We start from the raw sequence: 57,671 nt of genomic DNA, 5'->3' as shown, positions 1-57,671 counted from the left end.
TACGACCGTAACCGCCTTTATTCATATTATGGTCGGTCATACGGGCACCTTTATACATATAAATACCTTTGCCCACATCCACCGTATCGCTTGGCTGGCAGATTCCGTCTTCCAAAGCGACCATCATAGAGGCGACTTTGAAGGTCGAACCCGGCTCTATCTCATCCGCTACTGCATGGTTCTTGGTTTCAGCATAAGCGCCTTCACGGATACGGCCCATATTGGTTATCGCTTTCACCTCGCCTGTCCCCACTTCCATGACAACGGCTGTTCCGGATTCGGCGTCGATCTTCTTCAACATATCGACCAATGACTTCTCGGTTATATCCTGGATATTGATATCAATCGTAGTCCGGATATCCATGCCATCGACCGGCTCTATCTCAACAACATTCGTCCATCCGCCACCAACACGACGAACCGAACTCACTCCGGGTTCACCCCGAAGCAAAGAGTCGTACTGCAACTCCAACCCGTTCTTTCCTTTGGTCACACCTCCGGCTTCAATCTCACCGTAAATATCTCCGATAGTACGGGATGCCAATGTCCCAAAGGGTTTCTGGCGTTGCACCATTTCCTTCGTATAGAATCCACTCTTATAACGACTCAAACGGAGAAACGGGAATTTCTTCATCTCTTTCAGGTCGGTATAAGAAGCACGCCCCTCATAAACGGGATACTGACGGCTTTTGCTATTCAGTCCGCGAAGCAGATGCGCCTTATAGCCGGCCGGCGTACGATTCTTAAATTTACGTGACAGATAAACGGCCAGCGAATCCACCCCGTTCACCTTCGAATTCCGGAACGTATCGACAGAAAATCCGTCGGCACGAAAGTCGATATAGGTATAATAACGAGGCACACTGGTTGCCATCAGCTTTCCATCGGAAGAATAGATGTTTCCACGTCCGGGTAATATCAGACGGTTCGGGCGTTTCTGGCTTTCGGCCACCTTCTCCCATTTCTCCTTCTCCACAAAAGCTGTATCAAACGTGCGAAACAATATGCCCACTGCTATAAGCCCCAATAATAGCACGACAAGAAAGTAACAGAATAATATACGGTTACTTTTCGGGGCGATTTCTATTGGTTCATTCTCTTCTGCCATATTTATTTGTATAATTCATACGGCGGAGTTTTGGCTCCTTCCAGTTCAATACCTTGTTCTTCAATCAATAATTCTACTTGCGACTGACGGCTATTGCCCGTCAGTTCCGATGAAATAGACAATGCCTCGAAACGAATGTCGCGCAAACGTTGTTGCAGGCGGTCGATCTCCCTTAGTTTCTGCATGCAGGTGTAGCGGTTGCCGATGAAGAAAAATATCATTATCACAACAAGCACAATCATTCTTGTGTGTTTAACGATAAAATCCTCGTTCAGGATACCACCGCCCAGCACATACAAAAGAGAAAGACGTTTCTCTTTTTTCTTTGACTTTTTACGTTGTTGTTTTTCCTCCATAACTCCCTTTTTAATTGAAAATTATACGAACGCGAACCTAATTTTCAATTTGTAATTTTCAATTCTCTTTTTTTCCTTTCTTCTCCGCTATTCTTAATTTGGCGCTTCTCGAACGGGGATTTCTTTCAATCTCCTCGTCGGAAGGCACAATTACTTTATTATTTACCATACGAAATGGCGTTTGTACATTTCCGAAAAAGTCTTGTTCGCTTTTTCCTTCAAAATTTCCTGTTTTCAGGAAGTTCTTTACCAGCCTGTCTTCCAGAGAATGGTAAGTGATTACAACCAAACGTCCGCCGGGCTTTAAGACCTGGAGGGTTTGTTGCAGCATTTCTTTCAGGGCACACATTTCGTCGTTCACTTCGATACGAAGGGCCTGGAATGCCTGTGCCAGGAACTTTTTCTCTTTGTCTTTTCCGGTAAAGGGTTTAACCAGTTCCAGAAAGTCTCCGATTGTTTCTATCTTTTTGTTTTCACGTGTCCGGACAATCAATGAGGCCAGCCTGCGGGCAACTTTCAGTTCGCCGTAAAGGTAAAAGACGTCGGCCAATGCTTCTTCCGTATAGTTGTTTACAATATCGGCAGCCGTCTGGCCGGCACGGGCGTTCATCCGCATATCCAGCGCTCCGTCGAAACGGAAAGAGAAACCACGGTCTTTATCATCGAAATGATGGGAGGAAACGCCCAGGTCGGCCAATAGCCCGTCCACTTCGCCGTCTACGCCATGATAACGCATAAAATTATACAAATAACGGAAATTACTGCGAACAAACACAAAACGGGAGTCATCAGGAATATTATGTTCGGCGTCGGCATCCTGGTCAAATCCGTAAAGTTCGCCATCGCTATCCATCCGTTTCAGGATTTCGCGTGAATGTCCGCCACCTCCGAAGGTCACATCCACGTAGATACCCCCTTCTTGAATATTCAGGCCTTTCACGCTTTCATCGAGCATCACCGGTACATGATAGCAAGTCTCTTTCTCTTCCATTTTCTGTTTTACACGTTAAACTTTCCCTTAAACAAAAGCACCCTACTTCGTTGGCAACGGGCACTTTACTATATTTGTGGGTAAAATTAAACATTTATCAAATTACCTTCCAAGAAATATATGAGAAAAGTACAAAAAAGTTATCAACAGGTAAGGGAGACCTACTTTTCTCTTGATAGAAAAGTAGACAAAAGATTAAGGCTGCACCCAAACAATAGTGTGGTTCTACAATGGAACAAACAGGGAGATAAATACAATTTTCTCCCAAGAAACCGGAGTTTCCTCGGGAGGAAATCAGAGTTCCCTGCCCAGGGAATTGTAGTTTCCCAGGCAGGGAACGCCAGTTTCCAAAGCAGGGAACTACGAGGAAACTGTAATAGATTAGTAATCAGTCTAGTTTAACAGAAACGATTTCTCCTTCTTTTATGGCTTTATGTAATAGTGTCTTCCCCTCGGATTTGACAGTAACTAACTGTTTTCCATTCTCACGGAGCACTTCGATATCGAATGTTGTATTAAATGCTTTTATTTTACGCAAGTTCATACTGTTCCATTCCGACGGCAAACGGGGAGTAAAAGTGAAGGATTTCAGTCCTGTCGGACGAATACCGAACATTCCTTCTGTGATGATACGCCCATATAATCCGCTTTCTGCAGAAAGATGGCGCTGACTTCCTTCCGGCCAGGCTTCGATAGCATAAGGCACGTGCTCACCTAACAGGCGTTGATTGGAATAGAATTTCAGATATTCTGTTGCCTTCGCGGTTGCCCCGCAGGCATATACGCCTCTTAAAGCATAAAGGGTGGAACGGTCCCAGAATGTTTCACTTCCTGCCTGGGTCAACAAACCGTTCTCCGTCCACAGGCGGGGAGAGAACAGGGCATTGATCGTACCTTCTTTGCGGTCAAAGATTCCAACAGTCAGAGGAATACAAATCCAGGAACGAAGGACATCGTTTCCTTCATAATATTGATACGTGTCAAAGCCTTCGACTTTGGCTCCGAAATAGTTTTCCATATTTTCCCGAAGGTCTCTTGCCTGTTTTTCATAAGCACTCAATACAGAAAAAGGCTTCTTCAAATCTTTTCCCAGATAGACAGCCGAGCGCAACGCATCGTAATACAATGAAGAGGTACAAAGATTGGCTTTTCCGGCAGGAAAACGTCCTTCCAGTTCATCTGAATCAGAGGCGACCACTCCTTTATCATTCAGGTTACGATGGCAATACTCCAGACACCATTCAATCAGAGGCCACAACTCTTCGGCTTCCGCCTTGTCACCTCTTGCCAGGGCATAACGGGAAGCTCCGTAAGCGACCATTGCCGCATCGCCACGGTCACCGGCCCCACCCCAAACATCAATACCTTCTGCGATGATTGAACTCGGTATCTTTTCATACTCCGGATTCATGAAACGGGCAAAATGTTTAAACGAATTAAGGGCCGAGCCATTTCCGGCTTCATATCCGAGATAAGGGAAGAAGGGATTGATATATTCCGCCTGGTCGTTTGCCCAGATAGCGGCATAATATGACTCACCGCCAGGACCGTGCATCAATCCGCCTTTGGTATCGTAAATACTTTCAGCACCACGTATTTTGGCAAAGGCAAACATGGTATTGACAACAGGGTCCGGTGTCTCGAGAATCAGATTATCCCAAAAGCCTGCAATCAGTTCCTTCCGCTCCTGAAGTTCCTTTTCCACATCAGGTTTCAATTCTGCTTCACCGTTTTTATAGCCGGTGATAGCAGCATAAAAAACAAGTTCTTCTTTCGGCTGAAGCTGTTTGGTTGCTGCCCCGATAATTTCCGAGACTAATTTATAACTGCCGTCCACTCCTTTTTCCGGGTCTGTGTTAATCACGGCACGCGATTCGGGCACTTCCACCGTAAGAGGCGAACTACCTGTATTCCGAAGGATATACTTTTCATAAACGGCCGGTTTCGCCACCGCCGGGAAAATGATGCGTGTCAGTTCAGCCTTTGCATTACGCGATAATCCGATGGCACTTTCTACAGTCATTTTCCCATCCAGCGTAATCTTATTCACCTTTTCTCCGGATAACGATTGTCCGTTCACCGCCACCATGTCCGTTGCATTCCAGGCAAAACGACGCATCAGGCTGGCATGCGTATTGTTCGGGATAGTGCGCAACATGGGCCAAACCATACTTTTATTCAGTTCAAAAGATCCGTCGGCATTCACCCCGTAACGAAGCACAGTCGAAACTTTCAGCCCGCTCATCTCAATATGGTCATAATGAGGGATACGGTCTTTGACATTCCAGGAGATACTGCCGTCGGGGTTGATCGACCAACGGTTTTGAGCAGAAAGAGTTCCACCACAAACAAGGGTCCAGAATAAAAACACAAATAAAAACTTCTTCATGATACTTTATTATATAAATAGTTATTCACACATTACTTTTATTATAATTCCATTACTAATCAGAGTAACGAACATCCTTCACCGTTACAGATTCAGTATTTTTCATGTAAACAGGATGCGGACATCCCGAAATATCATTGTTGATGATCCGAACACTCTTCGCGTCTTCAACCGATATAGCATGTTCATTTACCGCTTCAATAATATTATTCCGAATAAGAATATTATTGTTTAAAAAACCCGTCTTCTCTCTTATACCGGATACAGATATACTGATTCCGGATGAAGCTCCCTGAGTTCCTTGTGCATAACCACAACCGGAAATCCAGTTATTTTCAATCAACACATTCTCCACCGGACCACTTTCACGCCAACCAGCCTCAGCTCCTAATTGAATAGCCGTTCCAGTACTATTCTGTACTACATTTTTATTGATAAGAACATTCCTGCTTTTTATCAAAAATGCCCTTGCCAAGTGACTCTTCACTGTATTATTCGTAATCCGAACAGAGGGACGACGTGTAATATTTGTCATATAATAAAGATCCGGAGAACCGATAAGCCAGTCTTTATTCAATGTCACACTCACCCTCCAGTCTACAGTAGACGTATCTACCTGCTCCACTATAAAATGTTCTTTCTCCATCAAATTACTCCTATTCACAACCAACAAAGTATCACCAACGTCCGGATAATCCAATGATAAAGCATGAAGGTCTGCATTTTGTATTTTTATTTCTACAGATCTTTTTGTTTGGGGAACAATTGTATAATAATAATTATGAATATTTGTGCAATCGTCTCCCTGCCCTCCAAATTTACAATTTTCTATCACAATTTCTCCTTTACAACTAGTAAAATGTGTTGCATCCGTATTAGTTGAAATAATCATACCAGCTTCCGGAATCACTTGCAGATTCTCTAAAGTTATATTTTCCGACAGATGTCCGACAACTCCCATACCCGGCTGACTATGAATCTTAACTCCTTCAATATAAATATCAGACGATTCCTTTATCATAATTGCAGGACGATAATGCCCGGAATGACGCAATACACAGAAATCACCTGTAGAAGGTCTGAAATCAGTATAAATCCGGATCATGTCTTTCGAAAGCAACTCTTTTCCGGAAACTCTGCCACCAGTATATAATCTCTCTCTCATAGCATCCACATAATGAACTCTGCCTGTTACATCTTTATCCAAATAAAAATACCGTTCAGGATCGATCTGCATATCAAAGCTACCTTCATTCAATTTAGTTATCTTCCCCACCGTATTAGGCGGCCTCCGATAAACAATACTCAAACCTTTTATTGTTACCTCCCGGGCCTTATCTATCGAAACAACTTCATACCATCCCTCCAATAATAATATAGCACCTTCCGCTTCCACAACCAGATTCTCCGCTCCAAACAAATCCAATGCTTTCACATAAGGGGCATCCGGTTTAAATAAGCGACCTTGTACATTCTCTCCATATACTCCGCTTATAGCCTCTCGCTCAATCTGTAATGCCAGTGAATCCCTGAAATTATACAGACCTGGCGGAAAAAACAAGACGGTAGATTTATTATCCCTACAATATTCACAAGCTTTACGAATATTCTCCGAATCATCAAGCCCATCATCCGGTATTGCTCCAAAATCCAATACACTGATCCGTTGTCCTGACTCTGCATAACAATACAACCAAGAATGGAATAAGATGATAAATAAATATATTAATCTCTTCATTTTAACTCAATTTCTATTCTGTCAAATCATATTATAGATACAAAAAAGCACTCTTAAAGAATAATCGCTTAGCTTTATTCCAAAAGAGTGCTTCTTACATATGGTTACAGCTACTTAGTAAAACTTGTAATCACCAATCTCCATTGCTTTTTATTCTTATTATCGGCCGCAGTCACCTCATAGACCATATCTGATTGAGAAAAATCTCCAACTTTCCCCAATACCGGAGCAGAACCTACAGGCGCAATTGATGCTGCAGTTGAAATAGTTGCATATCCTATTAATTTGGATAAGGAAACCTGATTTCTTACTTCTTCCGTAAATGTTCCGGAAACTTTAGGCACCGTAATAGCACATTCAATAAGTCCTTCTGCCTGATTGATTTTCGTCTGTGCAGTCAATGTTTTTACTTGTAACTTCTCACTAATACCCTCCTGTATAGTCCAGCGATATTCAAAATTGAATGCCGTTACTTCCGCCTCTGTATAAACAGGCAGATCATCATCTAATCCTGCCGTCAGACACGATGACAAACAGATACACAAGAAAGAGAGCAATACGTACTTAATTAATATCAGTTGTTTCATATTCAATAAATTCTAATATATTCATAATTATTCCCAACCCGGATTCTGATCATCCGACAACTTTTCATTCAGAATTGTTTCATTTTTGGGTATCGGTAAAAAGTATCTTCTGGTTGTAAATTTTCTATCATTAGACGGACCTACAACCGGAACCGGTATGATCTCAAAACTTTTGCCATCAGCCGCAATCTCTATTGCTGTCGGAGGTGTATTAAGTTCTTCAATTTCATCCAATCCGTCTTCTTTTCCCCAACGGAGTAAAGACCAATATCTATCTTCTTCCTGCACCAGTTCAACACGGCGTTCCTGTTTATAATATTTCCAGGCTTGATCAAAGGAAAGAGCTGTCGACAAAGCTGGTAACTTTCCATGAGTCATTCTAACCTTATTTATATATTCAATTGCTGTAGTTGTTTCCCCCAGTCTCAACAAAGCTTCCGCATAGTCTAGATACGAACGTCCCAGACGCAAATGAATCAAATGCCAGTCTGTCGGCACGCCAGCAATGACCGATTTATCCTGATAGAGGTTCTTAATATATAAATAACCTGTTTTTGTCATATGACGGTCTTTCTCCTTATTATTCAAATAATACAAGTTTCCACCAACACGTGTTGTAATGATTGAATTAAAATATTTGACTGAGTCGTAAGCTATCGTTGAATAAAAGCGGGCATCGCGGTTCCTATAGATTGCATTACTTACATAATCGACATTCGGTTTGAAATTCTTATAGTAAGATGTTTCATCCCATGTTTTAGCATTCCCGTCGGCATCAACCACCTCATAAGCGTCAACCAAATCCTGAGACGGAGATTTATCATGCCACCCCTCAAAGTTTTCCACAGGCCATACAGCAGCCACCTCTTCCGGTATTTTTCCAGCTCCCTGGTTAGGGACAATAGATTGCATCCATGTTCCTGACATCTTTGTCGTCTCTGATAAATAATAAGTGGCCAGAATCACCTCTTTCGAACTTAACCCGGTAGAATAATCATTGAACAATTTTCCATAATCGCTTTCCAAAGAATAAATACCCAATGTAAACAAGTCTTCACATGCTTTTTTTGCTTGCTGATAATAATCCCTTTTCTCATTAGAATCTGTTAAAAAAGCTGCTCCCTGCAAACAAACAGCTGCTTTTAAAGCATACGCTGCACCTTTTGTCAAAGCACCCGCAGAAGCAGTTGTCGGCAATCCTTCCGCAGCTTCAGTCAGATCATTAATAATAAAATCATAAGTTTCTTTTATCGTTTTCGAACGAGGAAACATAAGGTCGTCATCCGGAGTCAGTACGCGATCAACGATCATCAAGCGTCCAAACAATCTGGCACGAGTATAATAAACAATACTACGGAGCATTTTAGCCTGTGCGATCAGAGGTTCCTTATCCGCTTCTTTTATATCTTCGGAAGCAGTAACCTTCTCTATAATCAGATTGCACCGGCGGATTTCACCGAATTTGTTCCAACCATAATCATTGGCATTCGTCATCAACTCGCGAACTGTTCTGACAGCAGCGCTCATCTCTGTGTTGACAACTGAATTATCACTCCAGTCATCTGCATTCTCCGTCAGCAACTTGGATACATATAAAGTCCCGTTAATAAAAGTCTGTGCTCCTTCTGCAGATCTCCACACCTTATCTTCTGAAAATTTATCCAATGGAGATTTATCCAGATCATCTGCACATGAGGCAAACAAAAGAATAAAAGTCGATAAAATTGCTATATATTTCATATTTGTTTCTTTTTAAAATCCAACATTTAATGCAACTGAGAATGTCTGTTGAACAGGATATCCCTGTCCGCTACCATCCACAACTTCAGGATCGAAATAATCTTTCACACCAGAGATAGTAAAGAGATTGGTCCCCATTACCGATAATTTCAATTTACTAATCGCATTCACATTCCTCAACAATATATTCTTGAAATCGTATCCGAACTGCAGACTCTTCAAACGGAAATAACTTGCATTTTTAATCCAGAAATCAGAAGACTGCGTATTGTTCGAACTATTAATATTCTGATAAGAAGAAGCACGGGGATAAGCCGCATCCACATTTTCCGGAGTCCAGAAATCCAGCTGATACTTATAATTCATCTCCATAGTATTACCACCTTTCATCAAACCGCTTAATTCAACATAACGCGGTCCTGTACCCTGAAATAGTCCATACAAGAAAAAGCCTTTGTAATCCAAATTGAAATCAAAGCCATAGTTAAATGACGGGAAGAACGGTTTACCGATTCTCACTTGGTCTTCCGAATCAATTTTACCATCACCATTTACATCAATATAAGCCAGATCACCCGGTTTCAATTCCGTAGCACTCAGGAAACGAGGATTATCAAGGACATCTGCTGTACTTTGATAGATACCACTTGACTGATACGCATTTCCATAATAATTCTTTTGATGGGTTGAACGCTTTTTAGGGTTTTTCAAAGTGGCTTCCGATTCACTTTCATTTACTTCCCACAACTCATCATAAGTCGTAAAATTGAAACCCAGATCATAATTCAAATGACCGACTTTATTCTTATATCTTACCATTGCTTCATAACCAGCCCGCCGATGGATACTATTCGATTTTACTTGTGGAAGATCTTTTCCCAATGTAGTTGTATAACGATTCTGAGGAGAGATCAAGTATCCTTTCGTCTTATAATAATAATAATCGAAAGTAAAATTCAAATGATTGTTCAGGAACGCCATATCAAAACCAATATCAAATACATCTTTTGTATACCAACTCAAAGCATTCGACACCAGATTCCCTTCTGTAAAACCTGGAACAAACTCACCTCCTACAACGGCAGATTGAGAGTTATATGAATAAGTAGGAATATAACCAAAACGAGCAACTCCGGTTTCCAACCCCACTTGTCCATAAGAAGCTCTGATTTTAAAGAAATCAATAATCTGCTTATCCTTCAATGTCTTCATAAAGCCTTCTTCCGAAACAACCCATGCAACAGCACCTGATGGGAAAAATCCCCAACGCTGATCTCTTGCGAAATTATCAGAACCATCATAACGGAAGTTTCCCTCCAACAGGTACTTATCAGCATAATTATATCTCAAACGTCCCACATACCCAATACGTGCTCCCTCCTGAGCCGTTCCGGTGTTCTGCTGTGTAGATGCGTCTCCGGCAAACAACTGGTCGAAATCATTTGAAATAAAGCCATTTCTCGATGCACTGAATTCTTCATTTGTCGTATTATAATAGCTATACACTCCCTGGACTTCGAGGAAGTGTCGATCAAAAGCACGACTATATTCCACACTAGCCTCCAATGTATTATTACGCCACCAGCTATTTGTCAGTGACATTTCAGATGGGGCAGCCTCCTTCAATACCCCGGAAGGAGAATATTGGGGAGCACTGGATTTAAAATACTTTTCATTATAATTAGAATAGCGGGAGTTAGCCAAAATTTTAAACTTTAACCCTTTATCCCAAGGTAACGTCCAGGTTGCATAAAGTTGTGTGTTTAATATATTATCCGAAACCCGGTCATATCCCGATTCTTTATCCAGCCAGGCCAATGGATGAACAGAGAAAGCACTGTAAGTCCCGTCAGGATTGTAAGCCACGTCTATTGGTTTGTTATACGCCAATAAGTTTCTCCAAATCTGTGACTGACCATATGGATTCGGATTTCTCTTTTCCAAAATTGCATCCAGATTCAGCCCCACTTCCAAACCGATATTATCAAAAGAGGAAGAAACATTACTTCTGATATTATAGCGTTTAAAAGTATTGTTATGGGACTGCTTAAATAAAGATTCCTGATTTAAATAACCCAGAGAAGTATAATATTTCACACCATTTTTAGATTTACCCGACATAGACAGGTTATGCCGCATCTGAGGTGCAAAATTATTGATTGCCATTTTCAGCCAGTCATTATCCGGATAATTAGCCGGATCAGAATGGTTCAACACTTTATTGACCACATCTTCCGAGTACATGGCATAAGCTCCACGACCATCATATTCAGCCGCTTTATTGGCTGCCGTTACATATTCAACAGCATTGACCCGGTCCGGAATAATGGTCGGTCTGCTCCAATCAAAACCTGCAGTATAATCAATATTGATCTTTTCACTATTTCCTCTCTTAGTAGTGACAAGAACGATACCGTTACCAGCCTGAGCACCATATACAGCTGTTGCACTCGCATCTTTCAATACTGATATTGATTCAATATCAGAAGAAGTCAAAGCATTAAAGTCCAATGGTTCACGAATAATACCATCAATGATATAAAGAGGAGTACCACCACCGCGGATAGAAATTGTAGGAACTGTTCCACCAGGTTCTCCTCCTGTTTGCTGAACAATTACACCGGCAGCACGTCCCTGCAACGCAGCAGATGTACTTGTATATGGCAGTTCGTCTATCTTATCTGTTTTTACACTAGTTACTGAACTTACCGTTTTTCTGGTTGATGTCGAGCCATAACCAACAACGATCACTTCATCCAATTGACTGTGGCTTTCTTTTAAAACGACCTGTATTGCAGATTGATTAGTCACAGCTATTTCTTTGGATTCATATCCTATATAAGAAATAACCAATGTTGCCTTTTCAGGAACTGTTATACTAAATTTACCATTGACATCAGTAATCCCTCCTAGTGTCGGATCATTCTTTACTATAATATTAGCACCAATGATTGGTTCTCCATTCTCATCAGTCACTATCCCGGTCACAATCCGTTCATTACTAACCAAAGCGAATAATCCACTTTTACTTAATACAATCTGACGATCGCTAATAGTATAATGTATATCTGTATTTTTCAGTATATTATTCAGAATATCCGAAATGCTACTTTCATTAACAGAAACATTCACTCTTTGTCCCACGTTTACAACGTCTTTATTATACAAAAAGCGGAATTCTGTTTTTTCCTCTATCTTATTCAATACATCTTCAATAGAAACATTTTTCATTTTGAGCGTCAATGAAGTTGATTGAGAATAAGATACCGAGGCAAAAACTTGCGTTAGACTTAAAGCTATAAATAACAAGCATAATCTCATAACTCGAAAAATTTTAATGGCAAAACTTAGCCTTTCGATTTTTTTATCCGAAATGGAATTCATACATTTGTTTGTTTAGTTAGAAAAATAAGGTTGACTAAAAACTTTTAAACAGCTAAACAATCAAAGGAAAGGTCTCGCACACCTTTCCTTTTTATTTAAAGCTGCTTACTCATTGATCTTAATAATTGACTACTTCATAGGCATCAGATTTTTATAGTGAACAAATAATAATTATCTTTTCATACATAACTAAGACGTCTCAGCTGTTTTTTACCACAACTGAAAAGTCATTTTTTTTATTTAAAATCAGATTTTCTTTATTCGGAAGATAAAAAGGTGATATTTTTCATCACCTTTTTCTTTTATACACTTCTATTGTTTGCTTCTCATATGCATTATTCCGGTCCTTCACCCTCTTATTCTGCTTGAAATGCAGAGGAGCACTCATTTCAAGTAAACGCAATATTTCATCCAACGATTCATATTCAAAAGTAGCACGATAAGGTGCATTAGCTAAAGAAGGATCTTTTAATTCTATATTCACATTAAAAGTTAATCCCAGGCGCTTAAAGACATACGATAATGGGTCATCCCTGAATATCATCAGTCCGTCTTTCCAGGCATACCACTTATAAGGATCAGTCTTTGCAATAAGACATTGTTTCGTGAGATTATTAAAGGAAGCTCGTTCTCCCGGAACCATAGCAACAGGTGAAGAGTTTCCGAAAGCGACATCTATCTTTCCGTTAACCATAGTAACAGCAGTAATAGAATCACTTCCATAGGCCTCCACATTAAAAGCCGTACCGGTAGCCCGGAGAGTTATCTGATCGGTTTTTACGATAAAAGGATTTTCTTTATCCGAATGCACTTCAAAATATCCTTCGCCACTCAAGAAAACATCCCGCTCGCCTTTCCGGAAAGTTAAGGGATATTTCAGGGTACTTCCACCATTCAGCCAGACATTCGTTCCATCCGGCAGACGGACTTCAGAGAAAGTACCGTGAGGTGATTTCACTTCCTGATACTCTATCTCATCATACACCCCATTATCCTTCTCTAAAAATAAATAAGTACAGATGATCAACAAAGGGATGACAAGGACAGCAGCCATACGTTGCCAATAGATAATTAATGTACGGGCGATATTCCTCCTTGTGGTTGCGATATTTGCTAAAACTTTTTTCTCGGCTTCAAATACATGAATCTCAGAGGGGGTAAAAGCGGGGTGCATCACCTGCCATATATTACGCATTTCCTGATAATATCGGTCATTATCAGGAGATTGCTTCACCCAATCATCCAGTTTACGGCGTTCTTCTGCCGTTGCTTTACCGGATAGATAAGCTGTGATAATAGGTTGTATTTGATCTTTGTCTGTCATTTTTTCTCTTTTATAGTATTTAAGACGTCCGGGGAATCATTTCCCACATGGTTTATAACTTTTTTTAGGGAATACCTATTGAAAGCAATAGCATGAAGAAATCTTTCAAATATTTCCGTAATAATTCCAAAGTCTTACTGACACGGACTTCAACAGTCCGCTCCGATACATTCAGCTTTTCTGCTATTTCCCTGTATTTCAATCCTTCAAAGCGATTCAGCTCAAAAGCTTCCCTATACAACTCCGGCACCTGTTCCAAGGCATGACGCAAATGGTCATGCAAATCTGAATACAAGACATAATTTTCCGTATCGTAAGAATCAAGTACTGTATTTTCATACTCCGTCTCATACTGACGGACAATTTCAAGATGACGAAATTCATCAAAACAACTGTTACGGACAGCCTTCAACAAATAAGATTTCAAAGAAGTTTCAATCTGTATGTTTTTCCTCTCGTTCCAAAGTTTTAAAAAGATTGATTGAACAATGTCTTCACAAGAATCTTTGTCTTTTATAAAATTCCCGCAGAACAATACAAGATCGGTATAATAGGTCTGAAACAATAATGAGAAAGCCTCTTTGCTGTCTTGCTTCAAAGCAGACAAAACAAAGTACTCTTGTTGTTTATCCAGTTTTCCCATATCGATTTCAAGTATTAACACTATTTCCTGGCAGCTAAATTAATTACATTTTTTCATTTTCAACCTATTTTATCATGCAAAACAACTGCAACCAACAAAGCCTCTACGACACAAGATCGCAGAGGCTGTTTTTTTCTGTATTCCTTCCTCACGGGAGAAATTACAGTAAGAACTTTATTTTATTACTTAATATTAATAACCACTTGTTCGCCTATCACAGGATAATTGATGGATAGTCTAGGCGTTGCATGCAACACCTAGACTCCAACTCGTGGAAATTTTAGAATTTATTTTTGATTATAAATTATCTTATTTTACGATTGCCTTAACAGCAGCTTCACCTTCAACAGCTACTACAACTACACCTGCAGGAACAGAGATTGTAGCTTCGCTAGAAGTGATTACAGTGTTAGCAATTGTCTGACCAAGAACATTGCTGATAGCAACAGTCTTACCTTCAGCACCCTTAATGATAACGGCACCGTTAGTTGCAACTACTGATACTTCAGAAGCGCTGATGCTTTCATTGTCTGTTGCCATATCGTCAGCAGCACCCTTTTCGATGTTGAAGATCAAAGCAGCATCACCACCAGTCTTAGCATCATCGAAAGAAGCATCCATAGCAGACAATACCAAGCAGTTATTCTGGTTCTTGATCCATGCTGCATTCTTCGGAGCTATAGGAGCTACAGCATTTGATTCGATCAAGAATGCGCGATCTTCTTCTACTTCGTTAGCAGCCTTAGTCGGGTCGATATAACGGAATGACCAAGTGTAGTTGTGATGTTTGTCTTCCTTAACAGTAGCTTTCATGTTAATAGAAGAGATCTTCTTAGCTTCAAGAGCTTTCTTAACATCATCCATGCTCAGATCTTTAGTTGCAACAGTTGCAAATGTATTGCCCAAGATATAGATTACGCTATCCTGTTCTACAGCATCTACAAAACCTACACGAACATATTTACCGAACTTGTAAAGTTGTTTTTCTGTAACAACTTGTGTATCTGTAGAGTCAGCGAAGCTAACCAACAGTTTGTAACGGTTGAAGCCTTCTACAGCCGGAGTTGCGTGGATACAATCTTCCGGTCCACATTCTTCGCCATCAGCATTCATGTGTTTGTGGTTAGTTGCATCACAAGGAATGTTTTCAGAACCTTCGTTTACAGTTTCGCTTACATAGATTAAGTATTGCGGTTTGATATTATACTGTGCAGATTTACCAATGTTGTACGGACGAACATTGAATGACAGACCAGCTTCAGCAATATTAGCAGCACCGATACCTAAGTAGCTCATACCTTCACGCTTGAAGTTTACGTTAGTTTCGTCCATCAAGTAGTCGTTTACGTATGCTTCTTTGAACTTCAAGAGCTTAGTTGCATCTTCATTACCTTCTACAGCGCCATCCAATTTAACATTGTTGAAACGACGATACAGAGGTTGGTCAGTTAAACCGATAGAGAAAGCAGATGTTCTAACTTCATTGATAACCTGCTGTTGCAACAGGGCAGTCAAACTCTGGTCAGCAACACCGGCTTTGAAGTTGAATGAACCATCTGCGTTCACATCTTCAGCATCTACAAATGCATAATAGCAAGTAGCATCCAATTGGTTGTTTTCTTTGAAGAAGAATTCGCTTGCAGCAACTTTATCTGTGATCACGAAGTTATTTTCTTCACCTAATGCGATAACAGCTTTTTTAGTGTGGATTGTATAAGACTCTCTCTTCAACTGAGCCAAACCTTTAATTCTCTTCTTAACGTCTGCTGTTACTTTATAACCATAATCAGCTGCTACGTTACCATTAACCGGTTTGATTTCGAAATAAGTAGGAGTATCCTGCAATACATTCAATTTGTTGCTACCAGCCACCTGAGCAATGTATTTTTCCATTGTGTAAGGGTTGAAGTAGTTGAATGCATAGTTAGTAATCATCAACTCATCCTCAGTCAGATATTTGTAACCAAGATGTTCATCTCCTAAGATATTTGCATCTGTAATCTTAGTAATAACTAAAGAGTCAGCAGCAAGATCTGCACAGAAATATTTAGAAGAACCGATAGCCTGAGTAAACTGATAAGTTCCATTCAAGCTTGCATATTCACGGTTTGCAACTTCCACCGGAGAAGTAGCAGCGAAATATTCAGATGTTTTAGTTTTCAGAACAACCCACTGGTAAGCCGGCATGTGGTCAACATTCTGTTCGTCAGCGTCAACGCTCACCCATTCTTCTTTTGCGCCATCGATATGAATCGGAGATGCGTAATATTTATTAGTCTTAGCATTGCGGATGAAATATACACCGTCTTCCAAAGATACTCTGTCTGTATCGCTTTCTTTACAAGAAGTGAAACCTAATACGATATCAGTTTCTTTCTTTTCACCAATTGTTACGACACGAATTTGATCTGCTTTTACCAAATCCTGAACTGTTACATAGTTGAAATCATCATCATTATCAGTGATAGATGTAGCAGCCGTAGCAGCCCAGCTACCAGCAGTCGGTTCTTTAATGATACTCTTTACCTGAATAACCAAAGAGTCATTTGTCGGGAAATAAGTGAACAAGAACTGACCATGTCCTTCCAAATCGCTATCTTTCAACTCATCCAGATCCTCCATATAATTAAATGCAAGGAACATAGAACCTGTTGTGTTGATGAAAGCAGTATCTACGAATAAAGCTTTATCATCAGCTTTTCTTGTAATATAAACAAAACCGTCTTCTGCATCAGCAGCTAAGAAAGATTCCTGGCTAAACGGATTTTTCAAACTTGTTTTGTTTGCATCCGGAGTAAATTTCAGCGTAACGCCAGCATCTGCCTTCTGGATACCCAGCTTAGTATTGATCTGAGTTGCATTCAAAGTTACAGAATCAGCTTCAACCAAAGAGAAAGAAGTAAAAGTTCCATCAACTACTTTACTTGCTAACTCTTTCTTTAAAGTTACTGTATTATCAGCACCAACGACAAAACCAACAACAGAGTCTGTTGTAAAATAAGAATACAAAGACTTGTTAGATTGCAATGTTTCATAAGTAGAAGAAAATGCCCAGCCACTGATTTCACCACCAACTTCAGGAGCAACAGTTGTTACTGTGGCACCAACTGCAAATTCTTCCATTGTAATGGCCAGCAACGCTTCAGCACCTTTGTTTACAAAGTCAAAATAAGGTGCTTTTCCCTTATTTTCTTCTGTAACAGTAACACACCACAAAGTACTCGCTACATTGTCTGCTTCAATAGAAGGAACAGCGACCAACTTTCCGTCAGCATTAACCGACAAAAACTGATCACGAGCAGTACCATCACCTACAACCAATTGATACAAACCACTATTGGTTCCTTCAACTAAAGAAGTAACGTTGTCTGCTGCAAAAACAGATGTTGCACCTAACAATGCTACACCTGCCAAAAGAGTAGAAAACTTTTTGTTCATAATTTAAAATTTAATATTAATACTAAAGTGTAATAAGTTCAATTCACAATTGAAACGCCTCGCTTTCTTAATAAATGGCGAGTTTAAACGTTCCTTTAATCTCGCCATTTTTTTTGGGGGCTTTCCTTTCGTTTGTGAAAGGCCCTGTTTTGTACATTGTTTGCTATTCGATTGATAAGAAAGCATATAGACAGATAAAAAATATCTTAAAAAGAATGGTTGGTATGAAACTAATTCTTACTTTTGTTGACGAGAAAAAAGGAACGTTTTATTTCGCCACGGCTTTTTCTCAATCGCCACTTTATTAATCAACCAATTACACTCTATTTTTTCACACATTTTTTACTCAATAATATTAATGTACGGGCGTACATTAATATATAACTATATAGCTTTTCTTTCAGCACTTTACAACACATACCCAATAATCCTACTAGAACTAAGAAAAAGTACCGAATAATTAATTCTTTATATCAGGAGATTTATTACCTTTGGTACGGACTTTTAAATACGGAAGGAACACATTACAGAAAAGTAAAGCATTCTTTACATATTTGTATTCCTAACCTTACATTTATGGAAAGAAATTGTTTCATAAATAAGATTAGGGAGAAAAATCCTTAATAGTCATGACGTTAAACCTTAAATATCAGGAGGAATATGAGTATTGAATACGACTTATTTGCCAATCCCCCCAGAAATGGGGAAGAGAAGCCGACGTTACATGCCAGAGCTATCAATATCCAGACCGTCAATACCAACGAACTGGCGCGGATGATCGAGAGCATGAGCACTTTCACGACGGCCGATATCAAAGGGGCAATCAAGGCAATCAGCGATCGGTTGTACTTCTGTCTCAGTAATAGCCAGAGCGTACATCTGGAAGGGATCGGTACGTTTTCAGTGACGCTGAGATGCAAGCAGCAGGTGGAAAACAAAAAAGATATACGCTCGGCATCCATTGAGTTTAAGAACGTGGAGTTCCGTGCTGATCCGGAGTTGAAGAAACGTTTCCGGGGCGTTCGTATCGAACGGCGGGAAGGGACCAGCGAGAAAAAAAACTACAATGCCGATATCCGGCAGAAACGTATCCTGTGGTATATAAAAAACTATGGGACAATCAATCTGACAGTTGCTGCCAGCCTGAACCAATGCACGCGGCAAAAGACTAAAAAAGATCTGGAACAGCTGCTTGAAGACAATCAGATACAAAAGAGCTGGTGCGGAAAACGAGCTTTCTACACCAGGCGTTCGCCCCAGCAACCAACAGCCGGCCCGTTACCTAACGACCCAACGGAATAATATGGAACTATACACCGCTATCAAAATACCCAAGCCTCCTTTCCGGTTTTCCTGGCAGGAACGCATCTTACTGCTCGGTTCCTGTTTTGCGGAAAATATCGGGGCGAAGCTGGCTGAGAACAAGTTCAATGTCGATATTAATCCGTTCGGAACACTCTATAATCCGGCATCCATCGCTGCCGCATTGCGAATGCTGCTGCATCCGGAGCGGTTTACCGAGGATGATTTATTCCGGCACGAAGGCGTATATCATAGTTTTACGCACCACAGTCGTTTCTCTTCCACCTCGGAAAAAGAGTGTTTGGAAAATATTAACGACAGGCTGTTTGCCTCGGCACAAGAAATCAGGAAAACCGGATATATGGTGATCACACTGGGGACTGCCTATGTCTACCGGCTGAAAAGCTCCGGCCAGGTGGTAGCAAACTGCCATAAGCTACCGGAGAAAATGTTTGACCGCTCGATGCTATCCGTGGCGGAGATTGTGTCGGAATGGAAGGAGTTGTTGCTCTCCTTATGGGAACAATGCCCGGACCTGAAGATACTTTTCACCGTCAGTCCGATACGCCACTGGAAGGACGGGGCACATGGCAATCAACTCAGTAAGGCAACTTTGCTACTGGCAGCCGATGCGCTCCAGGCGGCCTATCCGGAACGGATCGCTTACTTCCCCGCCTACGAAATCATGATGGATGAGCTGCGCGATTACCGCTTCTATGCAACCGATATGTTGCATCCTTCGGAACTCGCTGTTGATTATATTTGGCAACGTTTTACAGAAAATTTCTTATCCGATGAAACGAAAGGCTTTCTTAAAGAATGGGCAGAGATCCAAAAGGCTATTAATCATCGCCCGTTTCAACCCGAAAGTGAAGCCTATAAACGCTTCATCTCGCAAACTTTGTTAAAGATGGAACGAATTAACGAGAAATTTCCTTCCTTTGATAGTACAAAAGAGATGGAAATAATAAAGTCTAAACTAATGTAAAGAATGGAATACTCAATAAAAGAAATCGTCAGAATTATCGGTGCGCAGGCAAATAACTTGCAGGATAGCACCATCAGCATTTTGCTGACTGACAGTCGCCGGCTTTCTTTTCCGGAACAAAGTCTCTTCTTTGCCCTTAAGACAAAGACCAACGACGGACACAGATATATAAAGGAACTCTACAAACTGCGCGTCCGCAATTTTGTAGTGAGCGAAATGCTTCCGGAGTTCGAATCGCTCGGAGAAGCAAATTTCCTGGTGGTAAAAGATACGTTGAAAGCTCTTCAGAAACTGGCTACCCATCACCGGAAACAGTTCAATATCCCGGTGATCGGCATTACAGGCAGTAACGGGAAAACGATTGTAAAGGAGTTCCTTTATCAACTATTGCACAAGGAATTCAACATTGTCCGCTCGCCGCGCAGTTACAATTCACAGTTGGGCGTGCCGCTGTCCGTCTGGCAAATAAGCGACAAGAATACGCTGGGAATCTTTGAAGCCGGCATTTCCCAACCGGATGAGATGGAAAACCTGCGCCCGATCATTTCACCGACTATCGGTGTTATTACCAATATCGGAGAAGCACATCAGGAAAATTTCATTTCCACCACGCAGAAATGCCTGGAGAAACTGACTTTGTTCAATGAATGCGAAGCCATTATATATGACGGGGATGATGCGTTTATATCCAACTGTATCGAATCGGCCTGCCTTTCACATAAGGCGATTGCCTGGAGCCGGACAGACTCGGATGCACCGCTTTATATCGAAAAGATCGAAAAGAAAGAGAAAGAAACAGTTATCCTTTGCACACTGCTCGGGCTGACTCAGAAATACGTCATTCCTTTCACCGACGATGCTTCCATCGAAAATGTGATCCATTGCCTGGCAGTAATGCTTTATCTGAAGCCGACCAGCGTAAATGATGCCAATAAATTTGCCCGGTTGGAGCCTGTCGCCATGCGCCTGGACGTGAAGCAAGGCATCAACAATTGCATGCTGATCAACGACACATACAACTCGGATATCAACTCGCTGGATATCGCCCTCGACTTCCAGCAGAGTCGTCATGTGGACAAGAACCTGAAATGTACGTTGATCCTCTCCGATATCCTGCAATCAGGCACCTTGCCCAAGTCGCTTTACAAAAAGGTTGCCGACCTGGTTCGCCGTAAAAACATCGACCGGATTATCGGTATCGGACGGGATCTGAAAGAATATGGCAGTGCATTCGATATCGAAAAGGAATTCTACCTCAGCACGGATGAGTTTCTCAAATCACCGACATTCAAGAAGTTCAAAGACGAACTGATCCTGATAAAAGGCTCACGCCACTTCCACTTCGAACGTATCTCCGAGTTACTGGAAAAGAAAGTGCATGAAACGATCCTCGAAGTAAACCTGGACGCGGTTGTGCATAACTTCAACTATTACCGTTCGAAGCTGAAACCGGAAACCAAGATGGTTTGCATGGTAAAAGCGTTCGGATACGGGGCCGGTTCATACGAACTGGCTAAAACGTTACAGGAACATCGTTGCGATTACCTGGCCGTTGCCGTTGCCGATGAAGGAGCAGAACTTCGTAAAGAGGGCATCTCAATCCCTATTATCGTAATGAATCCGGAGTTCAGCAGTTTCAATGTCTTGTTTGAAAACAATCTGGAGCCGGAGATATATAGCTTCCGCCTGCTGGATGCCATGATTAAGGAAACGGAACGACGGGGGATCACCTCCTACCCGATCCATATCAAGATAGACACGGGAATGCACCGTCTGGGATTCCAACCGGATGACGTCCCGGCCATCTGTGAACGGTTGAAAGAACAAAGTGGCGTAACGGCACGTTCTGTATTCTCCCATCTGGTGGGAAGCGACTCATCCATCTTCGATGATTTCACAAAGAAACAACTGGATACATTTACTCAGGCGGCTGCCGAACTGGAAAACGGCCTGGAATATAAAGTCATCAAACATATCCTGAACTCTGCCGGAATCGAACGTTTCACGGACTATCAGATGGATATGGTCCGCCTGGGAATCGGACTATACGGTGTAAGTGCTTCCGGCATAAAAGGCCTGCGCAATGTCAGTACCCTGCGTACCACCATCCTTCAGATACAACATGTCCCGGCTGGCGACTCCATCGGTTACAGCCGCCGTACTTATGTGGACCGTGATTCGCGCATCGCCATTATCCCGATCGGTTATGCCGACGGCCTGGACCGTCATTTCAGTAACCGGGGAGGCGAAGTCTCCATCAACGGAAAACGCTGTCCGATCGTCGGAAATATCTGTATGGATGCCTGCATGATCGACGTGACCGACACTGACGCCCAGGAAGGCGATCCAGTCATCGTCTTCGGCGAAGAACTTCCGGTAAGCGAACTGTCCGACAAACTGAAAACTATACCTTACGAAATACTGACCTCAGTTTCTCCACGGGTAAAAAGAGTTTATTACAGGGAATAATTTTCCGACAAATAACAGGAGGCCCGGATGCAGAAATATGCGTCCGGGCTTTTTCTTTTAAGGGAAGTTCTCCACAAGTTATGCAGCAAAGCCGGACATAAATTGTTTATCTTGCACATTTTATGTACTTTTGTGCCGTAAATAAATTAAATAAAGGTATGAGTCATAATTTATTGAAAGGTAAAAGAGGCATTATCTTCGGTGCGCTGAACGAGATGTCGATTGCCTGGAAAGTGGCAGAAAAGGCTGTGGAAGAAGGGGCAACTATTACATTAAGTAATACGCCGGTTGCCGTACGTATGGGTGAAGTCGACGCCCTGGCTAAAAAGCTGAACGCAGAAGTGCTGCCGGCAGATGCCACTAGCGTGGAAGATCTGGAAATGGTATTCTCAAAATCAGTAGAAATACTGGGAGGAAAAATAGATTTCGTATTGCACTCTATCGGTATGAGTCCGAATGTGCGCAAAAAACGTACATACGATGACCTGGATTACGATATGCTGGGAAAGACATTGGATATATCCGCCGTCTCTTTCCACAAGATGCTCCAGGTAGCCAAAAAGCAGGATGCTATCGCCGATTGCGGTTCGGTACTTGCTTTATCGTATGTGGCAGCACAGCGTACTTTCTTCGGTTACAACGACATGGCGGATGCCAAGAGCCTGCTGGAATCGATTGCACGCAGCTTCGGTTATATTTACGGACGCGAAAAAGGAGTACGTATCAATACGATCTCTCAGTCGCCGACCCTGACAACAGCCGGTAGCGGAGTGAAAGGTATGGATCATCTGATGGATTTCTCCAATAAGATGAGTCCGCTGGGTAATGCATCGGCCGAAGAATGTGCAGATTACTGCATCGTAATGTTCTCTGACCTGACCCGCAAGGTTACTATGCAGAACCTTTTCCACGATGGTGGCTTCTCAAGCATGGGCATGAGCCTTCGCGCCATGAACCAGTACAGCAAAGGATTAGAAGAATTTACCGACGAGAACGGAAATATTATTTACGGCTAACCAGCCGTAAATAGCTGACAGTTATGCTAATAAAAATATACCCCGAAAATCCCAATCCGAGGGAAATAGACAAGGTTATCGACGTCCTTCGCGACGGAGGCCTGGTCATTTACCCGACCGACACAGTATATGCGATCGGCTGTGATGCATTGAATGTCCGCGCAGTTGAAAAGATCTGTCAGATGAAAGGTATCAATCCTCAAAAGAGCAACCTTTCCATCATCTGTTACGATCTTTCCAATTTGAGCGAATATGCCAAAGTAAGCAATTCCGCTTTCAAGTTGATGAAGAAAAACCTGCCCGGTCCTTTCACCTTCATCCTGCCGACAAGCAGCGAATTGCCGAAAATATACAAAAACAGGAAAGAAGTCGGTATCCGTGTGCCGGACAACAATATTATCCGGACCCTGGTAAAGGAGCTGGGAAACCCTATTCTGACCATGTCTGTTCATGACGACGATGACGTGATCGAATATTCGACTGATCCGGAGCTGATCCATGAAAAGTATGAAAATACGGTGGACATCGTTATCGACGGTGGTTACGGTGGTTTCGAAGCCTCAACGGTTGTAGATTGCACCACAGATGAGTTTGAGATTGTACGCCAAGGGAAAGGTATATTAGAATAAAGCAAAAAGACTTCCTGCATTGAAACAGGAAGCCTTTTTCTATTTTAACTATCTAACAGAATCTGCAATTTAGAAGTTCCCCACATTTGCTTTATCCCACCAGACACGAGTACCGCCAATATCGCCGGTAAATTTTCCACTTGAGTTTTCCTGATTCAACAGATCAATACCTTTCTGTAATTCTGCATTATTTGTATTGATTTCAATTTCAGAATAAATCAGACGGCGAATTTGTTCATCCGTATCAATTGTTCCGTTACTGCTGTTAACACGAACCGGGAACAGTTTAGGATAACCTGTACGGCGATATTCAGCCCAAGCTTCTGTAGACAACGGGAAGTTTGCCAGCCATTTTTGCGTAATGATACGCTGCAGCTTTTCTTCATTGCTTGCACCATCATTCCATTTAACCGGCACTGTATTCATTGCTTTATAACTATTTTTAGAGTCAATCGGATCTACGAAGTCAATCTGCGTTGTAGTACCATTGATGTAATTCTCGATATCTTGTTCAGATATATCAACCGTTCCATTCACATAAGCCTTTTTGTATTTCAACTCATTATTAATAGAGATACGGATACCTTCTTCATACAGATCCTTGGCATTACCACCCATACTCCAACCACGCAAAGCACCTTCTGCACGCAGGAAATAAGCTTCTGCCACCTTCATTACCGGGAACGGAGTAGCATAAGAACAAACGACACTTGAGAAACCACCCCATTTATTCGGCTTCGAAGGTAATTCACAACCCGCACGTATGCCCAGATACTTAGTATCTACAGCTATTTTAGATCCGTCTTCGGCTACAATTTCCTGAGTATTCTTCGTTATATACAACGGTGTACGAGGGTCCTTATAACCTTCCATAATAGTTACCAAAGATGCATTGACACCACAATCTCCCCATTCGAACATACGGGTCAATTCATTACTTAAACCCTGATCAATCAGAATATCTTTATCGGCAGAGGTCAGAACGCCACCCTGATACGCTTCTTCCGCTTTCTGTTTTGCCAACGTCGGATTCGCTTTTACAATACGCATCGCAATACGCAGTTTGAACTGGTTAGCAACCTTTATCCATAAAGAGCGGTCACCTTTGCACCAATAATCAAACTGTTGCATGTCTGCTGCGGCTGAAGTTCCATTTTTGAAACCTTCTATTGCTTCATCCAGCAAAGTGAACATACTATTATAAACACTTTCCTGTGTATCATAAGCAAAAGCCACATCATTGCCATCCAATACAGACTGATAGGCAATAGGTCCGTAAGCATCTGTCGTCATCAGCATACCGTAAACCTGGACAACACGCATAACGGCAGCATAATCTTTGATACCCTTTTCATCACAGGCATTGATCAGACGGCGGGTATTATTGAAGATATGCAGATAAAAATTCTCATACATACCGCCACAGAAACCGCGGTTCAATTTATAATCGGCATTCCCGTTACCTCCAAAGTTGTGAGGGGTCATGAAATAACCGCCAAACAGATCAACACTCAGGTTTGTCCAAAACTGGAACATATTCTGCTGCGGAGCATATACATAAGTAATCGGTTCTATGAACTGAGCCTCAAACGGCATGTTATCCGGATCGACTTCATATTTATTGGTATTCAGTTCCTCAAAATTATCAGTACAACCGACAATCATCGTGCCGCAGGCAATAGTCAGGCCCAAAGCGGCTGCATATTTGAATAATATATTTAATTTCATAGATAATCAAGATTAGAAGTTTAATTTCAGATTAAGACCAACACTACGGGAAGAAGGCAACGCAAACATATCAACCCCTTGCCAACCGTTTCCGGTACCGGCAGATACATCCGGATCCATCGGAGCATCTTTGTAGAAGAAGAACAGGTTACGGGCAATCAAAGACGCATTCAGATTCTTTCCGATACCGAAAAGGTTACGGAACGTATATCCGAAAGACAACTCACGCAAACGGACATTCGTTGCATCGTAAACATACAACTCATTAGCATACTGCGAATTGAAGTTTGTTGCACCTACTACGGAATAGAATTTCTGAGGATCAAAAGTTACTCCTTCAAACACAACACCACCATTATCGCGGGCAGCACCAGAGCGTTCGGAAACACCCCAACCATCCAACGTAGCTTCAGTCATTGACATTACTTTACCACCCACCTTTGCATCGATCAGGAATGACAAAGTGAAATCTTTATAGTGGAATGTATTGGTCCAACCCATATTTACTTTAGCATTCATATCACCGACATATTTCAGATCCTGAATACCGTCACCACCCAACTGGGGAGCACCGTTTTCAGAAACAACAGGTTTACCGTTGTCATCTCTCTTGATCTGACGAACATACAAGTCACCATAATGGCCACCTTCCTTCAGGATCACTTTTGCTCCGCCATAATCAGCCAGAGTCAAACCGTCAGGTAGTTCATCTACTAATTCCTTAATCTCATTCTCGTTATAAGCAAAGTTGAAGTTTGTACTCCAGCTAAAATGATCGGTAAACTGATTATGCCAACCCAAGCCAATTTCAAAACCCTGGTTCTGCACATTACCGGCATTTACATAACGGTTTCTCAGACCTGTTTCCCAGGGAGCTGAGATTGAGAAGAACTGGTTCTTTGTATTTGTCTTATAATACGTAAGGTTCACATCCAGGCGATTCTGTAGGAATGTTCCGTCAAAACCAACTTCCAGAGAATTTGTCTTTTCCGGTTTCAATGTTTTGAACGGTGCATTTTCGGGAGGCGTCAAAGATCCCTGGTCACCCAACTCATAACGCAGATTCGTCATAAAAATAGGAACGTCATTACCTACCATTGAGTAAGAAGCACGCAACTTAAACATATTAACATTCTTGCCAAAGTCAATAAACTTATCCAGTAAAGCACTGGCACCTACTGACGGATAGAAGAAAGAAACACCATCCGTATATGCCAAAGCAGAAGACCAGTCATTACGAGCAGTTACATCCAGGAACAAACCTTCCATATAACCGAACTGAGCAGTCGCGAATACAGAATTCAAACGTTTTTCTTTCAATGATTCAGTCGTAGTCATCCGGTAATAGTTAGCCGGAGAGAAGATATTCGGATAATAAGCACTACCAGTCGGTTTGCCATCTACAACCGAGAACTTGGAGTCACCCCAACCGATCAAATCAACACTGGAACCAGTTGTTTTCGTAAAACTGCTACCAGCTGTCACCGATAAAGTATAAGTATCTTCCCAGCTCTTATTATAGCTTGCCAGAATATCTCCATACATCTGCTCACTGAAAATACGGGAATCCTTCATGGTACCCATCTGGTTACGTCCGCCTGTACTGGAAGCATATTCATTATATATCCATTTCTCATCACCACGTTCGTAACGCAAACGGCCGGTAACGGAAAGACCTTCCATAATATCATATTTAACACTACCTCCGAATTCATAACGGTTACGGTTTGAAGTCGGTTTCTGACGGTTCACCATCCAGTAAGGGTTGGAGAATTGTTCCTGGGCAACATTCGTCCAGTTCTGGACATTTGCGTTCAAAGAAGGTTTATACACCTCGTAATTATTTTTGTAATGATCCCAGTCTTCTCCTCTCGGGAACAAATAAGCACCGGTAACCGGATTACCCAGAAAACCGGCTGCTGCCTGGTTTTCAATATCCTGATTATTATAGCGGGCACTTACATCAATATGAACTTTCTTCCATAGGTGGAAACCGACTTTAGCCAACAGGTTATGACTCATATAGGTATTTTTCGGTGTTACACCGTGAGAAGCTACATTCGCATAAGAAAAATAAGAAGAGATGTGTTCATTACCACCACTCAAAGCAATTGAATTGTTGGTAGTGAAACCAGTCTGATAGAAATCTTTTGCATAATTTGGAGCAGTAGTCGACAATTTGTCCCCCCAACTGAATGTACCCTCATTGCTCATTCCGTAAGAATTCTGGAACTTAGGCAACGAAGCAACTGTTTCCACTGTTGTATTGCTCGATACATCGATCGACACTTTACCCGACGATGCCGATTTAGTAGTAATCATAATTGCACCGTTGGCAGCCACAGCACCATACAAAGCCGCCGCAGAAGCACCTTTCAATAAAGTTATCTGAGCAATATCGTCCGGATTGATCGTAGACATGGCATCACCACCATCACGACCTCCACCATAATTACTGTTTACCTGTGAATCAGACACATTCATCATCAAAGGCACCCCGTCTACCACAATCAACGGTTGGTTGCTACCATTAATAGATTTGTTACCACGAAACAGGATCTTGGAAGCACCACCCGCACCGGTAGAGTTCGGAGTGATCTGCAAACCGGCACTCTTACCCTGTAAAGAGTTGATCATGTTTACGTTCTTAATTTCATTCAAGTCTTTGCCGCCAACAGTCTGGGCTGCATATGACAACGTTTTCGATTCGCGTTTGATACCCATGGCAGTTACAACAACTTCGCCCAATTGTTCAGAATCGGAAACCATAGAAACATTAACAACAGAACGTCCATTAACCGGTTCTTCCACTGTTTTCATACTCAAATAAGAAAATACCAGAATTGCATTTTCACCAACTTCCAGAGAATACTTTCCATCGAAATCAGTTACAGTTCCAATAGTCGTACCCTTTTGTAGAACATTTACGCCAGCAAGAGGCTCATTCAGTTCTTTGTCCATCACAACACCGCTTACTTTTCCTTGTGCCCACAGCACATTTGTACATATCCCAATGCAGAATAGTACCAACATAACAAAGCTCTTCCTCATAAAGTCAGATTGTTTAGGTGAATTAATAATGAAAATTTCCATAACACTTTATCCTAAAGTTAAATAACAGGTTTAACATTTACATACATACAGCCAAAACAAGAACTAAGTTCTACCAGAACTTATATAGCATTGCGTTTATCCGGTTGTAAATCTATTAAATTATAACCAAAATAAGCAATAATTGTTTGAATAAAGATCATTATTTTTATTTATATTAACACAATAATATCGCGTTTCCCAGCACACTCGCATCGGTATTAACATTTGTTTGTAGCAAATAGACAGAGTTCTGGTAGAACTCCGTAATAAAATATTTATTTGAAACCTTCATATTCCTATTGTCTTCCAAAATGCCTACCTTTGTAATTATTACATTATTAATATAGCAATATGAACTGGACCCAATTATTATCAGGTAAACGTTTCGGAATGGAAGAATATCATGAACGTAAACATGAACGTACAGACTTCCAGCGGGATTATGACCGTTTGATCTTCTCCTCCCCCTTCCGCAGGTTACAGAACAAGACGCAGGTATTTCCTTTGCCGGGCAGTATCTTTGTCCACAATCGTCTGACACATAGCCTGGAAGTTTCCTGTGTAGGTCGTTCGTTAGGTAATAATGTAGCAAAGGGATTGATGCAAAAATATCCCGACGGAAGTATTAACTTTCCGGAAATAGGTTCCATTGTTTCCGCAGCCTGCCTGGCTCACGACATGGGTAACCCGCCATTCGGACATTCCGGAGAGAGAGCTATTTCCGCTTACTTCCTGGAAGGGAACGGCAGTTATCTGGAAGATGAAATTCGTTCTGCTGGTGGCCGTTGGGAAGACTTTCTTCATTTTGAGGGCAATGCCAATGCTATGCGCCTGCTTACTCATCAGTTTATCGGCCGGAGAAAAGGCGGATTTGCTTTAACTTACAGTACATTGGCCTCTATCGTCAAATATCCTTATGCATCGGTTCATTCAGGTAAAAAAGGGAAGTTCGGTTTTTTCCAGTCGGAAGAAGAAACCTATATGCGCATAGCTACCGAATTGGGAATAAACCACAATCCTGAAGACAAGAATAAATTTGTCCGTTACCCGCTGGTTTATCTGGTAGAAGCAGCCGACGATATCTGTTATCAGATTATGGATATAGAAGATGCCTGCAAACTACATATCCTTACGACAGAAGAAGCTATCCAGCTATTGCTCAACTTTTTTGAAGGAGAACGACTGAACCATATCATCCGCGTCATGAAAATGGTGGACGATACAAACGAACAGATCGCCTATCTACGCTCCTGCATCATCGGACTACTGGTAGATGAATGTTCGCGTGTCTTCCTTGAAAATGAAGACGGGATACTTGATGGAACCTATAATACCCCTTTGATAGAGCAGATAGGAGAACAAGCCAAACAAGCCTATGCCACCTGTTCAAAAACGGCTTACAAAAAGATTTACCGCGCCAAAGAAGTACTCGACATAGAACTGGCCGGTTACCATATTTTCAGCCACCTGATTGACAGTCTGACAGAAGCTGTCATGAATCAGAGCCATGCATATAGTAAATTATTGTTGCAGCGCATCCCGGAACAATATGACACGAATGCACCAACAACTTATGGCAAAATACAATGTGTACTTGATTATATCTCAGGAATGACGGATGTTTATGCACTCGACCTATACCGCAAGATCACAGGGATGAGCCTCCCGGCCGTTTAATACTCTTCCCTATATTTGCTTTCTTCTTTATCTTCCAGGATACTGAGATAGCTCTTATAGCGGGACTCGCTGATATAGTGATCTTCAAGAGCTTGCAAAACAGCACACCCCGGTTCATGACGATGGCTACAGTTGTTGAACCGGCAATCTTCGGAGAATTTAAATATCTCCGGAAAATAGTGGGAGATTTCAGCAGTCTCCATCTCTATCGTGCCAAACCCTTTGATTCCAGGGGTATCAATCAGGTAGCCTCCTTCCGGCAGCGGGATCATTTCAGAGAAAGTTGTCGTATGCATCCCTTTATTATGATATTCGGAGATATCGCCGGTCCGGAGATTAACGCCGGGAACTAACTTATTGATAATCGTTGATTTCCCGACTCCCGAATGGCCGGATAAAAGAGTTATCTTATCTTTCAACTCCGCCTTTAGCGCATCGAGACCTTCTTCCATTTTAGCACATAGGGTAGAACAGGGATAACCGATCGTTGTGTATAAATTAATCAAGGCGTCGAGATATTCCTTATCTTCCCCTTTATAACGGTCGATTTTATTGAAAACCAACTTTACCGGCACACCATAAGCCTCAGCCGTGGCCAGAAAACGATCGATAAAAACAGTTGTAGTAATCGGATAATTGACAGTTACGATCAGCATGGCCTGATCGAGATTGGCCGCAATAATATGCGACTGTTTAGATAAGTTGGAAGCCCGCCGGATAATATAGTTCTTACGGTCTTCTATCTTGGTAATAAACGCGGTACCTTCATTATTGATATCGATATCAACCCGGTCACCGACAGAGACAGGATTTGTGCTGCGTATCTCCTTTAAACGGAAATTTCCTTTTACCTTACTTTCCACATCACGCCCGTCATCGGTGCGTACGGTATACCAGCTACCTGTATTCTTTATTACCAGTCCCTTCATATTAATTAAAAATTAAAAATTGAAAATTGAGAATTGAACAAACTACCGGACGATACGCGTCAAAGTAATTTTCAATTCTCAATTCTCAATTTTCAATTATTTATACTGTCATTATTTCTTTTTCTTTAGCAGCGTAGAGGTCATCTACTTTCTTTATAAATTTATCGTGCACCTTCTGAACTTCCGCTTCCGCATCTTTTGCCACATCTTCAGGAGTTCCGTCGGCTTTCACACTTTTCTTTATTGCCTCGATCGCATCGCGACGCGCATTACGAACACTGATTTTTGCCGTTTCGGCTTCCTGTTTGGATTGTTTAGCCAACGTGCGACGGCGTTCTTCTGTCAGAGGAGGAATCCCCAGACGGATTATTTCACCGTTATTTTCAGGAGTGATACCTACTTCCGAGTTCATGATTGCCTTTTCAATCTCTTTGATAAGCGGCTTTTCCCACGGAGTAATGATAATCGTTTTTGCATCCGGTGTATTTACCGAAGCCACGTTAGTCAGAGGAACAAGACCTCCGTAATAAGGAACCTTCACTCCGTCAAGGATCTTCGGATTAGCCTTTCCGGCACGGATATGAGCCAACTGTTCGTCAAGATAATCGATTGCGAACGTCATTTTCTCTTCTGCTGACTTTACATACTGCTTGATATCTGCCATAACTGATTGATATTTTGTTTTCTGTTTTTTTCGATAAACAAAAGTAGTAAAGTTTTTGAACCTAGCAAACAAATTACTTTTTTAGCACTATAATTCAACTGAAAGCGTAGCATAAACTTGCGACTCCGAAGAAATCGACAAAGCAATCCAGAAAGAAAATTTGTATCATATATTATGATACTAAGATATCATATATTATAAAAATAAAATATCATATATTATGATACAGTTATATTACAATATATGATATTCTCATTACCTCATAAGGGATGCTTTATCACTTAAGCTTCGGACAAAGTAACATCAGATAGAGAACGCCCACACTCAGCACAATCACCGCCCCCAACTGCGAAGCCATTGCATCCGACAGGAAGCCCATGAAAAGGGGAAAGACAGTACCTCCGAACAACCCCATAATCATCAACCCGGATATCTCGTTCTTACGCTGGGGCATGGACTGGATTGCCTGCGAAAAGATGATCGAGAACACGTTCGAATTTCCGAATCCAATCAACCCTATACATATATATATGATCTCTTTGCCGTGGAACAAAGACAATCCGACCATTGCCAGCGCCATCATTGCAACGCTGATGCCAAAGAATATCTTGGCCGACATGCGACTCAGAATAAAAGCACCCAGGAAACAACCGGCCGTACGGAAGATAAAATAAAGACTGGTGGCAAACGATGCATCATGTAATCCCATTCCCAAACGCTCCATCAGGATTTTCGGAGCTGTTGTATTCGTTCCGACATCAATGCCGACATGGCACATGATGCCGATAAAACACAACAGAATAAAAGGCTTGCCCAGCAAGGCAAAGCATTCTCCGAATGTCGAAGGTTTCCCTTCCGGCTTCTCTTCGTCTATCTGCGTTGCTCCCAACAAAAGGATTGTAATAACTGCAACAACCATATAAACCGGGAAAAGTATCCGCCAGCCCAGGCCGAAAGAAGGAATCGCAGCCGTTGCTCCCCACATCGCGATATAAGGAGCCAGGAAAGAAGCGATAGCCTTTACAAACTGTCCGAAAGTCAGACTACTGGCCAACTTATCCCCACTGATGATATTCGAGAGTAACGGATTCAAAGAAGTCTGCATCAAGGCATTACCGATACCCAGCAGAGAAAAGGAAATAAGCATCAGCATATAACCATCGCCAAAGATTGGAAGCAGCAAAGAGAAGAATGTAACGAACAGGCTGAGTAATACAGTCTTTTTCCGTCCGATCCGGTTCATCAGCATTCCGGTTGGAACAGAGAAAATCAGAAACCAGAAGAATACAAGCGACGGAAAAATATTCGCCTCCGAATCTGTCAGGTTCAAATCGGCCTTCACATAGTTGGAAGCAATCCCCACCAGATCCACAAATCCCATAGCGAAGAACGCCAGCATGACCGGGATCAACTTTATATATAAACCTTTTTCTTTCATGATCATTCTTTATTCGGATAAGGAGGCCATGCCCCTTCCTGTGTACAAACAAAAGCGGCCGTTTCAACAGCAAGCTGATGGGCTTCACGCAGGGATTTCCCTGTTAATATAGAATAGACAAACGCCCCGGAAAAAGAATCGCCTGCTCCTACCGTATCGACAACCTGTACTTTAGGAGTCGGGATAGTGGACTGCTCATCCGGCGAATAAATCGAACTGAAAGCGCTTCCGGCTGTCAGAATCACATATCTGAGGTTATATTTCCTCAACATCTTACGGCACACTTCCTCGTCCGTACCTTCCAGATCACACATGCTGCGAAGCAATACCAGTTCCTCGTCATTCACCTTAAAGACATTTGCTTTATGCAACAACGTTTCAATCAGCTCTTTAGAGTAATACGATTGCCGGATATTGATATCGAAGAAGCGCAACGCATCTTCACGTGCATACGACAATAAAGACAGGATCGTTTCTCTTGACGCCTGCGAACGCAAAGCCAATGTGCCATAACAAATGGCATCCGCCCTCTTTACCAGGTCGATAGATTCCTGGGTTAGAGGGATATGGTCCCAGGCAACGCCTTCAATGATTGTGTAGGTCGGAATACCATCCTTCAGTTCCACCATCACACTTCCGGTTGGATATTCTACTGTTCCCAAGCTGTTGGAGATATGGTTCTTTTCCAATTCCTGAACGATTTCCGTTCCTGACAAATCATTTCCTACTGCACTGACGGCATATCCCTCAGCTCCCATTTGTGTGGCGTGATATACAAAGTTGATCGGAGCACCTCCGGCACGCTTTCCGGTTGGCAGGACATCCCAAAGGAGTTCGCCGATACCGACTACTACAGGTTTATTCTTTTCCATGATATTTCAATTTTTAAAGTGCTAATTTATAAATATTCAACGAATTTACCCGACAGGAACCGTCCTTACTGTAAAAGTTCAGACAGTTGTAAGGTTCGTTCGGGAAAACAAGGTTGGTCATAGCCACCTTTCCGCCATCGAGGAAGACTTCGACAGAGCATTTATCTACAAAAATCCGAAGCGTATGTTCCTGTGCCGGAGATAACGGTCCCCAGGTCGCCAAAGCAAAATCGTCCACATAATTAATGGAGTTGGCGATACGGTTATCGTGTGCTTCCTTTTCATGCGGAACACTATTCTTTCCAAAGTCCACGATACCGCTATGCACCCTGTCCATAACCAGCTTCTTCGCATTCAGGTCCAGATAAATATCCACATACTCACCTTTCCCGTTCACCAACTGAAAGCCTGCGATACTCGATTCACCGGTTGCTACATTCATATTTATCTCGAATGCGCCATCATTTCCGGCAAACAGCGTATCTATGCTGACAGCTTTATTCGCCTCAACCGTGAAAGCAGGAATCTCGCGTGTCTCTTTCCTGAGCGATTCCAATTCCCTGACCGGATTCACTGCCATATACACCTCTTTCCCTTCGGAATACATGGTCAATTCGCGAGGCAAAGCATTGGCACTACGATACTGCTGCGTAGGAATAATATTCGCATACTGCCAATTGCTCATCCAGGGCACGGCAATGACACGGTCGCCGGTATTGGAAAAGCAGACTGTCGCATAATGGTCTTTTCCCCAGTCCATCCATTTGACTACTTCCGGTTTCGTATCGCAGACAAACTTTGTTCCGTCGAAATCCCCGATAAAATACTGCGTAGCCGACCCTCCGAACAAACAACCCGGATTGATATTGACAATCAGCGCCCATTTCTTGATATTCAAATCCCCGTTTACCGGCAGTTGCACCATATCCGGGCATTCGAACTGACTCGGCTGCACACCGTACCCGTCACCGAAAGCACTCATATACGTCCAGTCTTTTAAATCCCTGGAAGAATAAAACCGCATTTCCTTATCGGCCGACACAATCATCACCCACTTCTTTTCCGGAGCATACCAGAACACTTTCGGGTCGCGGAAATCTTTCAGGCCGTCGAACGGGGTAAGGACAGGGTTCTTTTCGTATTTGGTAAACGTACGCCCGTTATCGCTACTGTGAGCCATACATTGTATCTGTCCGTTCTTATCGCTGGCGGAAGTATAGAAGGAGACGATCGAACCGGCACCGTAACCGGCCGTATTATCCTTGTCCACAACGGAACTGCCGGAAAAGATATGCCCCATCGTATCACGGGCCAGGGCAACCGGAAGATGTTCCCAATGAACCAGGTCACGGCTTACGGAATGCCCCCAATGCATATTTCCCCATACCGAACCGTAAGGATTATACTGAAAGTAAAGATGATATTCGCCATCCTTATAAACCAGTCCGTTCGCATCATTCATCCAACCATACAACGGAGTATGGTGATAAAGAGGACGGAATTTATCACGGTTGGTCGTATCGAACGTGTCGGAGAGTTTCATCTCTTTCCAGCATACGGCATCCTTCGGCGTTTTGCGGATACGGACAACCGCCTCTTTTGCTCCGGCAGGCAGTTCGAAAGGGACGAAATAATCCGTTTCCTTTTTAGCCAGACGGATATCCATATCCGTATCCGCCGGATTCCCCGTCACAAGACACACCTGCCCTTCACCGGTATGTTCTTCCACCGGCAACAAGAGGTATTTGGCCGGATTCGTAATATGGACAAACGTTAGTGTATCGCCCTGCTGCTCCAAAGTAAATCCTTCTTTAGAGGCGGACTGGCAAGCGGCCAGGCTTACTGATACGGCACAGCCCATCAGAAAATTCTTACTGTTATTCAAAATCGTTGCTTTCATATGATAATAGATTAATTGTTAAAATGTAATGTTTGCACTAAATTCTACGGTGAAGGGACGGATATAGCTGCCGGCCATCCACTGCCCGTTATGCTTGGAGGCATCCTCCTTCTTATCCAGTTCGGCTCCCGAAATACTGCCACGTGCTCCGGTCTGGTTCAGGATATTCACGACTGTCGCTCCCAGGCTAAGATACTTATTTACTTTGTAATTAACACCTCCGAATGTTTCCCAACGACCATTAAAATAATAGGCATTGTTGATATTGGCATACGTCTTGCTGAAATAACGGGCGCTCAACCAAACCCGAAAGTCTTTATAGGTGTAACTCGGATCAATCTCCAGCAGGACTTTCGGTATTTCCGTCACGATATTGCCGGTAGCATTGATACCGGCATAGCTGCCGTCCGAGAAATTCACGCCTGTTTCATACTTCTTATAAGTCGGATTCTGGTAAGTAAACAGGAAGTGCAGGTCGAAACCTCTGAACAACTTGGCAATCAGGTCGGTCGTCCACCCGATAGTTTTAATATCGTAGCTGAGCGGGGCTGCGTTGATATCTTTCGAGTTATTCGGATTAATCAGGTTCAGGGTAGAGTTATTGTTCGTCTTTCCGATATAAGAGAACAAAGACGTCAGGCTCAACCAGTTATTATTATAATAGATACCGGCACGTCCCAACGGAATGGATACTTTCTCCACATTCGGCAATTCGGACGGGGCAAAACTGGAGATGGCAGGATGCTGCGTATTATAAGTGAAATCGCCTGTAAAACCGAACTGCCCGGTCAGCTTGTAAGTCAGGGCAAACGTATAGACCTGATTGAACCAGTCATAATCGAAATCCTGCGGAGCGACGGTTCCGGTCTGTCCGTTCTTATTATAAGCCGCACCCAAATGATAGTTAGGGAAACGTCCCAATACGCTGTCATTCCTCAGATAGACCGCTGCATTCTGGCCGTGCATCTTCTGATATTCGAAGCGGGCACCGTAGTAGACATTGATTTTGTCGTTGATATCCCAATCGTGGGTAAAATAAAGGGCCAGTTTATTTTCATACCCTTTGTAATATTCGGAAGCATTCTTGTTGAAGTCGTAGTAAACGCCATCGGTATAACCTTCTTTCATCAGCCGGCTCGGATATTCTTCCACTGTATGGTCGTACATGGTGGTATTGGAGGCATAATCAATCTTATAATGCCACTGGTTCAACCCGATACGCCAGGTTCCGTTTTTATATTCGCGCGACAGTTCGGAAGTCAGGAAGGTTTCATCTATATTACCGCGATTCAGACAAGACATGCGGCTTTGTACATAGCCTTCATAAGGAGTCAGATTGCCTTCCAGGTCTTTCAGGGAATAGTCGTCTTCCGAAGTCTTCTTTTCCAGCGACATCGGCGTCTGATAGACATAAGAGCCGAGCGCATGGTCGTATTTGGCATTCACAATCCATTTCAGTCCGTTGTCCCATTTATAAGCATGATGCAGGCTAATCTGGTTGCCTTTATTCAGGGAGGCATCATAGAGGTTGGTCTTCTTCAATTCACCGGAACGCATATCCATATAAACCATCTCGCCCGTTGTCGGCAGGTAAGAACTTGTACCCAATTTAAAACCGGGAATCTCCTTCACACTTCCGTCGCCCACATACATAAAAGGGGCATTGGTCGCGGCATTCGAGGGCCAGCGGCTATTGCTGTAATGATAAATAACCGATAATTCACCGCGGTCCTGATGATAGCGTTTGGTGATGGCTGCTTTATAAATCTGGGTACGGTCCTGATTGGAAGCAAAACGCAGCTTGAAAGTTCCCGGGTCGAAATCCTGATAAATACTTCCGCTGTAAAACCAACCTTTCCCGGCATTACCGCTGATATTCAGGTCGATTTGCTGCTTACCGAAATGATTTGTATTATAATTCAGTTTACCCCGGAATTTTTGCGTCCCAAGTTGCGTATGAGAGTTTACCGCATATCCAACAGTACCGGTTGTGATAGCCGTTTCCGAAATCTTCAATAATCCGACATGCCCCAGGCTGCCGTCACCGCGCCAATGGGTATTTACATTATGAGGATTGGAATTGTAGACGACAGGCAAACCATTTTCGAGGACATTAACATCACCACCGGGCAGTCCGATGGATATCTCGCGGGGACCATTCGCACTGGAGGCATTCAGCATCACATTGCGGCTGTTCGTTTCATTTGATTTTTCCTTATTCACCTGAACGGTATCTTTTACCGCTTCCTGTGCATATGTTGCGGCTGACAAAGTACAGCCGGCAATTAATAAAAGGAAAGACTTCTTCATGGTAATCATGGCAACTGTTTTCATATAGAATGTTTTAATGTTGTTCCTGCTAACAAGTTTTCGGGAGCAAATGTAGAGGCACTGAAAACAATCGGATATAACAAAACGAGCCAATCCTGTCACATTCGTCACATACCCTGAAATTCATTCCAATAGTATAATATCCGTCAGATAAATGCGACAAATGTGATAGGAAAAAGAAGTTGTTTTTTTGAGGTCTCCTCAAAGCCTCCTTTGAGAGCTCGTTGAAGCAGGCTTTGAGACGTCCTCACAGCCTCTTGTGACCGGCACTCACAAAATGTTGCCTATTCTGATGTATTCTGATACTCTTTCGGGGTTTGGTTATAAACGGCCTTAAAGCATTTGGCAAAATAGGCGGGAGACGAAAAGCCTGTGCGGTAAGCAATCTCGTTGATATTGTATTGCTTTTGTTTCAGAAGAACGGCGGCCTTCTTTAAACGGTAGTTACGGAGAAAATCGACCGGGCTGGTTCCAGTCAGGTCTTTTATCTTACGGTGGAGATGGCCGCGCGACAAACCGAGCGTATCACTCAACTTCTCCACATTAAATTCAGAATCGGTATATATCTCTTCAATCTGTGTCAGGAACCGGCGAAGGAACAGGTCATCCATATTCTCCACCTTCTCCGGTTGCGCCATCAGCATATTACTGCTTTGCAGCTTTTTCAGGAATGCTTCGCGCAACTTTTTTTGTTCTTCGAGGATACGGATTATACGGAGTTTTACAAAGTTCACATGGAAAGGCTTCTGGATATAACCGTCCGCCCCGCCCGATATGCCATACATACGCTGACGTTCATCCGACAAGGCCGTCAACAGGATAACGGGAATATGGCTGATGGCGATATCCGTTTTTATACTGCGGCAAAGTTCGAAGCCATTCATTTCCGGCATCATCACATCGGATAAGACAAGCGATATTTCATTTTCCTCCTGAAGAAGATTCAAAGCGACCTTTCCATTGGTAGCGGTAAATACGCGGAAGTTCTCCGATAATTCCTTTTCCAGGAACGCACGGACCTCATCATCGTCTTCAACAACCAAAACGGAATAAGGATATGTCTGTGCCAACAACGTTTTCTCTTCGGAATCATCCAGGTTCGAAGCATCATACGCCAAATGGGAAACAGGCAGTTCCGTGATATATTCGCCGTTCAGCTGCGTCTTATCTTTCCGAAGGCAAACGGAGAAAACGGTTCGCTGTCCGGGGACACTTTCCACTGTTACCTCTCCGTTATGCATCTTTACATATTCATGGACCAGATGCAAACCGATACCTGTCCCCACCCGGCTGTTCTCCGAATAGAAACGGTTGAAGAGATAAGGCAAATTCTCCGGTTGGATACCCGAGCCATTGTCTTCGACATGTATCGTCACCCATTCGTCCGACTCTTCCAGCGCTACCCCAATCTTTCCCCCTTCGGCCGTAAACTTAAATGCATTGGATAACAAATTCACCAAAACCTTCTCAATCATATCCGCATCCATCCAGATACGGCAGTTCTTCATGTCCGAGGCAAAAGTATAGGTAATATTGCGCACCTTCGCCATACTATTGAAATATGACTTCACCTCACTGCTGAACGAAACGATTTCCGTCTCACGTATCTTCAGTTTCTCCTGCTTATTCTCCACCTTCCGGAAATCCAATAGTTGATTGATGACGCGGAGTAAACGCCCCGCATTCTTATGAATCAACTCCAGGTCTGAAAGGTAGGAGGAATCGTGCAATAAGTTAAGCAATCTGTCCAACGGCCCCAATATCAGTGTTAACGGAGTTCGTACTTCATGGGATATATTGGTAAAGAACTGGAGTTTGGAGGCTGTCACCTCTTCTATCTCCGCATTCAGGGATATCAGTTTACGGCGCTGTTCTTCCTCTTTCTTATTAATCTCACGCAGTTCGCGGTTTTTAAGCCGTATCTTACAGTTAATATAGAATACATAGACCGACAAAGAAATGAAGCCAACCATCAAAAGCGTGATAACACTCAATGAATCCCGGAGAAAATTAAAACGGTTCAGCAGTTCATCCATACGGCTCCGCTGTGTCTCGATACGCTGTTGATAATTGCTCAACCGTTCAGATTGAAGCAACAAGGTCTGGGCAGCCGATTTATCAACCAAACCGCTCAACAAGGGAATATATTTATCCACCTTCTCCCCTCTAAGCAACTGCATGGCGGTCCGTATCACCTGTTCACCGCCCGTCGGATAAAGGAAAGAGACATTAATCCGTCCATCCGCCACCGCTTCCAGTCCGGCATTGGCCACGGCATCCATTCCTATAATATGTAACTCCTTACCACGCACTGGGTCTATTGCCTGAAAATGTTCACGGGCGGCAATAGCCATCATATCGTTATGAGCATATACAAAGTCGATGGGTTGTGAAAAGTCTATCTCTTTCAGGCGTTTGGCTGCGACATCATACCGCCAGTCGCCTTCCACGGGGCGAAAGGTTAAATCCGTCCGTTCCTGCAAGGCATCCCGAAAACCATTGTGACGTTCCTGGGCGGGAGAAGAACCCATCATTCCCCAAATTTCAAGAATAGTGGCATGAGGCGGTAAATGTTTGGCAGCATATGTTCCGGCGGCAAAACCCAGATCATAATTATTCGCTCCGACAAAGGTGGTATATTGGTTCGTGTTTACTTTGCGGTCGGTGATAATCGTTGGGATGCCTGCACGGAATGCTTCTTCGGCCACATCTGTTATCGGCGCTGATTCGAAAGGTGAAATAATCAGGACATCGACCTTTTGTGCAATCAGTTCGCGTATTTGTTCGATTTGTCGGTCGTTATCATTATCGGCATCCTTAATAAGGACTTTAATACTATCATAATTGGATGCCTCAATCCCCACCTCCCGAATCATTTGCTGCCGCCAGGCATCATCCAGCATACATTGGGAAATTCCTATCACATATTTCTTTTCCCTATCGGCACGGTCGCAACCGGCAAACAACAGGCATAAAAGGAATAATATGGATAGGAAGTATTTCACATTTTTCTAATTATGCACCAACGTCCCAATATTCTCGCCGCTCATCACCTTCTTCAGATTCCCGTTGGTATCCATATCAAAGACAATGATAGGCAGATTGTTTTCTTTACACATGGTAGTCGCTGTCAGGTCCATCACTTTCAGACCACGAGTGTATATTTCATCATAAGTAATATCTGAGAACTTAGTCGCAGTCGGGTCTTTTTCCGGATCGGCTGTGTAGATGCCATCCACACGTGTACCTTTCAGCATCACATCGGCTTCAATCTCGATACCTCTTAAAGAAGAACCTGTATCGGTTGTAAAGAACGGATTACCTGTTCCACCGGACATAATCACCACATTACCCTGTTCCAACAATTCGATGGCACGCCATTTATTATAAAACTCACCGATCGGCTCCATCCGGATAGCAGTCAACACCTTTGCCTTTACTCCCTGTGCAACCAGCGCAGAACTCAAGGCCAAACTATTGATTACCGTTGCCAGCATCCCCATCTGATCACCTTTCACCCGATCGAACCCTTTAGACGCCCCACTCAGACCACGGAAAATATTACCTCCGCCTATGACAATGCCGATTTGGACACCCATCTCTGCAATCTCCTTGATCTGTGCTGCATACTCATTCAAACGAACTTCGTCGATACCATATTGTTTACCTCCCATCAGCGACTCACCGCTTAACTTCAGGAGAATTCTCTTGTATTGTGCCATCTTTCTGTTTTTTGATTTTTAATTGTTCTTCTGCAAAAATACAGTATTTCGATTAGCAAACAATATCGGAAGTCAATTAATCCGGTTTTATTTAATAAAACTGTATAGCCTATGTAGCAACTCTGTAATGCCGTCCCCCTACTTTTACTACCGAAATGAAACACACTTTATTCCTTATTTTGAAAAACACTAAGAAAACAACCAAACCTTCTTCCTAACTTTAGCATTCCCCTCCCCTTTCAGCGGAAAGAGACAGGGGAATGTTACTTTACAATTTCATATATCTTTTTCACTTTTAAAGCCTGAACAATACAGCCTGACGCACTGTTTCATAAACAAAGAGACATTAAACAAAAAGAATCATTTAAAAATTAAGCAGTTATGAAAAATGTATTGATTGGTATTGCTGCCGGTATCGCTATCGGCTATGTGCTTCGCAAAATGGAAGACGACGGTAAATTCAAATGTATCCACGACGACATGAGCGAACTGGCCGACAGAGCAAAAAAGAAAATCAAAGATGTAGTCGACAAAGGTGTTAACGAAGCCGAATATATCGGTGACCGTGTCGAACATATCACCGACAAAGTCAAGAAAGGGGCAACAAATTAATAGCTATTCAAGGATTATCGCTACAATATGTCACCAATTCTGTCAAACACAGCTTAAAACAAGTGACAAAAAGACAGAATTAGGCATTAAATCCAACTGGCACAAAGTTTGCTTATTGATAGCTGAACGAAGGGTTCGGAAAGAGCCCGGAGTTCAGTAAATTATTGAATGTGTAACTTAAAAATAGGAGATTTAATTATGATGCCGATCAGAAAAAATCAAAATTGGTTACCGAGTATCTTCAATGATTTCTTCGATAACGACTGGATGGAAAAAGCTAATTCAACAGCACCTGCTATCAATGTAATTGAAAGCGAAAAAGATTATAAGATTGAATTGGCTGCCCCGGGAATGACTAAGGAAGATTTCAATGTCCGTATCGACGATGACAACTGCCTGGTTGTTTCAATGGAAAAGAAAAACGAGAATAAAGACGAAAAGCATAACGGACGTTATCTACGTCGCGAATTCTCATATTCTAAATTCCAGCAGACAATGATATTGCCGGATGATGTTGACAAAGAAAAGATCAGCGCTAAAGTAGAACATGGCGTATTGACCGTAGATGTTCCTAAAAAAGCACCTGTAGAAACGGCCAAATTACAGAGAAACATTGAGATTAAATAAGTAACCTCATCATTAAATAATGAATATCCCCCGACGGAATTTCCATCGGGGGATATTTTTTATCCGGCTTCTCTCTTCGCAGGGATACTGACAGATGAACTTTATTTTATTACTTTAGTATTAATGCCACCACTTGTTCGCCCGTCGCAGGTTAATTGGCAGGTAGTAGAGACATTGCATACAATGTCTCTACCCGACCGCATGGTGGTAATTTTAGAATTATCTATTATTTTACGATTGCTTTTACAGCAGCTTCGCCTTCAACAGCCACAGTCACATAACCTGCCGGAGCAGAGATAGTAGCTTCACTGGAAGTGATTACTGTATTAGCAATAGTCTGTCCAAGAACATTGCTGATAACAACTTTCTTACCTTCAGCGCCTTTAACGATTACGGCTCCGTTAGTTGCAACTACTGATACTGTTGATGTAGCAATTGTTTCGTTATCTGTTGCCATATCATCTTCTGAACCTATCTCGATATTGAATACCAATGCATTATCACCACCGGTTCTTGCATTTTCAAATGTAGATGATTTTGAATCCGACAGAACCAAACAACCGTTCTGACTCTTCAACCAAGCACCATTGATAGGAGCAACATCCAAATCGCTTGCTTCCTTGTCTGATTCAATCAGGAATGCAACATCCAAGTTTTCTACTGTTGCAGCAGCTGCCTTATCCGGATTGATGTAACGGAATGACCAAGTATAATTCTTGTGAGCATCTTTCTTCAATTCAGATTTCAAATCAATGATATAGTCAGCGTCAATTTTAGCAGCTTTGTAAGCAGCCTTAATTTTTGCCGTATCCAAATCAGCATTAGCCAGTTCTTCGAAACCATTTGTCAAAACATACAAGCTATCACCAATATGCATAGCATCCACAAAACCGACACGAGTATAGTCACCAAACTGATACAACTTATCTGCATCTTTAGCCTTCAGAGAATCTGCGAAACTTACCAGATATTTAGCTCTTGTAAAGCCAGGTTTTGCAGGAATAGCGTGAGGACAAGTCCATTCTGTAATACCGTTCAGGTGTTCGTGATCCAGTTCACAAGGTTTAGCCGGTTCTGCAATTTTTTCACTCTGACTCACATAGATGAAATACTGCGGTTTGATCTTTCCATTAGGAGCATTATCAATTGTCGCTGTATCAACCACAAATGACAAACCTGCTTTCGGATTAACTTTATCTTCTCTTTCGATACCCAAATAGCAAACTCCTTCATTTTTGAATTTCTCATTGTTTTCATCCATCAGATATTCACCACGATAATATTCTTTGAACTTCAGAAGCTTAGCTGCATCTTCCTGGCCTTCTACAGCACCATCTAATGCAGTATTGAAACGACGATACAGAGGAGCGTTATTTTCTACAATTGCAAATGCAGAAGTTCTTGTTTCTTCCAGCACATTATCTTTCAAGATTACGCTCAGATCTTCATCAGCCGAACCAATCTTCGTTGAATCAGTTGCTGCGACATTGATGAATGCATAGTAAGGACGAGCTGCTTCTACAGATTCAGCTTTATAGAAATTATTTTCTTTCAGATAGAACTTCTTAGCTTTAGCTTCATCAGAAGTCATTTTGTATCTGCCCTCGCTATCTAATGTAATATAAAGATTACCTTTAGAAGTCTTCACATACGGAGTGTACATAACACGTTTCAACTGTTTCAAACCTGAAATTTTAGCTTTCAATGCATTATCCACAGTAATACCATAAGGAACTTCAGCTGTTTCTTTATTCATAAAGAATGACAATTCAGCATCTTTCACATACAGGATAGAATCCCCGTTCATACCGATGAATTTATCATCAGCATATGAATGCAGATAATTGAACTTGTAAGACATTACATCCAACACCTTGTTATCCAAGTTCAAATAACCTAATTTTTCATTACCTAATGCAGCAGCTGTTACAGGCTTGATATCCAGGGAGTCAATACTATGCAGACCACCTGCAACAAATTTGTAAGCACCACCTTCTTCCTGACGTAACTGAATGCTTTGTTTTACACCGGCAAATTCACGGTTAATAAGTGTTACAGTTGACAGCTCGGCAATTTCCGAAGTTTCTTCATGATCTTTTAAGATAACCCACTGGTAAGCCGGCATGTTCATCACTTCCTGCTCAGAAGCTTTTACAGTAACCCATTTCGGAGCATTAGTCCAAGCATTTACTCCATTATCTTTCTTCGTATTATAAATAGGAACAGCCAAATACTGGTCTTTATCATTCTTGATTACATAAACACCGTTATTTTCTGATGTACGGTTTGTTGTACCTTCACCCAAGAAGAAACGAACGTTTGCAGGACCTGCATCTGCTAAAACAGTAATTTCACTTGTAGAAGTCAGTTTATTTAATGTAATAAGATGATTAACCGCATTTGTAGTTTGCCATTCAGAACCGGTTGCAGCATCAGCAGTACCTTTATCCATATAAGATTTAATGCTAACAGCAATACTGTCTGAAGTAGGATAATAATCAAACTTAAACATATAAGACTTGATATCACGGTTCTTAGCACCTGCACTCAAATAAGGAGCAGGAGTATGAGCTGTAGTTGTAAACTTATCACTTCCAAAACCAATTAGCTTCAGGTTCTGGGAAGTACCATCAATATAAGCAGTATCTGCCAACAGATAAGTATCTTCATAAGGCTTATCATCCTTTGTTCCATCAACAATCTGTAGCAAAACATAACCATTTGCTTTTGTTATCTCAGGTACTAAACTAGCAGTTTCAGCATATAATTCAGAAGTATTATTCTCATTACCAACAATTGCCTCACTATTATTACCATTCCAAGCACGGAAAGTTTTGTCAGCAAAAACGTTTCCTAAAACACTATTATCACCTACTTTCAATTCCGGAGTTGCTCCCAGTTTGAAAGAATCACCTTCCGGATCAGTACCTAATTTAGTATTCAAATCTTTTGCTGTCAGAGTTACAGCACCTGCAGTAATAGGAGCCAGTCTCAAATGACGACCTTCCCATTTATCTCTGCTGGCATGAGCTTTTACCAAATAAACATCTTCTGAACTAGTATAACCATTGCCAGTTGCATTAGGAGTAGCAGTTGCGCCTGTTACCAAAGTTACAACAGAGTCTTTTGCAAAATAAGAAATTAAACCGCTTGTTCCGAACGGAGAAGACTGAGTTTCTGTTGAACTTTTCCATTTCCAGGAAGAAGCAGCTCCGTTCATTTTCACAAAACCATCTGCTGCTGCATAAGTTTTAGTTGCATCATACAAAGGAGCATCGCCAGGATTAACCATCAAAGGTATACCTGTTCCTTTATTTACAAATGTAAAATCAGGACCAGTAGCATTGTTGCTATAAGAATACTGAATAGACCACAGTGTTGAGTTTACATCTGTTACAGCAGTAACATCTTTCAGTTTCAGAGTGTAACCATTACCATCCGGTACCATAACAAGTACTTTGCCTGCAGTAGCGTCACCTAATTGATAAAACTTGTTAGTTTCAATCTTCGTTACATCCCTTGTACCTTGGCTGATTGTTGCAGCCTGAGTAGAAGAGAACAAAGTCGAAGCCATACAAGCAATCGCCAAAGTAGAAAACTTTTTGTTCATAATCTAAATTTTAATATTAATAATAATGTTAATGAAATAGTTCTTATCCAACCTTTTACGTCCTTAGTCAAAGTATAATGACTAGAAAAAACGATCCTTTAATCTAGCCAGTATTTGTAGACTATTTGATATTCGTAATCGAAAGCATTAATTTTGTACATACTTTGTTATTCTCTTGATAAGAAAGGAGATAGTTATGCAAAATTTATTTGGAAAAGAGTTGTGGTTTCAAAAGTTATAATTAATTTTGTTGACGTATTTAAAGGATCGTTTTTTTTAGTCACTACTTATTTTATATATAATTCTTATATTTCAACAGCTGAACCATATGTATATTATATTTCTTCCATAAAGAAAGTATATTATATTAATGTACACATGTACATTAATATATAGTTTTCACCGATTCAGTGTCAAAACAAAGAAAAAGTTAATATAATACTATATATCAATATATTACAAGTGACACTGAAATATTATTCGGCATCACCTATTTTTACATAGCAAAAATAAAGCTACTCTCTAATCTATCTCCTTTATACCGGCCTACAACAGTTAACCCATTATACTATAAGAACTAAGCCCTATTGTAGTAGACTTTAACCATCTTCTTTACTAGTATTAAATATGTAAGCATATAAGTACATAAATGTAAGATCATATCTACATATATGTAAGGCTTACCTTTCTTTTTAGAAAAGCATATATTTCATATTTAGAATAAGTATGAAAAGGGCTTAATTGTACTATACTATATCCTTAAATATAATAGTGTGGCGACTTAAGCATCAATGGAGCAATAAGTGACGCTATAAAACAACAATGGTGACGCTGAATAACACCTCAGCATCACCATCATAATTCACTCTTTTATACTGAATAAGCATCCGTAATATAGCCAGTGACGCCACATTTCCGGAAACTTTATTTGTAACTACTCTTTGGGTATGAACATACTGATCCCTATCGGATAATGATCGGAAAGATAATCGTTGTCCGGACCGTTATAAATCTGCGCATCTACACAATCAGGACGCAGGCTGTCGGTTACAAATATGAAATCGATTCGCTCCTGCTGGCGGCGTAAAGCCTCTCCTTTCGGTGAACTGGTCAATATACGGGTAGGGTAAGAATAACGTTGGTTATCAGGAGTGAACATATAACAAATGTCATGCAATGAAGCTGCCATAAAAGTAGAAATCACAGCATAATTCTCCAGATGTTCATCCGTCCAGGAGGCATCGAAAGGGGAATGGGCATTCATGTCACCCATCAATAGGCAATTGGTTAACTGATTTTTATTGATGTAATCGATAATATTATCGGCCTCCTTTTTGCGTTTTAACCGATCATGAGGATTCAGATGCGTCACTAGGAAATCCATATTCAGAACTTTGCAATGTAACAGACCATGACCGTAACCGTCAATCTTTCTGTCGACAACCTTGATAGGCGTTTTCGAAGTGAGCCCGACCGGATAACCGTTTTCCTTTACAATAGCGGCATAAGGGTGACCATAAGAAGCTGCCAGTTCTTTCAGTTTCGCCTCGGTGAAGCCGCAAAGTTCGTTCAAAGCCAGTACATCGGGGGATTGTTCTTTTACCCAGGCGGTAAAACGGGCGATACGATCCTTATCCGAACCGTTGCTGAAACCATCCATGATATTGTAGGAAATGATCTTTATCTTTTGACGGTCGGTGCGCCAGTCACGTTCATAGGAACTTGAAGTCTGAGCATTCAGACCGGAAATAAAGAATAATGCAAAAAAGAAAAGAATACATTTGTTATTAGATAACTGCTTCATTGTTATTTCTGATATTAGATTAATACTATGTTATTTAGAGAAGTGCCCCCCAAAGCGCTATTTTTAAGTGTTTACCACCGACACTTCCTTGAATGCATAGCGCCTCACTTCTCCGTTATCTGTTTTCAGAATCAGGTGTCCTGTGGGTTCTATTCCCAGGATACAAGCCTGGAAGACGCCTTGTTCATCCCGGTAAGGATGAAAGCCGTTACCGCGATACAGGGCTGCCATATAAGCACTCCGAATCTCTTCCTCCTTTTCCTGGAGCAGACCGAGATAGCGGTCGTAAAGACGTTTCAGGAAACTGTTCAGGATTTCCTCCCGGTCATATTCCCGACCCGTTATCTGTACCAGTGAAACAGGGTTCAAAGCATCACTCAGAAACTCCCGCTGGTTTATATTAATACCGATGCCTATCACGGAACAATACAGGGAATGCCCCGTCAAGTCGTTCTCAATCAGCATGCCGCATATCTTCTTGTCGCGCCAGTAAATGTCGTTCGGCCACTTCACCGTTATACCGTCCACATAAGCATCAAGCGTTTCCTTTACACTCAGTGCAGCTATCTGGGAGATTAAGAACTGGCGGTTGGCCGGAAGGAAATCCGGATACAGGATAATGCTAAACATCAGATTCTTTCCCGGTTCCGACTCCCAGGTGTTACCGACCTGGCCCCGTCCGGCTGTCTGATATTCTGTAACAACGATACTCCCTTCCGGTAAGGGTTCTTTCCCTACCAGTCCGCGGAGATAATTATTTGTAGAGGTTGTTTCTTCGAGCCGGATAATACGCGGCTGTTCATTTTCTTCATTCATCGTATGCTTCTCTTATTTTCTTCGGTAGTTTGGCTATTACCTCACGATAGGAATGACGAATCCAGTGGCGGATATCGTCGTCGGACATGTCGCGTTCCAGATAAACTCCGTTCCAGTATTTCTTATTGAAATGATAAGCTCCCTCGACTGCTGCATAACGGTCGCGCAACTCTTCCGTATAATCCGGATTACATTTCAGAGCCAAATACGGTTCCTCTCCGTCCAGAGGCAAAAGGGCAAACATCTTGTTCTCCACTTTAAAGACGAGCGAGACATCATCGAAAGGAAAACATTCGGTAACGTTTTTCAACGACAAACAATATTCACGGGCTTCTTCTATATTCATACGTTTTCTCAGTTTTCTATTTTATCGGGACGGAGCGTAGAAAGCATCGTCTATATGCTCGATCCGGAAACCATCCTTCTCTTTTACCAGGGTGATGATGTCGAAACGGACCGGCAAATCCAGGTTAAAATAACGGACATAGGCATCTGCCGCCGCTACAATACGCCTGATCTTTTTATTATCGACAGCTTCTTCGGGCGAAAGGAGATAATCTTCCGAGCGGGTTTTCACCTCTACGACAACCAGATCCTTCTCCTTGACGGCAACAATATCCAGTTCGTAATGATGCCATCTCCAGTTGGTATGCAAAATCGTGTAGCCCTGACGGATCAGATAATCGCGTGCCCTTGCTTCACCATCCCTGCCTAAATCGTTTTGTTCAGCCATCTTATTAATTTGCACAAATATACTGTTTTTCTTTTTTATTTGGGCTTTCACTTGTACATTTGCACAATATGGCATTAAAACGGAAATATTCACCACCCCAACCCAATCGCCCGAGGGTGCATAAGGTTACTTTTATGCTCAACGATGAAGAGCAGAAGGCTGTCGACCGCTATCTTGCCAGATATAATATCGAAAACAAATCCCGCTGGTACCGGGAAACAATCCTTTCACATATACTCAAGACACTGGAAGAGGATTATCCTACCCTCTTCAAAGAAACAGAAATGAGAAGATGAATCCATTTAACGACGAATATTTTATGAAACAGGCGTTGGTGGAAGCGCGTGCTGCCGCCGACGAAGGAGAAGTGCCCGTAGGGGCCGTTGTTGTATGTAACAATCAGATTATTGCCCGTGCCCATAACCAGACGGAGCGGCTGAACGACCCGACCGCCCATGCAGAGATGTTGGCCATAACGGCAGCCGTAGGCGTACTGGGTGCCAAGTACCTGACTAATTGCAGTCTTTATGTAACGGTAGAACCCTGTATCATGTGTGCCGGTGCCATCGGATGGTCCCAACTCAGCACCATTGTATATGGGGCAAGCGACGAGAAAAGAGGCTTTCAGCAATATGCGCCGAAGGCTTTCCATCCCAAAGCGATAGTAAAAATGGGAGTAATGGAGAAAGAGTGTGCGGAAGAGATGCAGAAATTCTTTAAGTCACGCAGATAAAGCAATCATCAACAAGATTAGCTCCTAAATAATACAATACTGCGAGCAGAAAGCCTCCCAATTTCAACTGGGTAGTGACACTACCCAATTCATATCCTTCTTTTTTAACTCAGCTATATTTTCGTGTTATTGATCAAAAGCTTACTACTTTACTTCTTCGAAATCGACATATTCGCCTTCGTCCTTAGTAAAGATCTTTTTGCGATTGGCGGCCGCATAATCTTCCTCAGCGGTATTATGCGACTGACGTTGTCCACCGGAGTAACTACTTGTCTGACGACGCTGTTCCCCTTTCTTTGCATTGCTGCTTCCGCTACCAAACAACATATTCTTAAATGTACGCAGGATAGAGAAACCCATCAGGAAGACTAACAGGATGAAGAAGAAAAACATTACAAACAAAAACTTAAACATAATATTATTCGTTACTTAGTTGGTTTATAAGAGAAACACATAGACCAGACCTCTTGTTTACTGCCTTTTGTTAAAAATAGACAAGAGGATATAGAGAAGAATTGTTCCCGCTATACCAAGCATACCGAAAAAGGCAACGAACAGGACTGCGCAACCCACTAATATATAGCGTCTTTCATTACCTTTCCATGCAACCGACTTGATCTTTAACGAGAACATAGGGATCTCAGACACAAGCAATAAGGAGGTAGCCAACGCTACCACCAGCGTAACCACTATAAATAAGACATTATTCGCCTGGCTCAAAGGAGACAATGAATATCCGACCGAAGCCCAGAATAACGCATGTGCCGGAACCGGCATACCGATAAATGAAGTTGTCTGCCGCTCATCAATATTGAATTTGGCAAGACGCAAACCGGAGAAAGCAGGAATCACAAAAGCCAGATAAGGAATATAACGTCCTATCTCGCCTAAAGGAAGGCTTGCCTGTCCCAGCATCGAGAATACGATCATACCGGGTGCCACTCCGAAACTCACCATATCCGACAATGAGTCCAACTCTTTTCCCATCGGAGAATAAGCCTTCAGCAAACGGGCGGCAAAGCCGTCGAGAAAATCGAACACGGCAGCAATGATGATCCATATGGCAGCCCATAAATAATTATCCTGCAAAGCCATCACAGTGGCGATGCATCCTGATACAAGACTCAGACAAGTGATTGTATTGGGGATATGCTTTCTTATATTCATTCTTTCGTATATTTTCCGGATTCTATTCGCACGGGCATTTGCTTAACCGTGCAATCGGTGTCTGGTTACCGGTCACCTTCTGATCCATCTCAATCAAGACTTCGGTTCCCACCGGCAAATAAACATCTACACGCGACCCGAATTTGATAAAACCCATCTGTTCATCCACGTGACATTTCTCTCCGACCTTGGCATACGTAACAATACGCCGGGCAAGTGCTCCCGCAATCTGGCGTGCCAGTACATCCACCCCGTTCTTAGTCGTGATAACAACGGCTGAACGTTCGTTTTCAGTACTGCTCTTCGGCAAATAGGCCGCCATGAACCGTCCGTTATTATGAGAGACATGTTTCACGGTACCGTTTACCGGAAACCAGTTGGCATGTACGTTAAACACGGACATAAAGATAGATATCTGCAAACATTTCCGGTGAAGGATCTCATTTTCCATCACTTCCTCGATTGCTACGATCGTACCGTCGGCCGGTGCAATCACCAGACCTTCAGAGTCGTAAGGGAAACGACGAAACGGACTGCGGAAGAAATTCAGGATCAGCAGGAAAAGAATAGTCGAAACTGTCGCAACAGAATAGAACAGCACTCCCTTACCTACGGTATGGTATAATGCGACATTTACGACAAATAAAACCGTAAATAACGTAAGTAGCAGGCCTGTTCCTTCTTTATGTACTTTCATCCTTCTTCTTAAACTGCGTTTTTATTACAATTTGCAAAAGTATTCATTTTTACGGAATAACAAAACAAATAAGATGACAAATCGGTTGACTGCGGACAGATGCGAAGCCGGACTGTCAACCGGGAGTCATCAACTATCTACAGATTCGATAGTTCCCAGTTCCACATACCACAGGTAACCCTCTACCTTTTCATATCCCATCTGCCGGATCAGTTTCATATAATTCTTCACCTGGTTATGATATCTCTTATCCTGTATTTCACCGAATTTATAGTCGATCACCACGACTTTATCTTCCGATATCATGACCCGGTCGGGACGTTTGGACAATCCTTTTCCGAAAAGGATATCGACTTCATTCAGCACACGGGCCGTCCCGTCATACCAAGGATGCACTTCCGGCATTTCCAGCAATTCTTCCAGCCGGACAACCAGCGACTCTGCTTCATCCTTATTAATGACACCGGCCAAACGATAGCCTTCAACGGCTGCGGGGATATCCTTTTGTGTCCGTATCTGACTGAGCACCTCGTGCATCAGGGCACCGTGTTTACGACGGGCATTATCAAAGAAAAAGCCTTTGCCATGCAGACGAAGCTGTAAACGGTCGTCGGGGGAAATAGAGTTGATACGAGCCATCGCGATCTCCTCGGGACTGTGTCCATCCTGCTTGGCTGCTGCGGGATGCCACCAACTACCCAGTTCAAAGATCCCTTCTTTCGTATCAAAAGAAGAAGGCAATGAAACAAGCGCGTCTCCTTCCCGGGTATCCTTCACCTCCAGATACAAGCCTGCCCATAAAGCATCGGCCATGGAAGAGATCTTTTCGACTTCGCCGGTCTCTTCCTTTATCTTTTTCGGACGGGGAGCAAAAACGATCAGTTCGTCTTTGGAGCGGGTGAAAGCGACATATAATGTATTCAGATTATCAATGAAAGCATGCAATCGCTCACGGAAATAGTCTTCCGCAAAAATGGTATTCCCCAGCGACTGGCTATAGCGGACAGGAACCAGATGCAGCCGGTTGAACGGTTTGGTTTCCGGTTTACACCACAGGATAACCGGTTTGCTGGGCTTATGGTCTATCTCCCAGTCGCCGAACGGGATAATGACGACCTTGAATCCGAGTCCTTTCGACTTATGGACGGTAAGGATACGGATGGCATTCTGCGCATCCGGGGTAGCGATTGTTTTACGGTATCCCGTCTCATCCCACCATTTCAGGAAGCGAGTCAGATCGGCACTTTCTTTTTGGGTATACTCCGATACCATATCGAGAAACGCCTGAACGAAGACCTGTTCGTTATTCTGAAATTCTCCGGAGAAAAGACGGAAAAGTCCTTCTGATATTTCATACAGTGACTGGCGGGAAAGAGTCTGCAACTCCGATGCAATCTCCGGCGGAAAAGCCAGACCGGAAACGGTTACGGAATATGCCTCCGAGAGATTCTCGTCTTTCGTCGCTCCCTGTAAAATCCGGTAAGAGTACAAGGCTGTCTGTTCATTGATTTTATCTTCCGGGTTTCTCAGATACCGCAACAGGGCAACCATAAAACGAACAGCCGGCGATCCGCTGACAAACAGGGCGTCGTCGGAGATTATGTCGTAATGATAACGGTCGGAAGGGTTTGCCTCTTTATAGGAAAGCAGCTTTTCAGCCACCATCGCCCCTTCCATATTGGTACGGACCAAAATGGCGATATCCTTCAGGGCATAACCGTTATCCTGTAATTGTTCCACCACACCGGGCAGACGGTCCAGGGCTTCTTCTTTCCAGTCTTTCTCTTCATCACCGGCAAGAAATTCTATTTTGACATGGCCGTCTTTCTGTTTGAACGGCGGCGGAACCTGTTGATAACTTTTCGTATAAGCCGACATGATCTTTGTCAGATAGGCGGCACGCTGTTCTTCACTCAGCGAAGAGGTCAGCAGGCTTTCGTTATATACGCTTTGCAAGACACCGGGGATAGCGGTAAAGAACGTATTATTAAATTCAACGATATTCCGGCAGCTGCGCCAGTTTTCCTTCAATGTTTCTTCCCGAACTTCTTCCTGCGAGAAATCGGCTTGCACCTGTTCATCCAGCAATTTCCAGTCGGAGTTGCGGAAGCGGTAGATACTTTGTTTTACGTCTCCCACAATCAGATTGGCCCGGTCGTGTGCCAGGCTTTCTTCGATCAGCGGACGGAAGTTGTTCCATTGCATGCCGCTGGTGTCCTGAAATTCATCAATCATATAATGATCGACGTGCGTACCGGTCTTTTCATAGATGAACGGGGCATCGCTGCCTCCGATCACTTTATTCAGCAGCTCGGTCGTATCGGCAATCAGCATGACATTCTTTTCCTCCCGATAGGAGGCGATCTGGCGGGAAACGTCGGTCAGGATACCCAGCGTATAATAATAACGTACGATTTCACGAGCCGTATTATAAGCGGTCAGATTAGAGAACAGGGCGATGATACGTTTGATACAATCATTCAGACCGTCTTCAAAAACACAACCGATGACCTGACGCATTCCTATCGGAGTTGTTTTGGTAAAACAGCCTTCCAGATTATCGGCTAGGCCGATAAAGGTGGCTGTCGGCTCTTTCATCTCACCTTTCGCCAGACGGTCCAGCAGGGTAAGCGGAGAACGGCTTCCTCCCTTAAAATCGGTTGTACGGATGGCATATTTATTGAGTAAGGCAAGACCGCTCTCGCCCAATCGCTTCGCTTCGGCTTCTACCGAACGGATAATACCAAAGAGTTCATTTTTATAGTTTTCGAGTGCTTCCTTATCCTCGATATCTTTGGCCACTTCTTCACTGGATGCCTTGTAGCTTTCCTTAAAAACTTCACGGCTCAGGGACATGATATCTTTACGGAGGTTCCATTCGCCTCCATTCTCTATCTTATCTTCGGCGAAACGAAGCAGCCAGCCTAACAGTTCCTTGCTTTCCGGCTTTTCAAGGTCAGCCAGCAGGTTATCGACAGCTGAAGTGAGCACCAGCTCCTGGTCCATTTCAATGCCATAGCCACCCTGCAAACCTATTTCACGGGTAAAAGCACGCATAGTCTGCTGGAAGAAACGGTCGATGGTGCTGATATTGAATGCAGAATAATCGTGCAGGATATCGGTTAATATCTTTTTTGCCTGTTTACGGACTTGTTCCTCGGTCAGTACATAGGTAGCCCGCAAAGATTCCACATAATCAGACTTACGACCGGAAGAGAGGTTGTAAAGTTCCTCCACAATACGGCTTTTCATCTCATCGGTAGCCTTATTGGTAAACGTCACCGCCAGGATACGGCGATAGGCTCCCGTCCCGCCAAACAGCAAGGTCAGATATTCACCGGTCAGCTTATGGGTTTTTCCGGCTCCCGCCGAAGCTCTGTAAACAGTCAGCATAGTTTTAATTATTAATGAGAGGTTTTAATATTGAATCTCCTCAAATAATCCGGCTCTTTACATAGCCTTCCTTTTGGAGGATTTCGAGTACTTTCTGACGCAAATCTCCCTGTACGATGATTTCTCCGTCCTTAGCGGAACCGCCTACCCCGCATTTTACCTTCAGGAATTTACCTAAAGCCTCCATATCCTCTGTCGTACCACGGAATCCGGTCACCAATGTAACGGCTTTACCACCCCGGTTCCGCTTGTCCAGCGAGATACGCAATTGTTGTTTCTCTTTGGGAAGTGTATCTTCTTCTACCTCATCCCCTGTATTATATTGAAAATCCGGATTGGTGGAATACATCACCCCCAAACGGTCTTTCCAGTCATTATTCTTCATAATTCATTACATTTTATTTGGTTCAAAACTACAAATTAACAGCGGGATAAGCAAAAGAACGGAGAATAATACATATCTTTGCTTGAAACAGACTGATTTTCATAACTATTTTAATTATCACACTAGTTCGTATGAAAAGACTTTTTTTCATATTATCCCTTATACTACTGATTGATCGTTCCATGTATGCCCTGCCGGACGATAAGGACGGTTATATTTTAGTTATCCATTCCATCAACTTTAACGAAGTATGGACGCAAGGTATTTACGAAGCAATCAATAAGACTTTTACCCAGGAACATATAACAGTGCTTGGCGAGGAGTTATCTATCCCTGCTATAAAAGATACGACAGATGTAAATGAGAAACTGGAAATATTACGTAATAAATACCCCACCCCTCCCAAAGTCGTTGTTTGCATAGGCGATCCGGCCTGGTTGCTCTGCCGTCCCCTTTTCGATAATGAATGGAAAAATGTACCTTCCATCATCTGCCATTCGCAGGAACTGGTCCCGATAAAAATAGAATATTTACTAAAAAGAGACCTGGAAACTATCGAACATATGGCTCTTACGGAAGATGAGATAAAAGGATACAATACAACCAGACTGATCCAGCCCCTTTTCGTAAAAGAGACC

42 protein-coding genes (2 of these 42 running past the window's edge) are annotated in these 57,671 nt (G+C 42.5%); 11 read left to right on the top strand and 31 right to left on the bottom strand.

Features of this window, described 5'->3' with window-relative positions; genetic code table 11:
- The 11 genes from HMPREF1535_RS10960 to HMPREF1535_RS10905 all read right to left on the bottom strand — a co-directional run.
- Nucleotides 1-1,108: the 5' portion of a penicillin-binding protein gene (locus HMPREF1535_RS10960; protein WP_046146134.1), read on the bottom strand. 1,061 nt of this gene lie to the left of the window's left edge; the window shows 1,108 of its 2,169 coding nt (coding positions 1-1,108); its start codon is at nt 1,106-1,108; the stop codon falls past the left edge of the window.
- A gap of 2 nt (nt 1,109-1,110) precedes the next feature.
- Nucleotides 1,111-1,464 (bottom strand): FtsL-like putative cell division protein, encoded by a 354-nt coding sequence (locus HMPREF1535_RS10955; protein ID WP_009859918.1) that lies wholly within the window; start codon nt 1,462-1,464, stop codon nt 1,111-1,113.
- 58 nt (nt 1,465-1,522) lie between these two features.
- Nucleotides 1,523-2,455, bottom strand: a complete 933-nt coding sequence (gene rsmH / locus HMPREF1535_RS10950) for a 16S rRNA (cytosine(1402)-N(4))-methyltransferase RsmH (protein WP_046146133.1) — start codon at nt 2,453-2,455, stop codon at nt 1,523-1,525.
- Between the two features lie 388 nt (nt 2,456-2,843).
- Entirely contained in the window at nt 2,844-4,844 is a 2,001-nt protein-coding gene (locus HMPREF1535_RS10940) for a glucosidase family protein (RefSeq protein ID WP_046146131.1), read from the bottom strand.
- 55 nt (nt 4,845-4,899) lie between these two features.
- A complete protein-coding gene (locus HMPREF1535_RS10935; protein WP_046146130.1) occupies nt 4,900-6,582 on the bottom strand; it encodes a right-handed parallel beta-helix repeat-containing protein in 1,683 nt (560 codons plus the stop codon).
- Between the two features lie 110 nt (nt 6,583-6,692).
- Nucleotides 6,693-7,169, bottom strand: a complete 477-nt coding sequence (locus HMPREF1535_RS10930; RefSeq protein WP_009859922.1) for a DUF5018-related domain-containing protein — start codon at nt 7,167-7,169, stop codon at nt 6,693-6,695.
- A gap of 27 nt (nt 7,170-7,196) precedes the next feature.
- On the bottom strand, nt 7,197-8,909 hold the full coding sequence (locus HMPREF1535_RS10925; RefSeq protein WP_046146129.1) for a RagB/SusD family nutrient uptake outer membrane protein: 1,713 nt from the start codon (nt 8,907-8,909) through the stop codon (nt 7,197-7,199).
- 12 nt (nt 8,910-8,921) lie between these two features.
- A complete protein-coding gene (locus HMPREF1535_RS10920; protein ID WP_229102555.1) occupies nt 8,922-12,140 on the bottom strand; it encodes a TonB-dependent receptor in 3,219 nt (1,072 codons plus the stop codon).
- A gap of 442 nt (nt 12,141-12,582) precedes the next feature.
- Nucleotides 12,583-13,617, bottom strand: a complete 1,035-nt coding sequence (locus tag HMPREF1535_RS10915; protein WP_046146127.1) for a FecR family protein — start codon at nt 13,615-13,617, stop codon at nt 12,583-12,585.
- A 64-nt stretch (nt 13,618-13,681) separates the two neighbouring features.
- The gene (locus HMPREF1535_RS10910) at nt 13,682-14,260 is read right to left on the bottom strand and encodes an RNA polymerase sigma-70 factor (protein ID WP_010800805.1); all 579 of its coding nucleotides are present in this window, start codon (nt 14,258-14,260) and stop codon (nt 13,682-13,684) included.
- A gap of 309 nt (nt 14,261-14,569) precedes the next feature.
- On the bottom strand, nt 14,570-17,698 hold the full coding sequence (locus tag HMPREF1535_RS10905) for a DUF6383 domain-containing protein (protein WP_046146126.1): 3,129 nt from the start codon (nt 17,696-17,698) through the stop codon (nt 14,570-14,572).
- A 660-nt stretch (nt 17,699-18,358) separates the two neighbouring features.
- On the opposite strand from HMPREF1535_RS10905, the gene HMPREF1535_RS10895 reads away from it, so the two are divergent.
- The 5 genes from HMPREF1535_RS10895 (at nt 18,359) to HMPREF1535_RS10875 (ending at nt 24,102) form a co-directional block, all read left to right on the top strand.
- A complete protein-coding gene (locus HMPREF1535_RS10895; RefSeq protein ID WP_009859928.1) occupies nt 18,359-19,000 on the top strand; it encodes an HU family DNA-binding protein in 642 nt (213 codons plus the stop codon).
- 1 nt (nt 19,001) lies between these two features.
- A complete protein-coding gene (locus HMPREF1535_RS10890) occupies nt 19,002-19,988 on the top strand; it encodes a GSCFA domain-containing protein (RefSeq protein WP_046146124.1) in 987 nt (328 codons plus the stop codon).
- A gap of 3 nt (nt 19,989-19,991) precedes the next feature.
- Nucleotides 19,992-22,457 carry a bifunctional UDP-N-acetylmuramoyl-tripeptide:D-alanyl-D-alanine ligase/alanine racemase gene (locus HMPREF1535_RS10885; protein ID WP_046146123.1) on the top strand — a complete coding sequence of 822 codons (2,466 nt, stop codon included), beginning with the start codon at nt 19,992-19,994 and terminating at the stop codon, nt 22,455-22,457.
- Nucleotides 22,458-22,615: 158 nt separating this feature from the next.
- The gene (locus HMPREF1535_RS10880; protein ID WP_046146122.1) at nt 22,616-23,473 is read left to right on the top strand and encodes an enoyl-ACP reductase FabI; all 858 of its coding nucleotides are present in this window, start codon (nt 22,616-22,618) and stop codon (nt 23,471-23,473) included.
- A gap of 23 nt (nt 23,474-23,496) precedes the next feature.
- Nucleotides 23,497-24,102, top strand: a complete 606-nt coding sequence (locus HMPREF1535_RS10875; RefSeq protein ID WP_046146121.1) for an L-threonylcarbamoyladenylate synthase — start codon at nt 23,497-23,499, stop codon at nt 24,100-24,102.
- A gap of 69 nt (nt 24,103-24,171) precedes the next feature.
- Here HMPREF1535_RS10875 and HMPREF1535_RS10870 read toward each other — a convergent pair whose 3' ends face one another.
- Together HMPREF1535_RS10870 and HMPREF1535_RS10865 are read right to left on the bottom strand one after the other, a co-directional pair.
- Nucleotides 24,172-25,830, bottom strand: a complete 1,659-nt coding sequence (locus HMPREF1535_RS10870) for a SusD/RagB family nutrient-binding outer membrane lipoprotein (RefSeq protein ID WP_010800809.1) — start codon at nt 25,828-25,830, stop codon at nt 24,172-24,174.
- A gap of 12 nt (nt 25,831-25,842) precedes the next feature.
- Complete coding sequence (locus HMPREF1535_RS10865) at nt 25,843-28,881, bottom strand: SusC/RagA family TonB-linked outer membrane protein (protein WP_046146120.1); 3,039 nt, start codon at nt 28,879-28,881, stop codon at nt 25,843-25,845.
- Between the two features lie 393 nt (nt 28,882-29,274).
- Between HMPREF1535_RS10865 and dgt the strand changes: the two genes are divergently transcribed.
- Complete coding sequence (dgt, locus tag HMPREF1535_RS10860; RefSeq protein ID WP_046146119.1) at nt 29,275-30,600, top strand: dGTP triphosphohydrolase; 1,326 nt, start codon at nt 29,275-29,277, stop codon at nt 30,598-30,600.
- Here the strand turns inward: dgt and rsgA are convergent.
- The 8 genes from rsgA to pyrH form a co-directional block, all read right to left on the bottom strand.
- Nucleotides 30,597-31,529: a ribosome small subunit-dependent GTPase A gene (gene rsgA, locus HMPREF1535_RS10855; protein ID WP_046146118.1), complete on the bottom strand. Its 933-nt coding sequence runs from the start codon at nt 31,527-31,529 to the stop codon at nt 30,597-30,599. The two genes, dgt and rsgA, sit on opposite strands and share 4 nt — an antisense overlap.
- 100 nt (nt 31,530-31,629) lie before the next feature.
- A complete protein-coding gene (gene frr / locus HMPREF1535_RS10850) occupies nt 31,630-32,193 on the bottom strand; it encodes a ribosome recycling factor (RefSeq protein WP_009859937.1) in 564 nt (187 codons plus the stop codon).
- Between the two features lie 277 nt (nt 32,194-32,470).
- Complete coding sequence (locus tag HMPREF1535_RS10845) at nt 32,471-33,637, bottom strand: MFS transporter (protein ID WP_087880817.1); 1,167 nt, start codon at nt 33,635-33,637, stop codon at nt 32,471-32,473.
- Complete coding sequence (locus tag HMPREF1535_RS10840; protein ID WP_046146117.1) at nt 33,634-34,503, bottom strand: carbohydrate kinase family protein; 870 nt, start codon at nt 34,501-34,503, stop codon at nt 33,634-33,636. The genes HMPREF1535_RS10845 and HMPREF1535_RS10840 overlap by 4 nt, the downstream gene beginning before the upstream one ends.
- Nucleotides 34,504-34,516: 13 nt before the next feature.
- Nucleotides 34,517-36,403 (bottom strand): glycoside hydrolase family 32 protein, encoded by a 1,887-nt coding sequence (locus HMPREF1535_RS10835; protein WP_046146116.1) that lies wholly within the window; start codon nt 36,401-36,403, stop codon nt 34,517-34,519.
- 18 nt (nt 36,404-36,421) lie between these two features.
- A complete protein-coding gene (locus HMPREF1535_RS10830) occupies nt 36,422-38,737 on the bottom strand; it encodes a TonB-dependent receptor (RefSeq protein ID WP_046146115.1) in 2,316 nt (771 codons plus the stop codon).
- Between the two features lie 281 nt (nt 38,738-39,018).
- On the bottom strand, nt 39,019-41,739 hold the full coding sequence (locus HMPREF1535_RS10825) for a substrate-binding domain-containing protein (RefSeq protein WP_046146114.1): 2,721 nt from the start codon (nt 41,737-41,739) through the stop codon (nt 39,019-39,021).
- Between the two features lie 6 nt (nt 41,740-41,745).
- Entirely contained in the window at nt 41,746-42,456 is a 711-nt protein-coding gene (gene pyrH, locus HMPREF1535_RS10820) for a UMP kinase (RefSeq protein ID WP_005867363.1), read from the bottom strand.
- Between the two features lie 381 nt (nt 42,457-42,837).
- Between pyrH and HMPREF1535_RS10815 the strand changes: the two genes are divergently transcribed.
- On the top strand, nt 42,838-43,068 hold the full coding sequence (locus HMPREF1535_RS10815; protein ID WP_009859943.1) for a hypothetical protein: 231 nt from the start codon (nt 42,838-42,840) through the stop codon (nt 43,066-43,068).
- A 198-nt stretch (nt 43,069-43,266) separates the two neighbouring features.
- Nucleotides 43,267-43,695 carry an Hsp20/alpha crystallin family protein gene (locus tag HMPREF1535_RS10810; RefSeq protein WP_009859944.1) on the top strand — a complete coding sequence of 143 codons (429 nt, stop codon included), beginning with the start codon at nt 43,267-43,269 and terminating at the stop codon, nt 43,693-43,695.
- A gap of 226 nt (nt 43,696-43,921) precedes the next feature.
- On the opposite strand, the gene HMPREF1535_RS10805 is transcribed toward HMPREF1535_RS10810, so the two are convergent.
- The 5 genes from HMPREF1535_RS10805 to HMPREF1535_RS10785 all read right to left on the bottom strand — a co-directional run bounded on the left by HMPREF1535_RS10805 (nt 43,922) and on the right by HMPREF1535_RS10785 (nt 50,658).
- On the bottom strand, nt 43,922-47,305 hold the full coding sequence (locus HMPREF1535_RS10805; RefSeq protein ID WP_046146113.1) for a DUF6383 domain-containing protein: 3,384 nt from the start codon (nt 47,303-47,305) through the stop codon (nt 43,922-43,924).
- Between the two features lie 934 nt (nt 47,306-48,239).
- The gene (locus HMPREF1535_RS10800; protein ID WP_046146112.1) at nt 48,240-49,109 is read right to left on the bottom strand and encodes an endonuclease/exonuclease/phosphatase family protein; all 870 of its coding nucleotides are present in this window, start codon (nt 49,107-49,109) and stop codon (nt 48,240-48,242) included.
- Nucleotides 49,110-49,172: 63 nt separating this feature from the next.
- Nucleotides 49,173-49,925, bottom strand: coding sequence for a biotin--[acetyl-CoA-carboxylase] ligase (locus HMPREF1535_RS10795; RefSeq protein WP_046146111.1), 753 nt, complete (start codon nt 49,923-49,925; stop codon nt 49,173-49,175).
- Nucleotides 49,918-50,271, bottom strand: a complete 354-nt coding sequence (locus tag HMPREF1535_RS10790) for an MmcQ/YjbR family DNA-binding protein (RefSeq protein ID WP_009859948.1) — start codon at nt 50,269-50,271, stop codon at nt 49,918-49,920. The genes HMPREF1535_RS10795 and HMPREF1535_RS10790 overlap by 8 nt, the downstream gene beginning before the upstream one ends.
- 21 nt (nt 50,272-50,292) lie before the next feature.
- Nucleotides 50,293-50,658: a YraN family protein gene (locus tag HMPREF1535_RS10785; RefSeq protein ID WP_009859949.1), complete on the bottom strand. Its 366-nt coding sequence runs from the start codon at nt 50,656-50,658 to the stop codon at nt 50,293-50,295.
- A 68-nt stretch (nt 50,659-50,726) separates the two neighbouring features.
- On the opposite strand from HMPREF1535_RS10785, the gene HMPREF1535_RS10780 reads away from it, so the two are divergent.
- Both HMPREF1535_RS10780 and HMPREF1535_RS10775 read left to right on the top strand, forming a co-directional pair.
- Nucleotides 50,727-50,954, top strand: coding sequence for a hypothetical protein (locus tag HMPREF1535_RS10780; RefSeq protein WP_009859950.1), 228 nt, complete (start codon nt 50,727-50,729; stop codon nt 50,952-50,954).
- A complete protein-coding gene (locus HMPREF1535_RS10775) occupies nt 50,951-51,391 on the top strand; it encodes a nucleoside deaminase (RefSeq protein WP_046146110.1) in 441 nt (146 codons plus the stop codon). Before HMPREF1535_RS10780 ends, HMPREF1535_RS10775 begins: the two co-directional genes overlap by 4 nt.
- Before the next feature lie 144 nt (nt 51,392-51,535).
- Here the strand turns inward: HMPREF1535_RS10775 and HMPREF1535_RS10770 are convergent, their stop codons facing one another.
- The 5 genes from HMPREF1535_RS10770 to HMPREF1535_RS10750 form a co-directional block, all read right to left on the bottom strand.
- On the bottom strand, nt 51,536-51,805 hold the full coding sequence (locus HMPREF1535_RS10770) for a DUF4834 family protein (RefSeq protein ID WP_009859952.1): 270 nt from the start codon (nt 51,803-51,805) through the stop codon (nt 51,536-51,538).
- Nucleotides 51,806-51,862: 57 nt separating this feature from the next.
- Nucleotides 51,863-52,558, bottom strand: a complete 696-nt coding sequence (gene pssA, locus HMPREF1535_RS10765; RefSeq protein WP_009859953.1) for a CDP-diacylglycerol--serine O-phosphatidyltransferase — start codon at nt 52,556-52,558, stop codon at nt 51,863-51,865.
- A gap of 22 nt (nt 52,559-52,580) precedes the next feature.
- Entirely contained in the window at nt 52,581-53,255 is a 675-nt protein-coding gene (locus HMPREF1535_RS10760; RefSeq protein WP_009859954.1) for a phosphatidylserine decarboxylase family protein, read from the bottom strand.
- A gap of 129 nt (nt 53,256-53,384) precedes the next feature.
- Nucleotides 53,385-56,648 (bottom strand): UvrD-helicase domain-containing protein, encoded by a 3,264-nt coding sequence (locus tag HMPREF1535_RS10755; RefSeq protein WP_046146109.1) that lies wholly within the window; start codon nt 56,646-56,648, stop codon nt 53,385-53,387.
- Between the two features lie 40 nt (nt 56,649-56,688).
- On the bottom strand, nt 56,689-57,033 hold the full coding sequence (locus tag HMPREF1535_RS10750; RefSeq protein ID WP_046146108.1) for a translation initiation factor: 345 nt from the start codon (nt 57,031-57,033) through the stop codon (nt 56,689-56,691).
- Between the two features lie 131 nt (nt 57,034-57,164).
- Between HMPREF1535_RS10750 and HMPREF1535_RS10745 the strand changes: the two genes are divergently transcribed.
- Nucleotides 57,165-57,671 carry the start of a sensor histidine kinase gene (locus tag HMPREF1535_RS10745; RefSeq protein ID WP_046146107.1) on the top strand. Its footprint extends 1,404 nt past the window's final position, so the window shows 507 of its 1,911 coding nt (coding positions 1-507); the start codon lies at nt 57,165-57,167; the stop codon falls past the right edge of the window.

The organism is Parabacteroides goldsteinii DSM 19448 = WAL 12034, from assembly GCF_000969835.1.
Taxonomy (GTDB): domain Bacteria; phylum Bacteroidota; class Bacteroidia; order Bacteroidales; family Tannerellaceae; genus Parabacteroides; species Parabacteroides goldsteinii.
Note: the sequence above shows the minus strand (reverse complement) of the source record. Positions and strands in the feature narration are given on the sequence as shown.

Excerpts from the sequence above, each read along its gene's own strand:
- HMPREF1535_RS10955 (WP_009859918.1), bottom strand. The coding sequence starts at position 1,464 with ATGGAGGAAAAACAACAACGTAAAAAGTCAAAGAAAAAAGAGAAACGT.
- rsmH (WP_046146133.1), bottom strand. The coding sequence starts at position 2,455 with ATGGAAGAGAAAGAGACTTGCTATCATGTACCGGTGATGCTCGATGAA.
- HMPREF1535_RS10940 (WP_046146131.1), bottom strand. The coding sequence starts at position 4,844 with ATGAAGAAGTTTTTATTTGTGTTTTTATTCTGGACCCTTGTTTGTGGT.
- HMPREF1535_RS10935 (WP_046146130.1), bottom strand. The coding sequence starts at position 6,582 with ATGAAGAGATTAATATATTTATTTATCATCTTATTCCATTCTTGGTTG.
- HMPREF1535_RS10930 (WP_009859922.1), bottom strand. The coding sequence starts at position 7,169 with ATGAAACAACTGATATTAATTAAGTACGTATTGCTCTCTTTCTTGTGT.
- HMPREF1535_RS10925 (WP_046146129.1), bottom strand. The coding sequence starts at position 8,909 with ATGAAATATATAGCAATTTTATCGACTTTTATTCTTTTGTTTGCCTCA.
- HMPREF1535_RS10920 (WP_229102555.1), bottom strand. The coding sequence starts at position 12,140 with ATGAAAAATGTTTCTATTGAAGATGTATTGAATAAGATAGAGGAAAAA.
- HMPREF1535_RS10915 (WP_046146127.1), bottom strand. The coding sequence starts at position 13,617 with ATGACAGACAAAGATCAAATACAACCTATTATCACAGCTTATCTATCC.
- HMPREF1535_RS10910 (WP_010800805.1), bottom strand. The coding sequence starts at position 14,260 with ATGGGAAAACTGGATAAACAACAAGAGTACTTTGTTTTGTCTGCTTTG.
- HMPREF1535_RS10905 (WP_046146126.1), bottom strand. The coding sequence starts at position 17,698 with ATGAACAAAAAGTTTTCTACTCTTTTGGCAGGTGTAGCATTGTTAGGT.
- HMPREF1535_RS10895 (WP_009859928.1), top strand. The coding sequence starts at position 18,359 with ATGAGTATTGAATACGACTTATTTGCCAATCCCCCCAGAAATGGGGAA.
- HMPREF1535_RS10890 (WP_046146124.1), top strand. The coding sequence starts at position 19,002 with ATGGAACTATACACCGCTATCAAAATACCCAAGCCTCCTTTCCGGTTT.
- HMPREF1535_RS10885 (WP_046146123.1), top strand. The coding sequence starts at position 19,992 with ATGGAATACTCAATAAAAGAAATCGTCAGAATTATCGGTGCGCAGGCA.
- HMPREF1535_RS10880 (WP_046146122.1), top strand. The coding sequence starts at position 22,616 with ATGAGTCATAATTTATTGAAAGGTAAAAGAGGCATTATCTTCGGTGCG.
- HMPREF1535_RS10875 (WP_046146121.1), top strand. The coding sequence starts at position 23,497 with ATGCTAATAAAAATATACCCCGAAAATCCCAATCCGAGGGAAATAGAC.
- HMPREF1535_RS10870 (WP_010800809.1), bottom strand. The coding sequence starts at position 25,830 with ATGAAATTAAATATATTATTCAAATATGCAGCCGCTTTGGGCCTGACT.
- HMPREF1535_RS10865 (WP_046146120.1), bottom strand. The coding sequence starts at position 28,881 with ATGAGGAAGAGCTTTGTTATGTTGGTACTATTCTGCATTGGGATATGT.
- dgt (WP_046146119.1), top strand. The coding sequence starts at position 29,275 with ATGAACTGGACCCAATTATTATCAGGTAAACGTTTCGGAATGGAAGAA.
- rsgA (WP_046146118.1), bottom strand. The coding sequence starts at position 31,529 with ATGAAGGGACTGGTAATAAAGAATACAGGTAGCTGGTATACCGTACGC.
- frr (WP_009859937.1), bottom strand. The coding sequence starts at position 32,193 with ATGGCAGATATCAAGCAGTATGTAAAGTCAGCAGAAGAGAAAATGACG.
- HMPREF1535_RS10845 (WP_087880817.1), bottom strand. The coding sequence starts at position 33,637 with ATGATCATGAAAGAAAAAGGTTTATATATAAAGTTGATCCCGGTCATG.
- HMPREF1535_RS10840 (WP_046146117.1), bottom strand. The coding sequence starts at position 34,503 with ATGGAAAAGAATAAACCTGTAGTAGTCGGTATCGGCGAACTCCTTTGG.
- HMPREF1535_RS10835 (WP_046146116.1), bottom strand. The coding sequence starts at position 36,403 with ATGAAAGCAACGATTTTGAATAACAGTAAGAATTTTCTGATGGGCTGT.
- HMPREF1535_RS10830 (WP_046146115.1), bottom strand. The coding sequence starts at position 38,737 with ATGAAAACAGTTGCCATGATTACCATGAAGAAGTCTTTCCTTTTATTA.
- pyrH (WP_005867363.1), bottom strand. The coding sequence starts at position 42,456 with ATGGCACAATACAAGAGAATTCTCCTGAAGTTAAGCGGTGAGTCGCTG.
- HMPREF1535_RS10815 (WP_009859943.1), top strand. The coding sequence starts at position 42,838 with ATGAAAAATGTATTGATTGGTATTGCTGCCGGTATCGCTATCGGCTAT.
- HMPREF1535_RS10810 (WP_009859944.1), top strand. The coding sequence starts at position 43,267 with ATGATGCCGATCAGAAAAAATCAAAATTGGTTACCGAGTATCTTCAAT.
- HMPREF1535_RS10805 (WP_046146113.1), bottom strand. The coding sequence starts at position 47,305 with ATGAACAAAAAGTTTTCTACTTTGGCGATTGCTTGTATGGCTTCGACT.
- HMPREF1535_RS10800 (WP_046146112.1), bottom strand. The coding sequence starts at position 49,109 with ATGAAGCAGTTATCTAATAACAAATGTATTCTTTTCTTTTTTGCATTA.
- HMPREF1535_RS10795 (WP_046146111.1), bottom strand. The coding sequence starts at position 49,925 with ATGAATGAAGAAAATGAACAGCCGCGTATTATCCGGCTCGAAGAAACA.
- HMPREF1535_RS10790 (WP_009859948.1), bottom strand. The coding sequence starts at position 50,271 with ATGAATATAGAAGAAGCCCGTGAATATTGTTTGTCGTTGAAAAACGTT.
- HMPREF1535_RS10785 (WP_009859949.1), bottom strand. The coding sequence starts at position 50,658 with ATGGCTGAACAAAACGATTTAGGCAGGGATGGTGAAGCAAGGGCACGC.
- HMPREF1535_RS10780 (WP_009859950.1), top strand. The coding sequence starts at position 50,727 with ATGGCATTAAAACGGAAATATTCACCACCCCAACCCAATCGCCCGAGG.
- HMPREF1535_RS10775 (WP_046146110.1), top strand. The coding sequence starts at position 50,951 with ATGAATCCATTTAACGACGAATATTTTATGAAACAGGCGTTGGTGGAA.
- HMPREF1535_RS10770 (WP_009859952.1), bottom strand. The coding sequence starts at position 51,805 with ATGTTTAAGTTTTTGTTTGTAATGTTTTTCTTCTTCATCCTGTTAGTC.
- pssA (WP_009859953.1), bottom strand. The coding sequence starts at position 52,558 with ATGAATATAAGAAAGCATATCCCCAATACAATCACTTGTCTGAGTCTT.
- HMPREF1535_RS10760 (WP_009859954.1), bottom strand. The coding sequence starts at position 53,255 with ATGAAAGTACATAAAGAAGGAACAGGCCTGCTACTTACGTTATTTACG.
- HMPREF1535_RS10755 (WP_046146109.1), bottom strand. The coding sequence starts at position 56,648 with ATGCTGACTGTTTACAGAGCTTCGGCGGGAGCCGGAAAAACCCATAAG.
- HMPREF1535_RS10750 (WP_046146108.1), bottom strand. The coding sequence starts at position 57,033 with ATGAAGAATAATGACTGGAAAGACCGTTTGGGGGTGATGTATTCCACC.